This is a genomic window from Paenibacillus whitsoniae, from assembly GCF_003955665.1.
GTDB lineage: Bacteria > Bacillota > Bacilli > Paenibacillales > NBRC-103111 > Paenibacillus_E > Paenibacillus_E whitsoniae.
Window position 1 is genome coordinate 1 of the sequence record NZ_RXHU01000026.1, and the last position, 45,223, is coordinate 45,223.

General features: G+C 53.8%; 31 protein-coding genes, 2 pseudogenes and 1 riboswitch. Of the genes and pseudogenes, 6 read left to right on the forward strand and 27 right to left on the reverse strand.

The genetic code is table 11. From position 1 onward, the window contains the following. Positions 1–397: pseudogene (locus EJQ19_RS10240) on the forward strand (hypothetical protein); the annotation flags it as partial. Between the two features lie 329 nt (positions 398–726). Here the strand turns inward: EJQ19_RS10240 and EJQ19_RS31780 are convergent. The 3 genes and pseudogenes from EJQ19_RS31780 to EJQ19_RS10255 all read right to left on the reverse strand — a co-directional run bounded on the left by EJQ19_RS31780 (position 727) and on the right by EJQ19_RS10255 (position 7,352). Next, entirely contained in the window at positions 727–828 is a 102-nt protein-coding gene (locus EJQ19_RS31780) for an S-layer homology domain-containing protein (RefSeq protein ID WP_241242836.1), read from the reverse strand. Between the two features lie 8 nt (positions 829–836). Next, positions 837–6,101, reverse strand: a pseudogene (locus tag EJQ19_RS33035) (S-layer homology domain-containing protein); the annotation flags it as partial. Between the two features lie 27 nt (positions 6,102–6,128). Beyond that, complete coding sequence (locus tag EJQ19_RS10255) at positions 6,129–7,352, reverse strand: HupE/UreJ family protein (protein WP_126141124.1); 1,224 nt, start codon at positions 7,350–7,352, stop codon at positions 6,129–6,131. 270 nt (positions 7,353–7,622) lie between these two features. Between EJQ19_RS10255 and EJQ19_RS10260 the strand changes: the two genes are divergently transcribed. Further along, entirely contained in the window at positions 7,623–9,758 is a 2,136-nt protein-coding gene (locus EJQ19_RS10260) for a helix-turn-helix domain-containing protein (RefSeq protein WP_126141125.1), read from the forward strand. A gap of 459 nt (positions 9,759–10,217) precedes the next feature. Here the strand turns inward: EJQ19_RS10260 and EJQ19_RS10265 are convergent, their stop codons facing one another. Both EJQ19_RS10265 and EJQ19_RS10270 read right to left on the reverse strand, forming a co-directional pair. Beyond that, complete coding sequence (locus EJQ19_RS10265; protein WP_126141126.1) at positions 10,218–11,597, reverse strand: ABC transporter substrate-binding protein; 1,380 nt, start codon at positions 11,595–11,597, stop codon at positions 10,218–10,220. A 100-nt stretch (positions 11,598–11,697) separates the two neighbouring features. Next, on the reverse strand, positions 11,698–12,780 hold the full coding sequence (locus tag EJQ19_RS10270) for a DUF3048 domain-containing protein (protein ID WP_241242837.1): 1,083 nt from the start codon (positions 12,778–12,780) through the stop codon (positions 11,698–11,700). 164 nt (positions 12,781–12,944) lie between these two features. Here EJQ19_RS10270 and EJQ19_RS10275 point away from each other — a divergent pair, with 164 nt between their 5' ends. Both EJQ19_RS10275 and EJQ19_RS10280 read left to right on the forward strand, forming a co-directional pair. Then, positions 12,945–13,412 carry a ferritin-like domain-containing protein gene (locus EJQ19_RS10275; protein WP_126141128.1) on the forward strand — a complete coding sequence of 156 codons (468 nt, stop codon included), beginning with the start codon at positions 12,945–12,947 and terminating at the stop codon, positions 13,410–13,412. Between the two features lie 95 nt (positions 13,413–13,507). After that, a complete protein-coding gene (locus EJQ19_RS10280; RefSeq protein ID WP_126141129.1) occupies positions 13,508–13,870 on the forward strand; it encodes a DUF2512 family protein in 363 nt (120 codons plus the stop codon). Positions 13,871–13,921: 51 nt separating this feature from the next. On the opposite strand, the gene EJQ19_RS10285 is transcribed toward EJQ19_RS10280, so the two are convergent. The 7 genes from EJQ19_RS10285 to EJQ19_RS10315 all read right to left on the reverse strand — a co-directional run bounded on the left by EJQ19_RS10285 (position 13,922) and on the right by EJQ19_RS10315 (position 17,535). Beyond that, a complete protein-coding gene (locus tag EJQ19_RS10285) occupies positions 13,922–14,311 on the reverse strand; it encodes a rhodanese-like domain-containing protein (RefSeq protein ID WP_126141130.1) in 390 nt (129 codons plus the stop codon). A 21-nt stretch (positions 14,312–14,332) separates the two neighbouring features. Beyond that, positions 14,333–14,599, reverse strand: a complete 267-nt coding sequence (locus tag EJQ19_RS10290; RefSeq protein ID WP_126141131.1) for a metal-sensitive transcriptional regulator — start codon at positions 14,597–14,599, stop codon at positions 14,333–14,335. A 71-nt stretch (positions 14,600–14,670) separates the two neighbouring features. Then, a complete protein-coding gene (locus EJQ19_RS10295) occupies positions 14,671–15,156 on the reverse strand; it encodes a DsrE/DsrF/DrsH-like family protein (RefSeq protein WP_126141132.1) in 486 nt (161 codons plus the stop codon). A gap of 5 nt (positions 15,157–15,161) precedes the next feature. Then, the gene (locus tag EJQ19_RS10300; protein ID WP_126141133.1) at positions 15,162–15,389 is read right to left on the reverse strand and encodes a sulfurtransferase TusA family protein; all 228 of its coding nucleotides are present in this window, start codon (positions 15,387–15,389) and stop codon (positions 15,162–15,164) included. A 64-nt stretch (positions 15,390–15,453) separates the two neighbouring features. Further along, positions 15,454–16,029 (reverse strand): sulfurtransferase TusA family protein, encoded by a 576-nt coding sequence (locus tag EJQ19_RS10305; protein WP_126141134.1) that lies wholly within the window; start codon positions 16,027–16,029, stop codon positions 15,454–15,456. Further along, positions 16,026–16,361, reverse strand: coding sequence for a rhodanese-like domain-containing protein (locus EJQ19_RS10310; protein WP_126141135.1), 336 nt, complete (start codon positions 16,359–16,361; stop codon positions 16,026–16,028). Before EJQ19_RS10310 ends, EJQ19_RS10305 begins: the two co-directional genes overlap by 4 nt. 34 nt (positions 16,362–16,395) lie before the next feature. Next, a complete protein-coding gene (locus tag EJQ19_RS10315; RefSeq protein WP_126141149.1) occupies positions 16,396–17,535 on the reverse strand; it encodes an MBL fold metallo-hydrolase in 1,140 nt (379 codons plus the stop codon). A gap of 322 nt (positions 17,536–17,857) precedes the next feature. On the opposite strand from EJQ19_RS10315, the gene EJQ19_RS10320 reads away from it, so the two are divergent. Beyond that, on the forward strand, positions 17,858–18,322 hold the full coding sequence (locus EJQ19_RS10320) for a thiol-disulfide oxidoreductase DCC family protein (protein ID WP_338143326.1): 465 nt from the start codon (positions 17,858–17,860) through the stop codon (positions 18,320–18,322). Between the two features lie 2 nt (positions 18,323–18,324). On the opposite strand, the gene EJQ19_RS10325 is transcribed toward EJQ19_RS10320, so the two are convergent. From EJQ19_RS10325 to EJQ19_RS32495, 3 genes are all read right to left on the reverse strand, one after another. Then, positions 18,325–19,119 (reverse strand): DODA-type extradiol aromatic ring-opening family dioxygenase, encoded by a 795-nt coding sequence (locus tag EJQ19_RS10325; protein WP_126141136.1) that lies wholly within the window; start codon positions 19,117–19,119, stop codon positions 18,325–18,327. 248 nt (positions 19,120–19,367) lie between these two features. After that, on the reverse strand, positions 19,368–28,016 hold the full coding sequence (locus tag EJQ19_RS10330) for a cadherin-like beta sandwich domain-containing protein (RefSeq protein ID WP_126141137.1): 8,649 nt from the start codon (positions 28,014–28,016) through the stop codon (positions 19,368–19,370). A gap of 348 nt (positions 28,017–28,364) precedes the next feature. Then, positions 28,365–29,342 carry an N-acetylmuramoyl-L-alanine amidase family protein gene (locus EJQ19_RS32495; protein ID WP_241242835.1) on the reverse strand — a complete coding sequence of 326 codons (978 nt, stop codon included), beginning with the start codon at positions 29,340–29,342 and terminating at the stop codon, positions 28,365–28,367. Between the two features lie 60 nt (positions 29,343–29,402). Between EJQ19_RS32495 and EJQ19_RS32820 the strand changes: the two genes are divergently transcribed. Next, on the forward strand, positions 29,403–29,531 hold the full coding sequence (locus tag EJQ19_RS32820; protein ID WP_277600938.1) for a hypothetical protein: 129 nt from the start codon (positions 29,403–29,405) through the stop codon (positions 29,529–29,531). A 531-nt stretch (positions 29,532–30,062) separates the two neighbouring features. Here EJQ19_RS32820 and purD read toward each other — a convergent pair. The 12 genes from purD to purE all read right to left on the reverse strand — a co-directional run bounded on the left by purD (position 30,063) and on the right by purE (position 44,227). Further along, on the reverse strand, positions 30,063–31,322 hold the full coding sequence (purD, locus tag EJQ19_RS10340; protein ID WP_126141138.1) for a phosphoribosylamine--glycine ligase: 1,260 nt from the start codon (positions 31,320–31,322) through the stop codon (positions 30,063–30,065). A gap of 70 nt (positions 31,323–31,392) precedes the next feature. After that, complete coding sequence (gene purH, locus EJQ19_RS10345) at positions 31,393–32,940, reverse strand: bifunctional phosphoribosylaminoimidazolecarboxamide formyltransferase/IMP cyclohydrolase (RefSeq protein WP_126141139.1); 1,548 nt, start codon at positions 32,938–32,940, stop codon at positions 31,393–31,395. Positions 32,941–33,632: 692 nt separating this feature from the next. Further along, positions 33,633–34,244 (reverse strand): phosphoribosylglycinamide formyltransferase, encoded by a 612-nt coding sequence (gene purN, locus EJQ19_RS10350; RefSeq protein WP_126141140.1) that lies wholly within the window; start codon positions 34,242–34,244, stop codon positions 33,633–33,635. Further along, a complete protein-coding gene (gene purM, locus EJQ19_RS10355; protein WP_126141141.1) occupies positions 34,244–35,284 on the reverse strand; it encodes a phosphoribosylformylglycinamidine cyclo-ligase in 1,041 nt (346 codons plus the stop codon). Before purM ends, purN begins: the two co-directional genes overlap by 1 nt. An 80-nt stretch (positions 35,285–35,364) precedes the next feature. Beyond that, on the reverse strand, positions 35,365–36,768 hold the full coding sequence (gene purF, locus EJQ19_RS10360; RefSeq protein ID WP_420901670.1) for an amidophosphoribosyltransferase: 1,404 nt from the start codon (positions 36,766–36,768) through the stop codon (positions 35,365–35,367). 134 nt (positions 36,769–36,902) lie between these two features. Then, the gene (purL, locus tag EJQ19_RS10365; protein WP_126141143.1) at positions 36,903–39,149 is read right to left on the reverse strand and encodes a phosphoribosylformylglycinamidine synthase subunit PurL; all 2,247 of its coding nucleotides are present in this window, start codon (positions 39,147–39,149) and stop codon (positions 36,903–36,905) included. Then, the gene (purQ, locus tag EJQ19_RS10370; protein WP_126141144.1) at positions 39,127–39,822 is read right to left on the reverse strand and encodes a phosphoribosylformylglycinamidine synthase subunit PurQ; all 696 of its coding nucleotides are present in this window, start codon (positions 39,820–39,822) and stop codon (positions 39,127–39,129) included. The genes purL and purQ overlap by 23 nt, the downstream gene beginning before the upstream one ends. A gap of 216 nt (positions 39,823–40,038) precedes the next feature. Continuing rightward, positions 40,039–40,278: a phosphoribosylformylglycinamidine synthase subunit PurS gene (gene purS, locus EJQ19_RS10375; RefSeq protein ID WP_126141145.1), complete on the reverse strand. Its 240-nt coding sequence runs from the start codon at positions 40,276–40,278 to the stop codon at positions 40,039–40,041. A 33-nt stretch (positions 40,279–40,311) separates the two neighbouring features. Next, the gene (locus EJQ19_RS10380; protein ID WP_126141152.1) at positions 40,312–41,169 is read right to left on the reverse strand and encodes a phosphoribosylaminoimidazolesuccinocarboxamide synthase; all 858 of its coding nucleotides are present in this window, start codon (positions 41,167–41,169) and stop codon (positions 40,312–40,314) included. 66 nt (positions 41,170–41,235) lie between these two features. Then, positions 41,236–42,534: an adenylosuccinate lyase gene (gene purB, locus EJQ19_RS10385; RefSeq protein WP_126141146.1), complete on the reverse strand. Its 1,299-nt coding sequence runs from the start codon at positions 42,532–42,534 to the stop codon at positions 41,236–41,238. A gap of 32 nt (positions 42,535–42,566) precedes the next feature. Continuing rightward, a complete protein-coding gene (gene purK, locus EJQ19_RS10390) occupies positions 42,567–43,745 on the reverse strand; it encodes a 5-(carboxyamino)imidazole ribonucleotide synthase (RefSeq protein WP_126141147.1) in 1,179 nt (392 codons plus the stop codon). After that, entirely contained in the window at positions 43,742–44,227 is a 486-nt protein-coding gene (gene purE / locus EJQ19_RS10395) for a 5-(carboxyamino)imidazole ribonucleotide mutase (protein WP_126141148.1), read from the reverse strand. Before purE ends, purK begins: the two co-directional genes overlap by 4 nt. Positions 44,228–44,340: 113 nt before the next feature. After that, positions 44,341–44,442: riboswitch (purine riboswitch) on the reverse strand. Positions 44,443–45,223: the final 781 nt, after the last annotated feature.

The window sequence follows — 45,223 nt, forward strand, 5'->3', positions numbered from 1 at the left end:
AGATGTGTATAAGAGACAGCTCTTCGGCGGTGGTGGCGGCACCGGAGGCGGCGGCGGCAACTTCCTGAGCAACCTGCTCGGCGGCGGTGGCGGCGGCGCAGGCGGCGGCCTGGGCAACCTCAACATGAAGCAAATCTCCGGCTTCGTGGAGCGCATGGGCGGCATCGACGGCATCATCGGCACGATGGGCAAGGTGCAGAAGTTCATCGGCACGTTCCAGCAAATGGCGCCGATGGTCAAAACACTCTTCGGCAGCATCGGCAAGGGCGCGGTCAAAGCCTCCGATGACGATGTAGAAGTGTACCGGCCGAAACGCAAACGCCGCAGACGCAAAGGCGGCAAAGCACGCCGTCGCACCAGCGGCAAGAGCGTGAGCGTGAAGCGCAGACGCAGGTAAGCTGCGCAGCGGGAACTGCTCTAACGGTTTACACTACCTCCCAAACCACGCTCTACCATCTCTAACAGTTGCCACAGCGCTTATCTGGCGCCAAAAGCCTCTATTCCGAAGCTAACGGTTGTCGTGGAGCTTATTTGCACGAAATCCAGTGAAATCTTGCCGATTTCACCGAAATTGCCTCCATGGCAACCGTTAGGCTGGTAGGCACCCTATTTTTAAACAAATAAGCGCTATGGCAACCCTTACCAGCTTCCACCCACCACCGCGGCCCCCAAAAAACACATAAAAACCAAGAGGCACCCGCTCCCGGGCACCTCTTGGTTTTCCATTTATTTCCCAGAATGCAGCGCACGCCAGATCAACGTCGTAGCTTCCGCTCTCGTCGTCTCTCCTTGCGGACGCAGCGTGCCGTCCTCGTAGCCGTTCAGCAAGCCGCCNNCACCAGCATAACCGCCATCTGCTCGCGGGTGATCACATCGTCCGGTCCAAACGCCGTATCGCTGTACCCGCTGACGATGCCTTGCGCCGCAGCCGCCGCGATCACCGGTTGAGCCCAGTGATTGGCCGTATCCGCAAACACCTTCCCGCTACCCGCAGTATTCAGCTTGAGTGCTTTCACGAGAATAGACACGAACTCGGCTCTCGTGATGTGTTTCTCAGGCCGGAATGTACCGTCCGGATACCCGGAGATCGCGCCTGCCCCGATCAATCCACGAATGCTCGCTTCCGCCCAGTGCCCTTTAACATCGGACAAGTCTGTTCCACCTGTGCCCGGTTTCGCCTCTTCTTTCGGCGTTGCCAGAACAGCGAATTTCGTGAAATGCGTCACGGAGCCTGTCACTGTACCAGCCGCTGGATCTACGCTCACATTGTCGAGCTGCACCCATTTGCGCGTCTCTTCATTGAACCAGTATAAGCTGACTTTCGTTTGCTTTAAGTCCACACCGTTCGCGTTAAACGGCAGCGTAATTTGAATCGCTTTGTTGAAAGAGCCTGCTTGATCCTTCTTAATTTCATACACGTCGCCCAGCAGCTTGGCTCCCGTCTCAACTGGCAGCGAAGAAGGATTCGTCAGCTTCTCTACCGTGATACGAATCGCACTTTCGACGGCGCCGCTTGGCACGATAATTTTGATGCCGTCCATAGAAGCCGTACCGCCGTCAACCGGAATCGTCGTTCCCGGACTTCCAATCGGAGCACCGCCGCTGCTATTATCGCTCGAGTCATCGTCATCATCCACAACGTCAACCGGCTCAGGCCCCGGATCTTTCATCTCCGTTCCTGTCGTGAACTTCCAAATGTCCGAACGCCTCTTGCCTTGGTAGTTATCTTCAGCAACGGCGTACCATTGATACGTCGTGTTGGCAGCGAGGTCCGACCACAGCGTCGAAGCCCGCGCCCCGCTCGCCACATGCTCTTTTACGCCAATGGGATTGGCCGTATACACGTTCACACCGAAATAATCCGTAGACACGCGCTTCAACACCGGCTCCAAATTCAGATCGAGGGTAAACTCATCTTTGCCCGGGTATTCCGTCGGGTCGTAATAGTTATAGTCGTTCAAGTAAGGCGAGAACGTCTTCATGTTGATTTTGCCTTGCGTCATATCGAACTGCATCAGACGGATATAGCCCAGTCCGCCTTCCGGCGCACCCTGGTAATCAGCTAGCATTTGATATACGTTGCGATCTGGTTTGCCATCGCCGTCATCGTCAATACCATCAACTTTAAGCTCGGCATCGTGGTAGTGGCCGGATAGCGCAGCGATCACGTTTTTGTTCGGAATGACGACGCGTTCGAACACTTTGTCCGCCATCGGCGCACGGTTGTTGGACACGAGCATATACTCGTGGAAGTTCAGAATCGCTTTGCGGTTCGGATACTTTTTGAGCACATCGTTGATCCAGTCAATTTCCTTGTCCCCGAAGCCCCAGCCCATATAGACGATAATAAAATCGTTCCCGTTCGAGGAAACCAGGTCGTAATGGCCGCGGTTGTTATCGTAGGACTCGCCGTAGGTCGGTTGGTTTTTGAAACGGTCTTCCCCGAACCATTGGCTGTAGTAGCTGTAGTCATTATTCTGATGCCCGACGTCATGGTTCCCGGCCAGCACGCCGTATGGAATCTTCGCGTCTTCCAGCACCTTCATATCTTTGTCGGCTTCCACCCACTGGTATTCCTGGTCGGCATTATCGACGATGTCCCCGGTATGGATGACATATTTGATCTTGTTGTCTTCCTTGTGGTCGGCGATCCATTTCACGATGTTCTGGTAGATGTAAGGATAGCTTTTGGAATAATACTGCGTATCGGACATCCAGACAAAGGAAAAATCGTAATCCGGCGCAGCCGTGCTCGTCTGTACAGGAGCCACTTCGTCCTGCACCATCACTTGAATCTTACGTTCCGTATCCGCATAATCGCCTGCGGCCACTTCCGCTTGGAGCGTGAAGTCCTCCGCTCCTGCAAAAACTGTCTGCAGCGGATTCCACTTCCCAAGGCTCGGACTCCAGGCGTACAACGTTACTTTGCGCCCTTCCAGCGACTTCCCTTTCCAACTCAACGCTACACGGTCCGTGCTCGCCACAGCCGGGTCCAAATTCACTTCAAAACGCTGATACGGGAATTGCTCATAAGCATCGTCCGTCAAGTAGTTGCCGTCAACAGCACGGATGGATTCATAATCGGCCTGTCCAAAAGCCTGCTCACCATCCGGCTTCACCTGCTTCGGAGGCTCCGTATCCGAGGCGCCACGGAAGCCTTGAAGCTGCTGCTGCGTGCCTGCGTCATATTTAAAGCCTTGGTAGAACGACACGCGCATTTCATCGCTCATGCCATCTTTTGCTCTCACCGAAAGCCACGCATTGCGGTTCACATTGCTCGCATCTTGACCCGGCAGCAGTTGCTGCGGTTGGTCTGGATTTTCGGCCGGTACGGTAAAATGAATCGTCTTTTCCGCCGCATTACCGACTTTGTCCGTCGCTTTCACATTGAACGTATGCGAGCCGCTCGGCAGCTCTGCGGATGAGGTTGCGATCGGCAGCGTGACCGCCTCGCCGTCGAGCGTAGCTTCGACTTTGTCCACGCCGGCGAGCGCATCCGTGACATCGGCATTGATCGTGAACGCGCCACGGTACATCATGCCTTCTTGCACAGTCGGCTGAATCACAGGCGCAGTATTATCGACTTGCACGGAAGCAGTAATCGTACCTGCACTCGCATGACTAAGCTTGATCGAATGCGGACCGTCGCTTGCTTGTGCCGTATTCCAGGCATACGCTTTTGACGCCAACAGGCTGGTCGGGATGTCAAAGTTGAAATCGACGAACGGATTTTTGCCTGCGCTGTCGCCCATTTTAATGACCTTCGTCGGATCGCTGTATCTTGCATCGTAAAGAATCGTACCGTCATCAAAAACAAGACGGACGTTCTTCACTTCAAAATCATCCTTGTTCTCTTCAGGCCGGTCGTCAAAAGGCGATGCCTTGGAGCCCGCGCGGATCGAGATCACGTTGCTGCCTGCCTTTAACCGATCCGCCTGGAACGGAATCGACAGTGTCGTGTACGTGGAGATCGGATCCTGGAAAATCGACAGGATTTCCTCGCCCTGCGTGATGCCGTTTTTGAAATAATAGTTAACGCCATTAACATCAAATGCGAAGTAAGCGTTATACTCAACCGCAGGATACGTCGCTTCCGCCGGCAGCTCCGTGCCGTCCATCGTCAGCGTCAAGCTGTCGGGATGGAGACCTTCGCCTGTCCCCCGGATTACCTTCGAATTCGAAAGGATGTCCCCGTCTTTGACGCTGAGCCGCAGCGGCGCGTGATCGGAACCGCCTTGAATCTCAACCCGCTTCGAGCTTAATACCGTTTCGTTGGTGCCGTCTGAAGCCGTCAAGTAATAGTCCAGGTAGGTGTTGCCGATCAGCTCCGGCGAGAAAACGGTGTAATGATACATTGTATCCGCAAAGCTCTCTCTCAAATAATGCTTCGTATACTGCGCTTGTTTCTCGGTTTTGTAGTAGAGCGCGACGGTTTTCACCGCCACATTGTCCTTCGCATCGCCGATGATTTCCAAATCCTTGGACTGGTCGATCACTGTTTTTCCGGTTAAGTCCGTCAGTGTCGGCTTCACGGTATCTGGCGTCACGGTTACGGTTTTCGTTGGCACTTGCACCGACTCAACCGCGCCCGGCGTCGCCGCTGCCGTCGCTGCACTGTATTTCGTCATCGTTTGGCTGCCGTCTACCGGGTATTTGTACAAAATCCCCATATTAGCCTTGGCGTCGCCAGCTACATAGTAAGCGGAGGCAACTTCCGTCCCCGTATTTGTCGCGATGACAAGCCCTCGGTTCGAAGCATTCGCCATCCCGTCACTGTAGATGCGGACGATGTTCGTGCCTTCCACGAGGTTCGTTTTGTAGTTCGCATTGAAATCAGCCACCGTAGCGTTCATATTCTGGTTGTTGATAATCCAGAACACCAGAGTGCCTTTGGATGGAATAATGACATCTTCTTTGTCCGCAGGCCAGAGCACGTCGGCGCTTGGACCGGAATCCGTGTAACGGTACACCATCGAGTAGTCTTTAAAATTTACAGCTTGATCCGTATTGTTATAAATCTCAATGAATTCATAGCCGTCCGCCGATCCGATATTTGTGGAATCCGGCACAACCTCGGTCACGAGAAGCGGCGGAATGCGGGTGAAGTCCGTGTTGTCCATCGCGACACCAACTTGATACACATTGGAGCGTACGGTTTTCAGTCCATCGTTAGCCTGAATATAATACTTCAACTGGGTATCGGTTAGCTTGGCCTTAGGGATCACGGCTTGAAAGGCATTGCCGCCGTTTGCCGTCATACCCACCGTATCATACGTTGGCATCCCACCTGTCTGATAGTACACGGAAGCCGATACCGTCTCTGCCGGCTCGCTGTTCGTAATCTGCGCTTGCAGCACCAGATCTTGCTTCTGATCCGCTTGCGTAACCGGCATATGCGTAATGACCGGGTGCTCCGAGTAAGCCACCTGTCCAGGATCGACGGCACCCGGGGTTGCATTCGCCGGAATCGGGTCCTCGCCCGAACCGATCATCACCATATTCTTGGAGCCGTCGGTCGGAAGCTCGTAAAAAATCCCTTTATCCGGTAGCGTTTGGTTATCGTTCTGATAACTGGCAATGACGATATCCTCGCCCAGCTTATCCTGAATTACCAGATCTCTTGGCCCGCCGTTCGCCATGCCGCCTCCGCCTTCAACGCGGAACAGGTTGACATTCTCATGAAGCGCGGTGTGAAAATTCGTATTGAAATTGGCTTCCGTCAGTGCTTTATTAGCCGCATTCATCACCCAAATTACAATAGAAGAACGGGCCGGAATTGGCATACTGCCGCCAGGATTGCCGTTATTGTAAGGCGCCCAGACCGTATTCGACCCGGCATTGCGGTACACCAGATTGTAATCCTTAAAATCAACTGCGCTATCCGAATTGTTATACACCTCGATAAATTCATACGCATCGGAACCGCTGATATTTGCGGTATCCGGAACGAGCTCGGTGATGAGCAGCTTTGGCACTTGTGCAGCGTCAAAAGCTGCCGCCTGCACACCAGTATCGGCAACCGCCATCGGAGCCAGCATGCTGAACATCATACCGGCGACTGTAAGGCCGGAAATCCATTGTTTCAAACTACGTTTAACCATGATAACGTCCCTTCATTCTTTTTTTGACTAAGCTAGTACTCGCTCCAATAACCAGTAGAGACCGAAAATGCCAACGATGCCGGAGGCATACACGTTCCAATTGAAGCGAATCGGCAGGCGCCGCACCGCGATCAGCAGCGGAATCACGATGGCGACGACGACCAGTTGGCCGATCTCGACGCCCAGGTTGAATGAGAAGAGCGGCAGCGCCATGTGACCGGAAAGCGTGCCCCGCAGCACCTCGGCAAAGCCGAAGCCGTGCACCAAGCCGAACAGCATCGTCACGACGACGCGCACGTTTTCTTTCTTTTTCCATATATTCTCGATCGCGATATACACGATACTTAAGGCGATTAACGGTTCCACGATCCTTGGGGACAGGTAAGCGACTTCCAGTGAGGACAGAACCAGCGTCACACAGTGCCCGATCGTAAAAGCCGTGATCAACCGCACGATCTTCCATACCTTCTGTTCCGCGGCCAGCAGCAGCCCGAATAGGAACAACATGTGATCCAGTCCCGACCAGATATGTTCCATGCCCATCACCACATACGTTCGGAGCGTGCTCCACCCCGATGTCTCTGCCGTCAGCACAGTCGGCTGCTTGGAAGACGCTGAGGCTGTAATGGTTTTCGTCGTCGTTGCAGCGGCACCGCCAGATGGGCTGCCCGCAGCGGACGCGCCAGGACCTTGCACCTGGACGATGTAATTTTGACTGCCCAGCACCTGTTCAATCGTCTGTCCGCCGACATGGATCGTCGCATAGTTGCTGTGGTTCACATCGACGCCGTTATACCAGAAGAAGTTGTACTGCATCAAGTAGCGCTTCACCGGCCCAGCAAAACGGTACTGAATATCGATGCCGATCATCTCCATGCTGGCGCGTTTCTCATGTTTGGCCGCCGTAATGGTTCCGTTGCCGACCTTGCCATCCCCCGTTACAATGATGCCGTCATCGACGAGACGACTCAGCGTACCGAGCGAAGCCGCCAGCTGCTTGTCGCTGATCTTATCTCCGCCATCCGGCTTATCGGGGAAAATATGAACCAAATCCTGCTCCAGGAGAGATAAATGATAGGAGATCGTATCCGACCCGACCTGAATGTCCGAATACCCCGCGGAGGAGAAGTGCGCCCACCCCGGTGCAGCCACGGTCAAGATCGCCGTCACGGTCAAGATGATTACGATGAAACTTTTTTTGAGAAGCCGCACAGCCTTGTTCCCCTTATCCAATGATTTGGCACGGCTCATGTCTTCCGCTTCGCCTCACTCCTTCCCATGAGCTCCGTGTCTTACCCGGTCATCATAGCCGAGGCCCCCAGCTGCTGCCTATACACACCATTTTCGATCCTTCCCGATTGTTTGGATTTGTTTTTAAAGCTTTTATAAAGCGACGAATCGGGAAAAGCGCGCAGTATCCAAAAAAAAGCCCATACCCGAAATATCAGGAATGGACTAAAATAAAGAGGCGAACAACTCGCCAAGATCAACTGGCGCTGCAACCAGAGGGAGCCTGTAACGATGAGTTTTTTTACACGTCAACCATCACTGTTTCGAACCATACTCACCAGTTTTCTTATTCTAATTCTAATCTTCTCCTGCTTCAATTTGCTGATCTTCGGACTACTTAAGAGCCACCTGCGCAGCGAAATGATCGAGCAGAACCGGCTCACCCTGCAAAAAGTGGCGGACCGCTACCAGATGCAGCTAAATCGGGTGAAAGAGGCGCTCTACAAGGAATTCACGGATAAGGACGTCATTACGTTCAACAATCAGGTCAGCTTGTCCAAGGATACCGATACCCTGAACTCCCGCCCAGTCGTGCAGGATATTCAAGGCCTGACGAGCGATAGTGAGCTGTATCTCGACACGATGTTCCTCCTGTTTCGAACGACCGATCTGGCCGTGAATAAAATGGGATCGGGTCCGGCGGCGGCACTTTTCACGGATTATGCGAGCGCGGCATACCCACTGTCTTATTGGCAAGCGCAGTTTGATCGACGGGAAAATTTTGTGCTGCATGCGGCGGCATCGTTCGGGAGCCCCGGGAAAACATTGATCCCGTACTCCATTAAACCCGCGCTTTCCGATAACATGCTGATTGCTATGGTGGACGCGGATCGGCTGCGGGACGCAATACTGCGGGATCATCCCGGTATGCAATTGACGCTTTTAGGGGCTGACAGCAGCCTTCTCTATCGGACAAGCAGCGATACCGGAGAGCTTCCCAAGCAAGTCCAAGCGGGGAAGATCGCGCAGAACGATTACCTATTCGTTAACGGGGTTTACTATCTCAGTTATGGGATTGAGGACGGCATGCGGGTGATTCTGGCGGTGTCGAGTCCGGACTTGGCGGCGAAGCTGCTGCGGCTGGACAATCTGATGATGATTCTGCTCAGCGTTTCCATTCTCATCGCTTTATTGGCTGCCATCTCCTTCAGCAAGCGGATTAACAAGCCTGTGCGGGAACTGCTGAAAGAGAAAACTGAAATTCAGCAAACCCTGCAAGATCAGCAGTCGCTTCTCACCAATTACCATTACATCACGCGGCTCAAAAATATTTCTCACGATGCGCCCGATTGGCCGCCTATCTCCGCGGAAGAAACGTTTACCGTCGTGCTTTACGAGCTTCGCTTCCGCTCCGCCGCCTTTGTCCAGACGCCGGTCAGCCACGACCAGACTTCGCTGTTGATCGGCGATCAGATCAAACCGCTGATGGAGGCGCACTTCCCTGCTTCACATACGTTTCAGATGGAGCATCATCAGTTCTTGACCGTGTTTCCCGGCGGCGAGCGGGAACGGATCCTGGCGACGCTGGAGACACTCAAAGCCGCGCTCGACCGCGATTTGCGCTTTGGCCTGGTTACCATCGCCGTCAGCTCCGCCTTTGAGCATTCCGTGCAGTTCGGCCATGCCTACCGCCAGGTCAAAGACATGGCGCAGCAGGCGCGGCTGGCCGAAGAGACGCAGATCGTCACGGATTTCCGACCGCATTTGACAGCTTACACCTTGACGCTAGCGCAGGAAAAAGACCTGACCACCGCCTTGATGTCCGGGAAGGAGCAGGATATGCTGGACATTTTCCTGCCGTGGCTGGAGGAGCTAGCTCGCTATGAAGCGAGCATCGACATGTTCAACCAGCTGACGCAGGCGGTCACCGCCAAGGCGCAGAAAGTGCTGGAACATTACAAAATCCAGCCAGACATCGCCTGGCAGCTCAAGCCGCTGACGCTTCAGTTGGACGAGTGCTGCACCGTGGCGGAGTATCGCCAGAGCTTTGCCAGCTACTTCACCGTCGTCGCGAGCATCGTCCGCGAAAAAAAGGACACCAGCGACCCGGTCATCGACCATGTGCTCAGTGTCGTGCAGGAGCGCTACGCCGACGATCTGTCCCTGGATACACTGGCCGATCAACTGAACCTGAGCACGTCGTATCTGTCGACGTACATCAAAGAAAAAACCGGCGTCAACTTCATGGAGCACCTCCATGACAGGCGCGTGCGCAATGCGCAAGAGCTGCTGCAAAACACCGACCTGAACATTCAGGAGATCGGTGTGCAGGTCGGCTACCGGAACATCTCCTCGTTCAACCGGATGTTCAAAAACCGTACCGGCACCTCGCCCGGCGAGTACCGGCGGATGCATAGGACTTCGTAGCCGGGCTTCCGGCGGCGGCGGTGCGCGCCGCGCCCCCAATCCAATGAACTGGAATTTCTCCCGTTCATTTTCGTGTTTTTGCTCAAATTGCGGGGCTGAACTGGAATTCTTCCAGTACATTTGACCGTTTGGCAGTCTATCTCCGAAAATGGCTGAAATAAACTGGAAGTTTTCCAGTTGAGTTGACACGGGAGACGTTGCCAGACGAAATGAGCTGGAGATTTTCCAGTTCATAGGCGCTTAGCTTGCTTGATATTATTTGGCTTCCATCGTTGTACATGTAAAACGCACAGCCTGCTGCCTTTAAGCTGACTACATTGGCGACGGCCCTGCGGCCTGAGCGTGAGAAAAAACCTGAGGGGTTCGGGTTCCCTCAGGTTTTTTGGTGCATGCTGAGCGTGCGGTGCGGGCCGACGAGAACACAAAAAAAGGAAGCCGACCACCCCGCTTCCTTCCCTCTTATAATTGCGAATTGTACGCCGCAATCTTCGCATTAATCGCCGCGGCGGCGGCGTCGAGCGCTTCCTGCGGCGTTTTCACGCCGCTGAGGGCCTCGTTCACCGCGTTCTCCGTCAGCTTGCGCGCATCGGGGTAGACGCCGAGCACGCCGCCCTGCGAAGCCCGGCTCATCTCGGACGCCTGGTGCTGATCAATCGCTGTTCCAAACTGCGGGAACTGCGCCAAATTCTCCTTCACAAGCGGCTGGTCATAGGCCGCCTTCGTGATCGGAAAATAGCCGGTGTTCACATGAAAGAATGCCTGCTGCTCCGGTTCGGAGATGAATTTGATGAAGGTCCACGCCGCTTTTTGCTCGGCATCGCTCTTGTTATTCATAATCCAGTTGCTGCCGCCGCCAACCATGATGCTGCCTTTGTCCCCCGGCGCCTTCGGAAAAAAGCCCGTCCCGACCTCAAAGCGCCCGTTCACGCCATTCAAAATATCCCGCAGCGAAGCGGTCGTATCCAGAATCATGGCGACCTTGCCGTCGATGAACCATTTTTTCGACTCGTCGCTTTTGCCTGCCGCAGGAACCGCCGCTTTGCTGTCCACGAGCTCTTTCCACCAGGTAAGGACCTTCACGCCTTCCGAACCATTCAACTGCCAGGCGGTGGCCAGCCCTTCCCGGCCGTTGCCGAAATTGACCAGCTCCGCGCCCTGGTTGGCGACGAACTGCTCCATGTACCAGCTTTGGATGCCGAAATAAGCTCCCCACGCATTGTCTCTGGACAGCTTCCGGGCCGCCTGCCCGACCTCGTCGAAATAAAGCGGAGGCTTCTCCGGATTGAGACCCGCCGCTTTGAACATATCCTTGTTATAGTACAACAGCGAATTAGAAGCATTAAACGGCATGGAATACAGGGTATCGTCCACGACATAATGATTCATAATCGCTTCATCCAATTGTGAAGTATCGTAATTCTCCTGCTGAATAAACTGCTGCATCGGCGTTATCGCCTTCGAGTCAATCATAAACTTTGTGCCGATATCGTAGACCTGCGCCAGGGTTGGGCCGATTTTGGAACCGAACGATGCTTTCAGCTTCGTCAAACTGTCGTAATACGAGCCTTGGTAGACCGCTTCTACTTTGATGTCGTTATGTACGGCGTTGAAATTGGTCACCAACTTGTCCACGACTTTGCCGTTCTCTCCGCCCATGGAGTGCCACCAGACCACTTTTGTCACCTCAGGCATGGCTTGTCCCGTAACATCGGACACTTCCGTTCCCCGGGCCACGGACGCATTTCCCCAGATGGAGTAACTGATGCCAACAACACCAAACAGAACGATAATGAACAGAATATAGACCGGTATCGAAATTTTGCGTTGTAGCTTAAGCATCGCGTATTCCCCCTATGACTTCTTATCATAGGAGGCCAATGTTCGGACATCATTAGGTCAGTGTTAACGGATTGTAAAATATCCCCCTAACCCACACCGCCTACTCCATCTTCAGCGCCGTGCCCTCCGGCACGATCTGCACCCACGTGCTGCCCGGCAGCAGCGGCACTTCCTTGCCGTCCGCGCTGAAGGCCCGCAGCAGGCCGTTCTTGCGCTCCCACGTGATCGCCTGGGACTTGCCCTGCTGGAAGATCATGCCCTTGTTCGGTCCGAACACATCGACGTCGCGGCGGCCTTCTTTGTCGACGACCTGGTGCTTGCTCTCCAGCACGAGCAGGTTCGTCGTCGTGAGCTGCCCGCCCGTCTCCTTGTCCAGATGCGGCTTCCCTTCCATGCTGCGCTTGTACAGGCCGGAAGCGGCATCGTACTCGTACGAGACGAAGTAACCCATCAAATACGGGATCTGCACGTAGTGCACCGCAGCGCCCGTGAGCTTGCTCTGCGTATCCGCCGCGAACGTCACCAGCGGCCCGTTCCAATCCGTGCGGAACTTGTGCGCGGCGGCGCCTTGTTTGATTTTCGCCACCGAGGTGTACAAGTTGTGTGGCGCTTTGCGTTCCGTCGAACGCCAGTAATAGGCGCCGTCGCCGTACACTTCATCAAGGTGAGCCAGATTGCGGCCTGCCATCATATCCATGGCATCCTGGCTCCAGCCGGCGTGGACAATGACCGCGTCGAGGGCGTCGCCAATCTCCACAAAATACGGCCGAATGCTCCGCACAGGCCCAATGACCGCAGGTTCATGACTTTGAAAAACAGAAACGAATCTCGTAATCTCACCCTCGGCAAGAATTTCATAGACGATGTCGGCTTGGTCGAGGCCAGATTGCGGGCGCGCTTGGGGCGCATTTTCGACCATGACCATGTAAGGGCGCGACTTCACCTCACGGTCGGCAGGCAGGCCAGTGAGCGGAAAGTGGAAAGCCGCCGCGGCCGTAGGCGCAGGCGACTCCGCAGTCGCTGTGGCCGGCTTCGACGCCGGCGTCACGCCCCCGCCCCCTGCAGGGCTGGCGGAAGGCACAGCGGCCGTTTTGCTGCTGCTGCACGCGGTCGTGAGCAGCAAAGAGCAGCCGATCAGAAAAGCGAGGCTTCGCAATTTTTTAGGGGATACGATCATCAGCACTTTCAACAAAGGCACCTCATTCCTATCAATCTAGCGTACATACTCCATTTATATGCTAGAACGCCCGCGGCTAGAAGCACGGAGCGATAATCGGGAACTCTGATAGGCACATGCACATATACTATTCTACTCAGCATACCCACGAACGACTGGGGGGATCAACCATGTACTGGCGTTACCCTTATGCTTACCGACCTGCCTTCCAACCGGTGTGGAACACGGATTATCAGAAGTCTTTACAGCTCATTGCCTCGGCGGTGCAGGACGAACGAAATGACGAATTGTTTTATGAGGAATTGATCAAACTAGCGCCTACAGCGGAGCAGAAAGCCATGATTACATCCATTCGCGACGATGAGCGCAGCCACAATGCCATGTACCGGAGCATGTATCGGGATCTCACCGGACATGAGGTACACGGCATCAGCGACGAGAAGTATCAGCACATCCGCTCGTATAAGGAAGGCTTGCAGCGAGCGCTGCAAGGAGAGCTCGGGGCGGTCGAGAAATACCGGAATATTCAATTCGGGCTGCCTTATGGCATCTACAAGGATACAGTTGGCGGTATCATTCTCGACGAGCTTAAGCATGCGAGCAAATACAATTACCTGTTCACCCTGAACAACCACTAGGAATTTCGCGCAGTGAGCAGGTCTCAAGCATACCCCCGCCCGATTTCAGCCATATTAAGATCAGACGCGTTATCTTAAAGAAAGTAGGCGAGATTATGCTGGGAAAACTGCTCATGAAGCTCGTAATTAACGGGATTATTCTGATTCCCTTGGTTGTGTATTTATCGAATGCCGGGTGGGGAAGCGCGTTTTGGGCCGTCTTCACCTTTCTCCTTATGACGTACGTCATCGTGGACCAGCTCTTTATGCGGGTGACGAACAATGCGGCCGCTGTACTCGCAGATGTGCTGCTGACGTTCGTGTTCTTCTGGCTCGTACAGCGCTACTTCTACGATTGGTCCATGAGCTACACGAGTATGGCGATCGTTGCGGTCGTCTATGGGATTGTGGAGTTTTTCGTACATGCATATTACCAGCGGGACCCAGGCAAACTGAGCCGCCACAGCTTTGACGACTGACCCTAGCGCCAAAAAAGTCATTAACCCGCTAGTGGGCTAATGACTTTTTCTTCATGACTGCGTGACTTTGCCTCGCCAGGCCAGAATGCCTCCGCGCAAATGCGACAGCTGCTTATACCCGTTCTTGCTCAGTATCCGGGCCGCCTGCTTGCTGCGCATCCCGCTTCGGCAGTAGAGAACCACAGGCCGATCCTGAGGGATCTCGGCGTACCTGGTCTTGAGCCGGGAGAGCGGAATGTTCACCGCACCCGGAATGTAGCCTTGCTTCACCTCGTTCGGCTCGCGCACATCGATCAGCACGCTCCCAGTCTTCTCCGCTAAACGCTCCTGCAATTGCTGCGAGGAGAGGTTATCAAGACCTCTGACACCGGAGAAGCGAGAATAGATGAACCACACGATAAAACCGTGCGCAATGAGGTTGAAAATCATTTGTCCATTCATAAGCTGCCTCTTTCTGCCGGATTACCGGCTTTTGACCAGCAATTCCACCGCTTGCTTCACCAGCTTGCCCGTATCGCCGCCCGCTTCACGCTCTTCCATAATGCAGTTCTCCAAGTTGACGGCAACAATCGTGGCAATCGCCTTGTCGGCCGCACTGCGGACCGCCGAGATTTGACTCACAACATCTTTGCAATCCTGCTCTTCCTCCATCATGCGCAAAATGCCGCGAATCTGGCCTTCCATTCGTTTGAGCCGTTTTTTCATATCATCATCGTAGATCATCGTCATTTTTCAGCCATCCTTTCGCATACCTGGTTAGGTATATTATTGCCCATGACGGTGTGGAAGACAAGCCATGCCTAGACAAATAGGTTCACTTTCGCATCCGCCGCGTCGCCAAGGTAAGCCGCAACCCCGGCATATTCGATGCCGTCCAACAATTCTTGCTCCTGCAGCCCCAGCAGATCCATGGTCATCGTGCAGGCCACCAAGCGAACCCCCTGCTCTTGCGCAAGCTCAATCAGTTGAGGCAGGGATAGCGCATTGTGTTTTTTCATCACGTGCTTGATCATTTTAGGTCCCATGCCGCCAAAATTCATCTTGGACAGCCCGAGCTTCTCCGGGCCGCGCGGCATCATCCAGCCGAAGGCTTTCTCCAGCAGCCCTTTCTTGACGCCAGCAACCTGCCCATCCTTGCGCAGTGTATTGAGGCCCCAGAAGGTGAAAAAGACGGTCACCTCATGGTCATACGCAGCCGCACCGTTCGCTATGATAAAGGCGGCTATGGCTTTATCGAGCTCGCCGCTGAACAGAACAATCGTCGTCTTTTCCTTGTTCTCCGTCATAAGGCTCATCCTCCTTTTCTCACCAGAAAGATGAAGACGCCTTGGTTCTCTTTCGCTTCCAGCAGCTCATGCTTCGTTTGTCCAACCCATGCTGTAAAATCTTTCAACGCGCCTTTATCTGTCGTAAGCAGCTCCATAACCTGCCCCGGCTCCAACGTATCGATGCCTTTCTTCGCTTTTACAATCGGCATTGGGCACGCTAATCCTTTCGCATCTACAACCAAATGAACCATTATCGTTTTCCTCCTCATCGTAAACTTTCCGAAATAACGTATCGCTTAATTTCGGAGAGCACTCTTAATCTTCTTGTTGAATCGGGCCGTTCCATTGCGACATCCCCGGCAGTACATTGTACAGCTTCGTAAAACCGCGCTCCGCAAGCAGCAAACAGGCCAGATCGCTTCGCGTCCCCGTCCGGCAAATCACGTAGATCGTCTCTTCGGGATTAAGCGCAGCAAGTCTGCTATCAAGATTCCCTAGCGGAATCGAGAAGGAGCCGGGAATGTGTCCGAAGGCGAACTCCGCAGGCTCGCGAACATCAAGAATGGTGAGCTTCTCACCGGCCGCCAGCTTAGCCGCAACGTCCCCATTTCCAATGGTCATCTCATACTTCTGTTCGGGCTTAACTTCGGAAGCTACGGCTTTTCGAATGAAATGGCGGTAGACGCCGTTCTCCTCTCGCAGACCGACATAGTGATGACCGGAACGGTCGGACCATCCTTTCAAGTCGGCGACGGAGCCTTTATCGGTTGCACGCACTTCGACTATTTCGCCTGCCTTCATCTCTTCGATCGCCTTCTTGGTACGAACAACGGGCAGCGGACAAGCAAGCCCTTCGCACGGTACCGTACGGTTAGCGTGAATAATCGTCATCTTCCCACGCCTCCTTGATTTCCTTCTTGGCCGTAGGCTAACGCTCCACTCCAGGCGGACATGCCTCCCGTCATATTCACGACGCGGCAGCCGAGCGATGACAAGTATTCGCAAGCCCTGCTGCTCCGATTGCCGCTGCGGCAGACAACGATCGTTTCTTGTTCACGGTCCAGTTCATTCAGCGCCCGATTGATCTGCCCCAGTGGAATATGGTACGCACCGTGAATATGCCCGGATTCCCATTCGTCCTGCTCGCGTACATCCAGAATGTGAACCGGTTCTCCCTGTTCCTGGCGTCTAAGCACATCTTGCGGCAAAATATCTGTATACATCGTGTATTCCTCCTCGAAAGTGTATGGTCTGGTTCTATACATCGTGAACTGCGCAGCGGTTCGGTCCGATCTCCATGTCCCGCTGTTCCTCCGGCGTCGGCGCAATCCGCCCCATATTTGTGAGGCGGATATCCTGGTAGGCATTCGGCTGCGGCGGCAGATTCTCCGATACGGTGCGACGGAATTCGGATTCATCGGCAATTTGGAGTCCGGGATTGCTCGCAAACAGATCGCCGAGCCGAGCGGAGACGATCCCGTCTGGACCCAGTTCCGACATGCTGCCAAAATGCGCCGGCAGGACGAGAAGATCCTCGGAAAGCGCCTGATACCGTTCATATAGAGTTGTACGGAGATCGCCTACCCAGTCCTGCGCTTTGCCGGCCAGGTCCGGTCTGCCAATCGAGGCGACAAACAGAATGTCCCCGGAGAGGAGATACCGGTCATCAACGATCAATGACGTACTGCCGATGGTGTGGCCCGGCGAATAGATCGGCTGCAAGCGAATGGACGTTGTGCCGACTGTCAGCACGCCGCCTTCCTCCAGCTTGTGATACGAAAATTGCACCTCATCGGCATCCTTCTCAGGGAGCCAATAAGAGCCGCCCGCGTTCTCCGCCAGTTGACGCCCGCCCGAAATATGATCGGCATGAAGATGCGTATCGATGGTATGGACGATTGTCGCCTTCTTGTCTCTAGCCAGCGTCTCAAAAGCGTCCGTCATTCGGACGGCATCGATCACCGCGGCTTCGCCCGATGAGATGACCATGTAAGACAGGCAGCCTTTTCCGAGCCGAAGGAACTGAAACAATTCGCCGCCATCCTGCAGATCGGCAACCTTGACAGGCATGAGCTGTTCGCTCCATGCTTTCATCCCGCCCATCAAATACGAAACCCCGGTGACGCCTGCCTCCAGCAGCTGTTCGGCCACGAAGACGGAAGACCCCTCTTTGGCGCAGACCACCACAATCTCCTGATGAGCCGGCAGACGGTCAAGAACAGCCTCTACCCCATCCATCAGCTCAAAATAAGGCACATTCAGCCTGCTGACGCCTTCGCCTTCAATTCGCCAGTTGGCATGATCCTCTTCATTGCGCACATCCAAAATAAAAACCTGCTCCCGGTTCAGCACTTTTCTTGCCAAAACCTCTGACGACATGCCTTGTAGCTGTGTCATTTCATTCATCGTGATACCCCTCCAGGTAAGGAATAGATGTGTGTTTAAAGTAAAAAGTGTAAGCCAAACCTTGAGGATCATTTTCATATACCCCATGGGGTATATGAAAGCGCAAAAAAAATTCGCAGTCTGGCCTTTGACTAATCGCGTCAAATTAATTACATATACCCGTATGGGTATATAAAGACTATACAGCTTCGCGCTATTTTCGTCAACCCCGTTGACGAGCATGTCGAGCTCTCTGCTCGTTTAGCGCCGCTCGACGTTCAACTCGCCGCCTGAGTCGTACACAGCGAAAACGAACCCGCTTTGCCCTCCTGCGATGTTCACGTATAATAAGAGATACGTACTCGAAGTGAAGGGAGGCGGATTCATGCAGACACTCCGGGACGATGCCGCCATCATTTTATTCGACGGCCTTTGTAACTTTTGCAGCGGCGCCGTGCAATTCATCCTTCGCCGAGATCCGCGAGGCCTGTTTCGTTTTGCCTCCCTGCAATCGGATATTGGCCGTAGACTGCTGGAAGAGCACGGCCTGCCTGTCGATGGGCTGAACACCATCGTGCTGATCGAGGCCGGGCGCGCCTACACCCGATCCACAGCGGCGCTGCGGATTGCCAGACGCCTGCGCGGTGCTTGGCCTTTATGCTATGCGGCCATCCTGATCCCACCACCGCTTCGCAACCTGGGCTATGCGTACATTGCGCGCAACCGCTATCGCTGGTTCGGCCAAGCCGAGCATTGCATGCTCCCCACCGCCTCGGACAGAGCGAGGTTTTTGGAGTAGGGCTATTTCTTCTCAAGCTTCATCCCGCCGAACATCCAGCAGCTCAAGCTGAGCGCCCCCAACTGAAAGCTGTGATGCAGCAGCTTCGCGCGCCGCGACGCTTCTCCCGCGCCCATGGCAAGCAGCAGCGGCGCAAAATGCCCCGGCAGCGGCACCGCAGCCTCGACATATGGGGCTCTTTCGTCGTAGCGAAAGAGCGCGTCTACGTTCCACGTCTCCAGTTGCTCCGCCACCCATTCCTCGAAAGCCACCGCCCATTCCGGCGGCACGGGATTATTCTCATCGAGCTTCGCCAAGTTATACACCGTCCCCCCGCTTCCCACGATCAGCACCTCATGCTCCCGCAAAGGCCCCAATGCCGCACCGATCCGGTACTGCTCTTCCGCCGTAAGCCGCGGATTCACCGAGAGCATCACCAAGGGAATGTTCGCATCCGGATACAGAATGGAGAGCGGCCCCCACGCGCAAAAGTCCACTCCCCGCTCATCGTCCGTCTCGCAGCCGATGCCTTCGTTTTCTAGCAGCTGCTTGATGTGCAAGCTCAGCGTAAGCTCACCCTTGGCCGGATACTGATGTAGCGCCAGAAAAGGGTCCGCCTCCGCCGCTCCGCCATGCAGGGTTACCGGCTCAATGGCGGTGGAGATTTTTTGCACCGAACTCTCCCAACCCGCGCTGAATAGTACAATCGCCTGGGGTTTCGGCAGGCTGCCCGAGAGCCTGAGCAGGAACGCCGTGAACCCGTCCTCCTGCGCCGCCAATCCCGGATGTCCATGCGAGATAAAAAATGTCGGCAGCATGCACACAACCTCCTTTCTAGCCTTCCAAGTCATGCCTAATTGTATATTTTCATTATTATCGTCTTTCGACCATTTTATTGCAGCGTGTATCGCTATTTGACCGATTTCCCCCAAAAAAACTGGTACACCCGCAAAAACAACCATGTCCACATTCGTCACCCACTATCCAAGGGGCAAGTCTCTTTGTTCAGCCCTAACAAAAAGCCCATGAACCTATTCGGCTCAAGGGCTTTTGCATTCCATATATTTTAATGCGAGGGAACCACGTAAACACTGCCGTCCGCCAACACTTGTACAGTGCCTGAGGCCGACTCAATTTCACGAAGTGCCCAGTTGTCTTGCGAAACATCCGGCCAGCTGGAAATCTTCCTATCTGCCGTTGGCCGATCGAACAAGCGGTTCAATACTTTCACGGCTTCTGCGCGGTTTAACTTGTTGTCAGGCAGGAATGTTCCGTCGTCATAGCCTTGCAGAATGCCTGCTTGTGAAGCTAGTCGAATCGCTTCGAAAGCCCAATGTTCTTGCGTATCGCTGTAAGCGACGCTTGAGGAGCTTGCGGCTGCAGCAGCCTGAAGCATCCTAGCCGCAATGCTGGCCATCTCCCCGCGGGTTATCGCATCGTCCGGACGGAACCCGGTGTCATCACCAAGCATCAAACCGGAACGTTGCACAGCCAGAATTGCTTCTTCCGCCCAATGCCCTTTAGGAACATCAAGATACCCGCCAGCTTTGGTCTGGATGGCTTCCTTCTTCCCGCTGTTCGCGCCAATACGATTCAGAATCGTTGCCAATTCCGCACGTGTAATGGCATGGGTTGGACGGAACGTACCGTCCGGATAACCGGAGATATAAGGTTTAAGCGCTCCAGCCGCATTTTTCTGAATCACTGTAAACGTACTGAACTTATCAATGACGATGGCAATACCAATTGGTGTGCCATCCGCATCATAGCGGATCTCTCCGCGTTGAAGCTCCTTTTCACCGTCGCTATGTTCAATGTACACAGCAAGACTATCCAGAAGCTGCTTGGCCGCTGCTGTATTTTGCGGCAGGCTCAAGCTCGTAAGCGGGAACACGATTTCCGTCTTGTATCCCGCATAGTTTGTTTCAATTTTGACTGGTTGATTCAGGATGGAGACGGATTGTCCCCCACTTTCTTTCACAACAAGGTCAGCAGACAGTACACGTGATGTCACTTCACTGCGCTCGGCTTCAGCACGAACCGGTACAATCCGGAAGTAAGCATCCTTGCCGTCTTTGCTCATTTGTTGCAGAGATGCAGACGAGATGGCGATCTGTGCATCAGGCAGTTGGATCTGCATCGACATGCCCCCGCCAGCAAGTAAACTTACAGAATCGGCATTTAAGCTTACTATCCGTTCATCTGCAGGATCGTCAGGCAAATCCGAGACATAGATACGAGCAACATTGTCTTTATTCTGAGCAGCCTTTTCCAGAATCGTACGTGCATCAGAGGTCCCCACTCTCACCGTATCGAGAGATTTGCCATCTGTCGATTTGGTCCGTTCGATGGCAGTTTGCAGCGTCCAACCGCCGGTCCCCCCAACAATCGTCGTTTGGCGAATATTGTTGTTGCTGCTTGATTCCTCTAGACGTTTTACATCAATAGAGTAGGTCTGCGAAGACTTGAGGTCAGCGGATTCTACGTTCACGATAATCGTATTCTCACCGAACGCCAGGGCAGCTGCAAAATTACCGCCGCCTTTTTGAGTTCTTTTCTGTACGGTTACCGTTGCATTCGGATCATTAGGAATCGCCGTTATGTTCGTATACGAGCTCGTTGTTGTTGAAATCGTACCATACTTCAGCTTATAAGGTGAAAAAGCGCCATCCAAGATCGTAGCTGCCTGCAAGCTGTCCAGCAAAGGCGGCTGTACCGGTGTTGTCTGCTTACGCAATATGTCAAGCGTATACGTGAGCACCGTACCATCTTGCGCCGTGACTTCAATGGCAAATGTTTGCGCATCCTTCGTAAACGGCAGCGATAGCATTCCACCCGTTAAGCTCTGTTCATTGATGCGAATCGACGCACCGCTGTGCTCGGCAACGGGGAGAAGCTCCAACGTTTGAGCAGCAACAGGTACAATGACATCATAGTGCAGAACCGTTGGGCTAAAAGTGGATACCAGCTCCGCTCCATCCGTAGCAATTCCTAAGCTTTGCAGCTGCGCATTGCCGCTTGGCTCACGCACGACAACGATTTGGTAATGTCTTGTTTCCGAACCGTCCGGAGAAGTTACAGCCACAGGAACCTGATTCTCGCCGACTTGCAGCTGAATCGCTCCGGAAGCCAGGCCGCTCTGCACGGATTGACCTTTCACTTGAATGCTTGAACCTGCCTTCCGTGCGTCTGGTGTTACCATCACGGACGCTACCTCGTTATCTACATAAACGGTATATGTTTCTTCGACCCCTGTGAAAGCTTGGGCTGGAAGAGCAGCTCCCGTTGGCGAGGAAGTTGCGTCTTTCAGCTTCAAATTACTGAGTCCTGCTTCATTAGAGCCTGTTCCATCGAGACTGAGGGCGTAGATTTTATCTCCCGCGCTAGCAGAATGGACTTTAATCGATACCGATTTTCCGGTCGCAGGTACAGTAACATCCACAAAACCGCTGGCAGGAAGCGTCTGCCCATCGATCGTAACGACAGAAGAGGCGGCCATTGGGACGGCATAGACGCGAACCTTTTCCGACAGGGCTAAGGCTTGATAAACGGTTGTCCCAAATCGATAAGGCGTATTCATCGTTGCGTTGCTAACCGTCAGCGCCGCAAGATCGCTAGGCGTTGTCGGAATTGCACCTGGCAGCCCACGGATAACTTCAAAGCCATACTTCGTTTGGTTACCAGCCAGGTCTGAAGCTGTCATCACGAACGATATACGATCCGTCTGCGCTCCCCATTCCAAAGGTGCATAGTAATCAAACTTCCCTTTGTCATCGAGTGGAACCGTAATCCCATTCACAACAAGGTTGGCTCCCGCGTCTGTTTGACCGGTAATGTAAATCCGGCTGTCTTCGGTCACCGTACCATTCAGTGAAATCGGATGGCCTTGCGCATCCGGTCCTCCGGAAGCGATCAGCATCGGTCCAGTGCGGTCGATCACCAGCTTGCGGTACACTGAACTGCGGTCGCCGCGCTCGTTGACCCCTTCGATCAACAAGTTATATTCCCGCTCTTTTAATACAGCCGTTTGAAGAAGATCCTGCAAAACAAAAGTTGCAACTCCTCCAGCTGTTACTTGCTGGCTTTCAAACGTCTGCCCATTCACGGACAGCGTCACGTTGCCGTTTTGATTGGCGCCCACTTGCAAGGATGCTTGTTCGGCTGCCGTTACCAGCAGCATCCCTTCACTTCCATCATAGGCCGCATAGGCTTGTTCAGTGACAGGCAGCGCTCCAGCATCAACGGTTACTGCCAGCGTCGCCGGTTGCGGAACAGGCAGTTCTGTCGAGACAAGCTCAGACTGCGGGCTGAGCACGATCCGACCTTGCTCTTGCCCCATTGCAGAAACGGCAATGTGATACAACTTTCCAGGCGTTAAGCCGGAAATAACGGCATTTTGCTCATTCCCCGGTTGCGGCGCTATCTCCATCGTCGGAACAAGCACATGGCCCTCCGCACCTGCCCAGATTCGGTAAGCTGTAACCTCTCCGGCTATTGACGCAAAACGAAGTGAAATTTCTCCATTCCCCGTTGAAACCACCTCAAGCTGCTCCGGTTTACTTAGAGAAACTGGCGCAGTCACTTCTACTGTGCCTTCGGCAATCGCATACACCGGCGCTTTGTCAGCTTGGGTACCGGCTACGGACAGATAATAAGTGCCTGGCAGCAAGGACGCTGGAAGATCCACGATTTTGCTACCGGAAGCAGGCAGTCCGCTTTGGATCACTTCGCCAATCTGTTGATCGGCACTGTCCGTTAGCATCATCGTGACCTGCGTATCCGGAGCTGCATGCTCGGCTGCCCATGTGACAGCAATCCGATTTTCCGCGCCAGCAACGGAGGATACCGATGCCTTCATCGCGGCTTGCGGAATTAATTTTTGGATTTGCACATCGACTTTCGTCGCATTCTGGATCATCCATTTGCCTGCCGGTACATTCAGGAGGGATACATAAAGCGTATCTTTACCGTCTGTCGCCGGGTTTGGCGTCGTGATCACGGTCGACTCCAGCGCAGTTCCGCCCGAGCTGCCGCTCGATACGCGGTCTGACGCCGGTTGCAAATAGGCATTGCCATCCGGTGCATCAAAGTTCAGCTTATACGGCATACCATCCGGTGCAGTAATCACAGTGTTGGCATTCCCGCCGCTGACCGTCAGCAGATAGTCACCTTTTTCAGCAATATCAAAGTATTTGCCATAACGACCTTCCATTGTAAGAGGCTTGATGGATTTGAACTTTCTTGTGGACTTGTAGGCAACCACACTGGTATAACCGCTGCTTACAACTTTCCATTGTCCTTTCAGTTCAACACCGTCCAGCAAAATCGTCTTCTTCTGTTGCGACTCGTCATACAGGACATTCATACCCGGCATCATCGGGTCAGCCTGCAAAGCATAAAGATCCCCGTTCGGTGCATACAGCTTGGTACCCGCATTCGCACCATAAATTTCAACAATGGCTTGACCGTTATCTGTCTTGGTCATATCAAAAACCGTAGGATAGGCCTGCTCCTGCATCCATTGCTGAACATCGCCAATCTTCGACTTCGACGGTACACTGCTGAGCGCCGCAGTTGGGCTCTTGCCCGCGCTGATCATCCACGTTCCGGCTTCGACTGCATCCAGCAAAATGTGCTGATTTCCGTCTGCATCGCGGAACGTATTCCAATCCGGGTCGCTTTGAGCCGCTTGGAGATGATAAGGCCGTCCGTCCGGCTTGTACACAATGACGTCGCCCTGCGATTCATTGACGGTGAGTACGTAGCTTCCACGCTCTTTCATCGTGAACGATGTCACCGAACGATCCGGCGTTGCCGCCCAAAGCGTGGCAACCTCACTAAGCTTCAGCGATTCATTGGCAAATAACAATTCGTTCACTTGGATGTGACTATTGCTGGCTGTCGTCAGGCTCCAATTCCCTGCAGACAACGGCACGCGCATGTAGGTTTTCTGGCCGTCGGCATCATAAGTCAGTTCAGGGCGTATGATTTGTCCATAATCCTGCCCGGATGCCTTGGCTTTCAGAACCGCAGCACGTTGATCTCCAGTTAGAACGATAAGCGCTGTGTAAGGTCGATCTACTTCAAAGGAAGTCGTCAACTCGCCGCTTGCCTTGGTTTCCGTGGTGAGTAACGGCGTTCGATCCACCGTTGTCAACTGCCCGTCCAGAGCGCGCGCCTTAGTATCAAGATGCATCGGCGCATCCGGCTGGAACGTCAAGCTCACCGGTTTTAAATCAAAAACACGCTTAAGCGGATTTGCAGCAGCGATACGAACCTCGCCCCCCGAATCTTTCTTCAGGAGCAGTTCTTCCGCTAAGTCAAGCCATGGTTCGGCTGCATCCATAAAATCAGATACATTGTTCACGAAATCAAGGCCCTTCTCCCACCATGACTTCTTAGGCGGTTCTGCTTCCACTTCAAACAAAATCGTATTGTTCTTAAACGTATATTTCAGGTTCGCGCCAATACCGTTATGTCGGAACGTGCCGACAATTCCGTTTTCATTCACGCTGAGCGTCACGTTACTGACGGTTGCTCCGCCGATACGCGGAATCCCTTTGGGCACATAAACCGTGCCTTTAATCACGCCGGCAAATCCTTTTTGATTAAATGAGTACGCCCCAAAAGCGCCTTTCAACACTTCGAACAGATTGATATCACCCTTCGAGGAAAAACCAGGGGAAGAAAACCCTTTAATTCCCGCTGTTGCCGGGTTCACGACCGCTTGCATCTCCATGTTCTTCACAGGCAGCCAGTAGTAATATTCCGTTCCACTCGCAGTAAAGCCGAAGTTAGAGAGATTGACATCAATCGAATCTGTACCGATCAGATTGAACTTGTAGTCGACCTGCGGGTGCTTTAATTCAGGGACAATCACATCATTCACAGATCCTGTCACGCTGAACGTCTGAGGAATTTGCGTTTTTTCCGCAAGTTTGTCCACGTTGCCGAACAAGTAGTTAACTTGCAGGCCTGTCGACGCAAGCTTCATCTTCCGATACATGCCGAAGCTTACACTGTCCAATCTTCCTTGTTTGGTCTTCATATAGAGATCGAAGCTGATGTTCGTATTCGGCAAGCTGCCTGTACCAGTAACACCAACATAAGGAATGCGGCTATCGACGACAAACTTCGTATCGTTAGCGTTGATCGGACCGATCTTGAAGCTATTCGTCATCGTAAAATTGCCTGTCAAATCAAACCGGTTATTGCGAAACTTCAGGTCATCCACCGGTACGGTTTGCTTGACTTTTTGCGTCCCTACTTGCAAGCCGATCTCCAGGTCGCCAGTTAGACGTAAGCCATCCTTTGTAAAAATGAGCGAGCTGGCTTTGACCGGCATATCCATATTCAAATAGTCCGTCGCTGCTGAATCGCTCAAGGCAATCGCGAAATGGTCTGAACTGATCGTGAACGGCCCGTCTTGAACCGTGTAGGATACATTTGGCCCTTGTGCCCCGCCGCTATTGATGTATAAGCGGCCATTGCCGGTGATGTTTGCTGGAACCTTCGTTTTGTCCACAACAAGGCTGGTACCTTTGAACATCACGGAATCATTGATCACGACCGGTTCGGCCGTGTCATTCAGAACGTAGACACCAGGAGCCGACGGGTCCTCCGTGAACGGTCCTTGCACGCCAAGACTATTCACTTCGTTGCTGGCCGACGAACTAGGCACATCGACTCTAGCGAAGTTTCGCGGCTTGTAGAAATCTAGTGCGGTTATCATCAGACCTTCGTTAAATACATAATCGTTAAAATAGTCATGCTCCAGATGGACATCATATTTGCCAGGCGGAACATTCACTTTCTGACTATCCCAAGTTAGTTCCAATTGCCGGTCGCTTAAAATATTGTAATCCAGCGGATACTGTGTACCGTCTGCGCCTTGCAAGTAATAATGAATGTCGCTGAGCGGCTTACGCAGCAGACTGCTAATCCCCGTGCCCACGGCAACCAATCGCGTCTTGTCTTTCACATGGAGAACCGAAGCCCCGACACGGTCGTAGACGACATCCGGTACTTTCACATTCTTCTTATCATCGTCTAGCTTGACTTCAACTGTGTCCGTATAGCCTGTGCCGATCACATTGACGGCATAACCACGGACTTGATAGAGTTGATGCCAGACGAGCCCTTTTAAAACAGTTGTGAAGGAGCTTTCTCCTTCTTTAATTGCCGTTGTATAAGGTAGTTTAATCCATTCACCCAGGTCACCCGTTTCTGAAACAGTGCGGTACTCGATGCCTCGTGAAGAAACGGTTCTCGTCCCGTCATCATAGACGTTAGTAATAACACTCACGGTATCATCCTTGAACTGAGGATCAAAAAAATAAATAGGATCTACTGTAAACTTGACCCCCGGCGCTGACGGTGGTGTATAACCGTACACCCAGGTTTCAGCTCTGAGACCCGCAGCCTCAGTCGATACCACAGAGCCGAAAACTCTATCCATGACATCAATTTCACTGCGGCTTCCGCCGAACATGACGAAATTTTTGCCATCAAAAGCCATGTTGGCATAACTTAAAGGAAAAGGTAGCTGATTGGGATACCCCTGGACTTCAAACACTCTTCCTGTGTCATCCTTATTGCTCTTGTACATCGTCTCCATTGTAACTTTGACCGGAGCCCTTTCCCAACCATTTCCCTTCCAACCATACGCCATACTCCCGAACGTAGGCGGATAAGTGGTCGTTGGCAGCTTCAGGTTTTTAACCAATACAAGATTGTTTTCGTGAACGTAGTCCCGCTCACCGCCAAAAAACACAACGCGTCGACCGTCGTACGCCATCGCTTGGCCCCAACGGCCGTAACCCTCCGGACCATTGGTCGATGTCCATGTCTGTGCCCCACGATCCCACTTCCACAATAAAGGGGAGCTGTCATCGTGCGTGATCGACTTGGTTATATTCGGATTCAAACCGGTGCTCGTATAGCTCTTCGTGATCGAGCCGGCATTACCGCCGTACAGCACAGCTGTCCAGCCGTCAAAAGCCATCTGCCCGCTGTAAGCAGCAGGAGGAGACTGCGCAGGATTGACTTGCGTCCATGTCTTTGCAGTTCCATCCCAAAGCCATGTATCCCCTAGCGGTGTCTCCGAGTTTCCGCTTCCCGTATAACCGCCGAACAAGACCAGTTGTTCGCCGTCAAAAGCAAGCTGTGCACCGCCTCGGGCTGACGGAGAATCAGAGAGCCCTGTTAGTTTCTCCCATTGCGCCGTCATGCCATCCCATAGCCAAGTATCCCCCAGCACACCGGACTGAGCGTCGCCTTCACCTCCGAATAAAAGAACTTTTTGACTTACTGCATCATAAGCCATAGCGGCCCCTTTTCTTTTGGAAGGAGCCGGGTTGCGATTCAGCATTTCCTGCCAAGTTTGCTGCTTGCCATCCCAGATCCAAGTATCATTGAAAAGTTCACTATTCCCCTGGCCTCCGAACATGACCACATTATCAGCTTGCTCGTCATAGACCATGGAAGAGGCTTGTCTGGCAGCAGGTGATAAATTATTGGTCACCCTTTTCCAGGTGTAATCTGTAATTTGGGTGGCGGTTTCATATGTATTCCGCTGCACTGTGGTGCTTCCAAATACGGAATTCCCACCTGCAGCTTGAGCCACACTCCCCCCACCGTGTAAGAGAGGGATATACTGCAGTAACAGCGCAGCAATCAGTAGTCTGGCTAATCCGACTTTCCGACGTTTCTTCAACGATCATTCCCCTTTTCTTAGTTGTTCATCAATATCCTACAAAAGTAATGGAATTTTAGTTCTTAATACCTAATATTCATTTAGGATTATTGATGTAAATCCTCGTTCCTAGGTATTATCTCATATATATTTTAGAAAAGTATTAGTAAGGCCCATATATTTGTCGAAATAGCTCGTATATTGTTATATTTTGGAAACACCCAAATGCCCATAAACCCGAGGGGAACCTGCTGAAAATAAAAAAAATCCTGCAATGTACATACACCAGACCCATTGCTCCTCTTTTTTAAGGAGGGACAACATGACTGTTCGTATATACGCTGCAGGGTACCTTGTCTAATATTTTCGTTATTTTCCCGCCAAAAAGCGCTCAATCCCATCCGCCATCCCTTGCACCAACTGCTGCTGGTAATCTGCTTCGGACATGCGCTTATCTTCCTCGGGATTCGTCATAAAGCCGATTTCAGCCAGGACCACCGGCACCTTCGACCAGTTAAACCCGCTCAGATCCTCGCGGGCCGAAAGGCCGCGGCCTTTCTGACCTGTGGCCGCCTGTAGTCCGGCGAGCATGAACGAGGCGGCTTCCTTGCTCTCCGCGGCGATCGGCTTTGTCGCCGCTACGCTCGGCGACGGGTACAGCACCGAGAACCCTCGGGTACTCGCCGAGCCGTCCCCGTCCGCATGAATGCGGACGGTCAGCGCAGCGCCCGCCTCGTTCGACATCTCCGCGCGCTGCTTGTTGCTGAGGTCGACGTCATGCGTCTCCCGTGTCATCGCGACCTCGAAGCCGCGTCGCTGTAGCTCGTCGCGCAGGAGGAGCGACACCTCCAGATTCAGCACATACTCTGGCTTCTTTGTACTGACCCCGGTCGTGCCCGAGCTGACCTTGGCCTTCGTCTCGCGCGTGTCCGGCCCCACGGGCTCGGGCTCGTTGTTCCCCCGGCGCTGATGGCCGGGGTCGAGCATGACCAGCTTGCCGGATGCGCGCACCGGCGAGCTGGCCTGGTTTGCCGCCGCGGCCGCTTGCGCGGCGGCCGCCGAACCACCCCCAGCAGCGGCTTCGCTCGCTGCGGCTCCTGCTGGCTGCGCGGATGCCGCAGCCCCATCCCCGGTGCCCGGCGCTTCGCCCGCCGGGCCAACCGTCGCTGGCGGTGCTACGCCGCCAGCCAGCCCCGCGCCGCCGCTAGGCGCGGCGCTCACACTTACCGCCGGCGTGCCCGTGGCCGCCGGCGCGCCGGCCCCGTCGCGAGCCGAGCACGCGGCAAGCGCGACCACAACCAGCACCACCACAGCGGTGCTGCACACGCCTCTTTTCCACATTTGCATAACTTTACCCCCAACACCTCAAACTAACCTCACATCACACTTCCGTCCAGGAGGTTTCTCATGACAACACTTTGGCATTTCATTACCGACCGCTGGCTGTCGATCTGCTTGATCCTCGGCGCCCTCATCGCCATCTGGTTCGTGTACAAGAACAAAGACAAATACATCCGCGGCTGGAGCGATCAGTAACTAGGCTAGTGGTCTGCCGATTGGTAGACAAGAAGCTGCATACCCGGTCGTACTCCAACATGCGCGAAACCTAAACGCGCGCTGCATCGCCGGCCCATCGCGACGACGGTCCTTTGTCTGCGATAGAGCTAGGTTAGAGTTGAGCGCAAGCCTAGCAGGGGCTAAGCCCCCTTAGCACGGCAAAACATCACTTTTTCCCTGCCTTAGCAGGGCCTAGCCCCTCTTAGGAATGCGAAATTTGCCCATTTTGTCGCTTTCCGCGAACTTTAGAAGGGTTTATACCCTCTTAACTCCGCATAATTGTTCTTTTCCGCCTCCTTAGCAGGGGCCAGACCCTCTTAGCGATGGGGAGCTCACTCATCAAAAAAACACAGCCATCGCGCGTCCGCCAAGGCGCTCCGCTTTCTCGATGACTGTGTTTGCTGTTCTTGCATGCCGTGCTGCGCTTACCTCAGAGGTTTCTGAGCAGCCATCCGCCACTTGGCAGACCCGCTCGCATCCTTACAGGTGCCAGCACGTTCGCCTTGCTTTCTACTTCAATGCCTTCAGCGCAATATCCGTCCGGTAATGCTTACCCTCAAAATGAATCCGATCCACGATGCTGTACGCCTTCTCACGCGCTTCGACGATGTCTTTGCCAAGACCGGTAATGCCCAGCACGCGTCCGCCGTTCGTGACGATTTGGCCGTTCTCCACCGCCGTGCCAGCGTGGAAAACCAGCGCATCCTTCACGTCGTCAAGGCCTGTGATTGGCAGACCTTTCGGATACGAGGCCGGGTATCCTGGCGAAGCCACGATGACGCACACCGCCGCCTCGTCACTCCACTCGATCGGCTGCTCCGCCAGCGTGCCGTTGTTAATGGACAGCATGATGTCCATCAGGTCCGTTTTCAAACGCGGCAAAATCACCTGCGTCTCCGGATCCCCGAAGCGCGCGTTGAACTCGATCGTTTTGACCCCATCCGGTGTTAAAATAAGTCCGCCATACAGCACGCCCTTGAACGGACGGCCTTCGCTCACCATCGCATCCGCCGTCGGCTGGATGATGTTCTTAAGCGCCTCCTGCACGATGCTGTCCGGTACGTGAGGCAACGGGGAGTATGTGCCCATGCCGCCTGTGTTTGGGCCTTTATCGCCGTCAAAGACCGGCTTATGGTCCTGCGAAGGCACCATCAAACGCACGGTCGAGCCGTCTACGAATGCCAGCAAGGACATTTCTTGCCCTGTGAGGAACTCTTCGATAACCACGCTTGCGCCGGATTTACCGAACACTTGGCCTACCATGATGTCGCTCAGTGCAGCCTCAGCCTCTTCCATCGTTTGTGCGACCGTCACGCCTTTGCCTGCTGCCAGACCGTCTGCTTTGATGACAATCGGCGCCTTCTGCGAACGCAGATACGCGAGCGCCGACTCATAGTCGGTGAACGATTCGTATGCCGCCGTCGGGATGTTGTATTTTTTGAGCAGCTGCTTCATAAAAACCTTACTGCCCTCAATAATCGCCGCATTCGCGCGCGGTCCGAAGCAGGCAATGCCGTTCGCTTCCAAATGGTCGACAAGGCCCGCTGCCAAAGGATCGTCAGGCGCTACCATGACGTAGTCGATCGCATTTTCCTTGGCAAATATGGAGATCTCCTCGAATTGCAGCTCCGTAATCGGCACGCACTCGGCCAAAGTCGCAATCCCGCCGTTGCCCGGCGCACAGAACAATTTGCTGACTTTCGGGCTCTGACTCAGCTTCCATACAATGGCATGCTCGCGCCCGCCACGTCCAATCACTAATACACGCATCGCTCGAATACCCCTTTTCAAGTGGAATGCCCACGGTCAGCCTCTCGATCGTGAGCATCCTGAGTTTATTTTAGTGTTTAAAATGACGTACGCCCGTCATCAGCATCGAAATACCATTCTCATTCGCAACGCGGATGGAATCTTCGTCTTTAATGGAGCCGCCTGGTTGAATGACCGCCGTGATGCCGGCTTTTGCCGCCATTTCCAGCGTGTCGCCCATTGGGAAAAAGGCATCGGACGCAAGCACGGAGCCTTTTGCTTTGTCGCCCGCTTGCTCAATCGCGATTTTCGCTGCGCCTACGCGGTTCATTTGACCCGCGCCGACGCCGATTGTCATATCGTCAGCAACCAGCACGATCGCGTTGGATTTCACGTGTTTCACAACTTTCCAGGCGAACAACAACTGCTTCAGCTCTTCTTCCGTCGGCTGACGCTCGGAAACGACCTTCAGATCGCTCTCAGCAAGCTGGTAAGCGTCGCTGTCTTGTACGAGCATGCCGCCTTCGACTGTCGTTACAACCGGCTGTGCAACCTTGCCGGCGATTTGGTCCAAACCGCTCACTTTGAGCAGGCGGATATTTTTCTTTTTCGCTAGGATCTCTTGCGCTTCCGGAGAGAAGTCAGGTGCGATGACGATTTCTAGGAAAATCTCATGCAGCAATTGCGCGGTCGCCTCGTCAATCGTACGGTTTGCCGCTACGATACCGCCAAAGATGGACGTTGGGTCGGCTGCATACGCTTTTTGGTAAGCTTCCAGCACGTTCGTGCCGATGCCCACGCCGCAAGGGTTCATATGTTTCACCGCAACGACGGCTGGTTCGCTGAATTCTTTGACGATTTGCAGCGCCGTATTCGCGTCGTTGATGTTGTTATAGGAGAGCTCTTTGCCGTGCAGCTGCTCAGCTGTCGTGATGTTGCCTGCCGCTGCATTCGGTTTGCGGTAGAACGCCGCCGTTTGGTGCGGATTCTCGCCGTAGCGAAGGTCTTGCACTTTTTCGTACGTAACTGTGTAACGCTCAGGGTAAGTCTCACCTTGCAGACCGGAGAGGTAGTCACCGATCAAGGCATCATAGGAGCCGGTGTGACGGAACACTTTGGCCGCCAGGCGTTTACGTGTGTCCAGCGTGGTGTCCCCAGTCTCTTGCACTTCTTCCAGCACTTTCGCGTAATCGGAAGCATCTACGACAACCGTGACGAAAGCGTGGTTTTTCGCAGCGGAACGCAGCATCGTAGGACCACCAATGTCGATGTTCTCGATCGCGTCCTCATACGTCACGTCAGGCTTCGCAATCGTTTGCGCGAACGGATACAGGTTTACGACAACCAGGTCGATGTAGTCCAGGCCGAGCTCTTTCATGCTCGCTTGGTGCTCTTCATTGTCGCGAACGGCCAGCAGCCCGCTGTGTACGGCAGGGTGCAGCGTCTTCACGCGTCCGTCCATGATTTCCGGGAAGCCTGTCACTTCGGAGATGCCGATGACCGGTACCCCTTTATCCTTCAATAAACTTTGCGTACCGCCCGTCGAAATGATTTGAACGCCCAGCTTCGCCAGCTCGCTTGCGAACTCGACGATGCCCGTTTTGTCGGACACGCTGATCAGTGCTCTTTTGATTGCCACTTGACTTCCTCCTAGAAATTAAGTTTGATGATTCAACTGCTGTATATATGATCATGTAAAACATAGATGATTTCAGTAAACTAACCGAGCCAGGGGCATGAATGACCTATTCAGGCAGATGGTTCGGCACGAACCTACTCCGGAAAAATGCACAATGCGCCTATCCGCACCAGACTAACCAGCCTTCAACGTACCCAAAAACCAGCTACTCCCAAACCCGTATCCACTCACAACTTCCGCACCGCATCAGACTATTAAGCCTTCAGCCGTCCGTTTCGCCCGACCATCCTGCATTTTGTACATCAAATCTGGCCAAATCGCCGGATTCAACGTAATATCCTGCAAAAAGTACAGTAATTTTTCGCCCTGACCGCCAAAAACAGCCGTTTCGGGGGTAAAACCAGGAAATTACCTGTACAAAATGCAGGTAAACAAGCCCCAAAACGTCAAATCACCCAAATTTGATGTAGTTTTTGCAGGTTTGCGTAACGCCTGGGCCAGAAGAACGCAGTTTTTGCACTTTCCCATAGCGCCTGGGATAGCAGAACACAGTTTCTGCAGCTTCCCATAGCGCCTGGGCCAGCAGAACGCACTTTCTGCAGCTTCCCATAGCGCCTGGGTCAACGAATTTCAAGCTTTCGCAGGTCCGCTCCAACGTACAGCCAACGGGTGCGGTTATTGGGGTGTTCCCCCTACAACCGCACCGTCACCCTGCGCCCATCCAGACTCACGCGATCCTCGCTGAGCCAGCGAATCACCTGCGGCAGCAGCACGTGCTCCGCCGCGTGGATGCGATCCGTGAGCGACTCAACCGTCTCGTGCTCGTGGATTTCGACCGCGCGCTGCGCGATGATCGGGCCAGAGTCCAGCCCTCCATCCACGTAGTGCACGGTTACGCCGGTCTGTTTCACGCCGTACTCCACGGCTTGTTCGATGGCACGCACGCCGGGGAACGAAGGCAGCAAAGACGGATGAATGTTAATCATACGTCCGTAGTAAGGCTCAACGAGCACGCTTGTAATGATCCGCATGTACCCGGCCATCACGATGAGATCGATTCCGCGAACGCGCAGCTCTTCCAGAATGATCGTCTCATAGGCTTCGCGGCTCTCGTACTCCTTCGGGCTAAACGTGAACACAGGCACCCCCGCGGCCTTCGCCCGTTCGACGACGTACGCCTTCGGGCGATCACAGACAAGAAGCTCGATGCGCACATCAAGCTTCCCCTTCTGCACCTGATCCACGATCGCCTGAAAATTCGAGCCCGAGCCCGAAGCAAAAACGGCGATCCGATACGGCTGCATTACACTTCAGCTCCTTGGAACGTGACCACACGTTCACCTTCGGTTACAACGCCAAGGCGGTACACTTTCTCGCCTTGCGCCTCCGCAGCGGCAATCGCCTTCTCGGCATCATCCGCCGCAACGACAATCACCATGCCGATGCCCATGTTGAATGTACGGAACATATCGTTGTTGGAGATGTTTCCGACACGCTGCATCAAGGAGAAGATCGGCAAAATCGGCCAGGAGCCGTATTGAATTTGAACATTCACGTTATCCGGCAGGACGCGTGGAATATTTTCCAGGAAGCCGCCGCCTGTAATGTGCGCCATGCCTTTAATCGCCACGCTGTCCAGCATGCCCAGCACAGGTTTCACGTACAATCTAGTCGGCTCCAGCAGCACGTTGCCCAGCTTGTCGCCCAGTTCGTCCACATGGCCTTGCAGCGTATAGCCGTTATCCTCAAGCAAAAGCTTGCGCACAAGCGAGAACCCGTTGCTGTGCACACCGCTCGAAGCCAGACCGAGCACCACGTCGCCCGGACGGATCGTAGAGCCGTCGATGATTTTTTTCTTGTCAACGATCCCTACGGTAAACCCGGCAATGTCATACTCCCCTTCCGCATACATGCCAGGCATTTCCGCCGTTTCACCACCGATGAGCGAACAGCCGGACTCAGCGCAGCCGTCAGCGATGCCTTTGATAATCGCTTCGATCTTCTCCGGCACGACTTTGTCGCAAGCCAGGTAGTCCAGGAAGAACAACGGCTCCGCGCCTTGAACGATAATATCGTTCACACACATCGCCACCGCGTCGATACCGATCGTATCATGCTTATCCATCGCAAAAGCGATTTTCAGCTTGGTGCCTACCCCATCTGTTCCCGACACGAGCACAGGCTCCTCGTACTTGTCTTTGTTCAGGCCGAAAAGCCCGCCGAAGCCTCCGAGGTCCGTTAAAACTTCAGGACGAAATGTCCGTTTGACGTGTTTTTTCATCCGTTCTACCGCTTCGTTCCCCGCGGCGATATCGACACCGGCTTTTTTGTAAGCATCCGACACTGAGAAATCACTCCTTAAATGTATGTAGAAAGGGGCCGGCCAGCCATGACGCCGAACCCAACCGCCTTCCCAAAGTTATATTAATCGCAAGCACAGCCAACCTTCGTCGTATCCACGATTTCCGTCGGGTACTCATTATCAAAGCAGGCCGTACAGTAACCGCTTTTCGCACCGGAAGCGCCTTGACCGATCGAATCCAGCAGCCCTTCCCGCGTCAAAAAGTGCAAAGAATCGGCATTGATCGCCTTCCGAATCTCTTCAATGGAGTTCATCGCGGCAATCAGCTCTTTGCGGTCCGGCGTATCGATCCCGTAGTAGCACGGGTTCATGAACGGCGGCGACGAAATGCGCACATGCACTTCGGTAGCGCCCGCTTCGCGCAGTAGGTTCACGATGCGCAGCGACGTCGTACCGCGAACGATCGAGTCGTCGATCATGACGACGCGTTTGCCTTCGACGACTTTGCGCACGGCGCTCAGCTTCATTTTAACCCCTTGCTCCCGCAGCTCCTGGCTTGGGATGATGAACGTCCGGCCCGTGTAACGGTTCTTGATCAGCCCGAGCTCGTAAGGAATCCCCGTCTGCTCGGCAAAGCCGATCGCCGCCGAAATACTCGAGTCCGGCACGCCGGTGACGACGTCCGCATCCACGAACGCTTCCATCGCGAGGCGTTTGCCCATGCGTTTGCGCGCGGAGTGGATGTTGATCGTGTCGATGTCGCTGTCCGGACGGGCAAAATAGATGTACTCCATCGCGCAGATCGCGCGTCTGCCCTCTTCCGTAAAACGCTCCGAGCGGAAGCCGTCGCGGTCCAGCACGATGATCTCGCCCGGCTGCACGTCACGCATGTACGTTGCGCCGACCGCGTCGAACGCGCAGGACTCGGACGCGAACAGATACGCATCGCCAAGGCGACCGATCATGAACGGACGCAGTCCGTTCGGGTCCAGCGCCGCGATCAGCTTATCCTTCGTGACGATCAGGAACGCGAAGCCGCCGATGACTTGGTTCATGGCATCTTTGACCGCATCCACGATGTCATCGTGTTCAGATCGCGCAATCAGATGCGCCATGACTTCCGTATCGCTCGTCGTCTGAAAAATCGAGCCCTTACGCTCCAGCTCACGCTTAATGATGTTCGCGTTGTCCAGATTGCCGTTCGTCGCGATCGCCAGATCGCCCTCCCGGTATTTGAACACGAGCGGCTGCGCATTCGCCAGCTTGCTTTCCCCCGCTGTCGAGTAACGCACGTGCGCAATCGCCGTGGAGCCGACCAGCGGCTCCAAATTGTCGTTCGTAAACACTTCCTTGGCGAGACCCATGCCGCGGTAGTAGTTGAACTTGCCGTCCTCCACGGTGCAGATGCCGGCGCTCTCCTGACCACGATGCTGCAGGGCGTGCAGACCGTAATAGCAGAGCTGGGAAGCGTCGGGATGACCATATACCCCGAACACTCCGCACTCTTCATTCAATTTATCAAACATGCCGCCTTGACCGGCGACACCTTCGTTATAATACTCACCTGTCCAAAGCTCATGGGCTTTGCCTTCCAGCTCCGCTACAGGAGCTGCAGGCAGCTTGCCCACTTCTAGACCGGATGACGGCGTTGCGACGGTTCTCACGCCATTAGACATGGGATCGCTTCCTTCCAGACTTGTGCCAGCTCACTAACCGGAGACTGGAGACGCTGTTCGTTATTGACTTTAATCGTAAGCAGATCATGGGAAACAACGGTACCGATCTCTTGGTAAGGCACGCCTTGCGATGCGATCCAGTGCTTGAGCGCGTCCGCTTTATCCGGCGATGCGCTGAGCAGGATACGGGATTGGGATTCGCTGAACAATGCGAAGTCAGGACGAAGCTCGGAAGTAAAGTTCACTTCCGCACCTAGCTTGCTGCCGATGCAGCTCTCTGCAAGCGCAACAGCCAAACCACCTTCGGACAAGTCATGCGCTGAAGCTACGAGACCTTCTTGGATTGCTTTCAGAACGGTATTTTGCAGGCGCTTCTCAACGGCCAAATCAAGCACCGGAGGACGTCCTTCCGTTACGCCGTGTACGACGTATTGGAATTCGGAACCGCCCAGCTCCGCTTTCGTTTCGCCGAGCAGGATGATGATGTCGCCTTCTTTTTTGAATTCTTGCGTTGTGATGTGATCGGTATCGTGGACCAGACCAACCATCCCGATAACCGGCGTCGGGTAGATCGCGCCCTTCGCATTTTCGTTGTACAAAGATACGTTACCGCCGATAACCGGCGTATCCAGGAAGCGGCAAGCTTCCGCCATGCCGTCTGTCGCTTTTTCCAGCTGCCAGAAAATTTCCGGCTTATCCGGGGAACCGAAATTCAGGTTGTCCGTTACCGCCAGCGGTTCTGCACCGGAGCACACGATGTTGCGCGCTGCTTCGGATACGGCGATACGGCCGCCCACTTCCGGATCTAGGTAAACGTAACGTCCGTTACAGTCTGTTGTCATCGCAAGGCCTTTGCGCGTGCCGCGAATCGTCACGACCGCTGCGTCAGAGCCCGGGCGCACCGCAGTTTCCGTACGAACCATATAATCGTATTGGTTGTAAACCCACTCTTTGCTTGCGACTGTCGGGGAAGCCAATACGGATTTCAGTGCATCCGTCAACTTGACAACTTCCTCGTAACGAGTCGTATCAACCGCTGCGCCTGCTTCGTAGTAAGCCGGCACTTTGCTTGGCTTGTTGTACACGGGGCACTCGTCAACGAGCGCGCCAACTGGCATGTTGCCGACAACTTCGCCGTGGTGGATCAATTTGAGGTAACCATCGTCCGTTACTTTACCGACTTTCGCGCAGTGCAGACCCCAACGCTCGAAAATGCCTTTCGCTTGCGCCTCATGCTTCGGCTCAACAACGAACAGCATACGCTCTTGGGACTCGGACAGCATCATTTCATAAGCCGTCATGCCTTCTTCACGCTGCGGTACTTCATCCAGGTACAGCTCCATGCCGTTACCTGCTTTACTTGCCATTTCGGCGGAGGAACAAGTGAGTCCCGCTGCGCCCATATCTTGAATCCCGAGTACGATACCGGAATTAATGAGTTCCAAACAAGCTTCAAGCACCAGCTTCTCCATGAACGGATCGCCGACTTGTACCGCCGGACGTTTCGCTTCGGATTCCGCTGTCAATTCCTCGGATGCGAATGTCGCACCGTGAATACCGTCACGGCCAGTTGCCGGACCTACGTAGAACACAGGGTTGCCTACGCCTTTTGCTACGCCGCGTTGGATTTTATCGTGATCGATCAAACCTACGCACATCGCGTTAACAAGCGGGTTGCCTTCGTAGCTCTCGTCGAACATGACTTCGCCGCCAACCGTCGGGATCCCGATACAGTTCCCATAACCTGCGATACCAGATACAACGTGCTCGAACAGGTATTTTACGCGGTCATTTTGCAGCTTGCCAAAACGCAAGGAGTTGAGGAGTGCCACAGGGCGCGCGCCCATGGAGAAAATATCACGAATAATACCGCCCACGCCTGTTGCCGCGCCTTGGTAAGGTTCGATCGCAGATGGATGGTTATGGCTTTCGATTTTGAAAACAACCGCTTGGTTATCGCCGATGTCGACGATGCCCGCGCCTTCGCCTGGCCCCATCAGAACGCGAGGTCCTGTCACTGGGAATTTGCGAAGAACAGGTTTGGAGTTTTTATAAGAACAGTGCTCAGACCACATGACGCTAAATACGCCGATCTCCACATAGTTCGGATTACGTCCCAGGAAGCCGCAAATTTTGGCATACTCTTCGTCGGTAACGCCCATTTGCTTGTAAATTTTCTGCTCCAGAATTTGTTCGGCTGTCGGTTCCTTAGCGGATAGCTGCTGCGTCATGTTTTTCCCTCCAAGCGCTCAAGATCGATGTAAACATTTTTTTGCCGTCGGCGGAGCCCAAAATTTCATGAACCGCACGCTCAGGGTGAGGCATCATGCCTACAACGTTCCCTGCTTTGTTGCAAATACCCGCGATATCATCCAGTGATCCGTTCGGGTTGTTGCCCGCTTCGTAACGGAACACGATTTGATTGTTTTCTTGCAATTCTTTCAGTGTTGCTTCGTCACAGTAGTAGTTGCCTTCGCCGTGCGCGATCGGAATGGAGATCAGTTCGCCTTCCGCGTAGTCGCGCGTAAACGCCGTTGTGTTGTTCTCCACTTTCAAAAGCGCCTGGTGGCAGCGGAATTTCATGCCGTTGTTGCGCAGCAAAGCGCCTGGCAGCAGACGAGCTTCCGTCAGCACTTGGAACCCGTTGCAGATGCCCAGGATGTACTTGCCTTCTTCCGCCGCTTTCACAACGGATTTCATCACGTTCGTAAATTGGGCAATCGCCCCGCAGCGCAGGTAGTCCCCGTAGGAGAAACCGCCCGGCACAAGAATGCAATCGTATTTGGACAAATCGTCTTCCGTATGCCACACATAATCAACTGGCTGACCGATCGTGTCTTCGATGGCTTTATATAAATCGATGTCGCAATTCGATCCCGGAAAAACAAGAACCGCGAAATTCATGACTTTTTCCTCCCTCAACCTCTTCAGTATGCTGGCCGTGACTGAACACCCGCTCAGGGGCATCTTTCACCGCCTTTTCGCCCCCTGCTGCGTCACTTTTGCTTGACGTACCCCCGGTACACCTTCACAAAAGTTCCTTGCATGGAACGAAAATTCGGCCAAATCTGCTTCCTTCTGAGTATTCAGTCACGACCTAGCTTCGCACTTCGTGACCGATTACGCCAATTCGTAGCGGTAGTCTTCGATAACCGTGTTCGCCAGCAGCTTTTCGCACATTGCTTTGACGCGTGTTTCCGCTTCTGCTTTATCTACGTTCCCGAGCTCAAGCTCAAGGTATTTGCCGATACGCACTTTGCCGACTTCTTCAAAGCCCATGGAGTGAAGGGCGCCTTGCACCGCTGTTCCTTGTACATCCAAAACGTTTTGCTTGATCGTGACATAAACCGTTGCTTTCATGTGAGAATCTCTCCTTAGGCTTTTTAAAGTTATTTAATCCACCAAACGGTGCAAAATTTCTTTATAACGATTCGACGTCTCTTCAACGACGGAAGCCGGCAGCGGATCAGGCTCGCTGTTCTTGTCCCAGCCGGAATTCGCCAGGTATGTGCGGACAGGCTCTTTGTCCATGGAATCGATCTCGATGTCCAGGGCATAATTGTCTTGCGCCCAGTAGCGCGAGGAATCCGGTGTGAAAATTTCATCAATAATAATAAGTTCGCCATTATAAATGCCAAATTCAAACTTTGTATCCGCTAAAATAATGCCTTTTTGCTCACAGATGGAGTGCGCCAGCGTGTACAGCATGATGCTGCGCTCCTGCAGCGTGTACGTCAGCTCTTCGCCGATCAGCTCCACCATTTGTTCCACGGAGATGTCCTCGTCGTGACCGACGTCATTTTTCGCCGCAGGCGTGAAAATCGGATCTGCCAGACGCTGGTTCTTCCGCAAGCCTTCCGGCAGCTTTTTGCCGTTGATTTCGCCCGTTTTCTCGTACTGTCTCCAGCCGTTGCCGGTAATGTAGCCGCGCACCACGCACTCGATCGAGATCCGCTCCGCTTTTTTCGCTACGATAATCCGTTCTTTCAAAAGCTCGCGATCCGCCGCACTCGGAATGATCGACTTCAGCAGTTCCACATCCGTATGGACGATGTGATTCGGCATATAGCCGCTTGTCACGTCGAACCAGTACTTGCTCAGCGCGTTCAGCACGTAGCCTTTGTCCGGCACGCCCGGCTTCAAAATATAATCGAAAGCAGAAATCCGATCCGTGACCACGATCAGGAAATTCTCGCCAAGATCGTACAACTCCCGCACTTTCCCCTTGTGCACCAGAGGCGCGTTGATCATTTCTTCGGCTGTATTCAAAATGCTGCCTGCCACGAGGACACCCCTCCCATGATTAAAATGTATCGTTTAACCGTTCAAGCCTAAACGGTCGAAAATCGTTTCCACATGCTTCAAGTGCCAGCTTGGATCGAAGCAATCCGCGATCTCAGCCGGGCTCAGCGCTTCCGTAATCGCTGGTGTGTTTTCCACGATTTCGCGGAACGAACGCTGCTCTTCCCACGCTTGCATCGCTCTAGGCTGTACGGTGTCGTAAGCTTGCTCGCGAGCAAAACCTTTGTCGATCAGCTTCGTCATGACGCGGCCGGAGAACGGCACATCGTACGTGCTGCGCATGTTGCGCTTCATGTTCTCAGGGAACACGGTCAAGTTCTTGATGATGTTGCCCAGACGGTTCAGCATGTAGTTGAGCAGCTGCGTAGCGTCAGGCAAAATGATGCGCTCTACGGAGGAGTGCGAAATGTCGCGCTCATGCCACAGCGTCACGTTCTCGTACGCGGAAATCATGTGGCCGCGGATGACGCGCGCCAAGCCGGAGATGCTTTCGCAACCGATCGGGTTGCGCTTGTGCGGCATCGCGGAGGAACCTTTTTGACCTTTTGCAAAAGGCTCTTCAACCTCGCGGAACTCACTCTTTTGCAGGGCGCGAATTTCGGTCGCGAATTTGTCCAGGGATGTCGCAACGAGTGCAAGTGTCGCCATGTACTCAGCGTGACGGTCACGCTGCAGCGTTTGCGTCGAGATCGGAGCCGCTTTCGTGCCGAGCTTGCCGCAGACATACTGCTCAACGAACGGATCGATGTTCGCATATGTACCGACAGCGCCGGAGATTTTGCCGTATTGCACACCGTCAGCAGCTAGTCGGAAGCGCTCCAGGTTGCGTTTCATTTCTTCATACCAGAGGGCCATTTTCAGACCGAATGTTGTCGGCTCTGCGTGTACACCGTGCGTTCTGCCCATCATGGCTGTGTTTTTATGTTCAATCGCTTTATTGCGAAGAATTTCGATGAAGTTTTGGATGTCTTTGTCCAGGATTTCGTTGGCTTGTCTCAGCAGGTAGCCGAGCGCCGTATCGACAACGTCCGTGGACGTCAAACCATAGTGCACCCATTTGCGCTCAGGTCCGAGCGTTTCGGATACCGCGCGCGTGAACGCGATGACGTCATGGCGTGTCTCTTGCTCGATTTCATAGATCCGGTCGATATTGAAGTCTGCTTTCTCGCGAAGCACCTTCACGTCCTCTTTCGGGATTACTCCCAGCTCAGACCAAGCTTCACAGGAGAGAATCTCCACTTCCAGCCATGCCTTGAATTTGTTCTCTTCCGTCCAAATGCGTGCCATTTCCGGGCGTGTATAACGATCGATCATGGTTTCTCGTTCCTCCAATTATTTCTTTGTCTTTACTTTCCCCAAATGCCTGTCTGTTCTATCCAAGTGAGCGCCTTCTCTACGTCGTCGGTCAAAAGGTTGATATGACCCATTTTGCGCTTCTCTTTTGCTTCTTTTTTGCCGTACAGATGCACTTTCGCGCTTACGCCCAATTGCTCGTCTTCGAGGAAGCCCGGCTCAGCCAGTTTCTCGGTTAACGGCGCAATGTGCTCGCCTAGCAAGTTCACCATCACAACCGGCGACAGCAGCTTCGTCGAGCCCAGCGGCAAATTGCAAATGGCGCGCACATGCTGCTCGAACTGTGAGGTGCGGCACGCTTCCATCGTGTAATGACCGGAGTTGTGCGGACGCGGCGCAAGCTCGTTCACATAAAGCTGGCCGTCCTTGGTTAAAAATAACTCCACCGCGATCAATCCGATGACGCCGAGCGATGCGGCGATCTTCATCGCCAGCTCCTCGGCTTCCTTCTGGATCGCCACCTCGATGCGCGCCGGCACGATCGACTCGTGCAAAATGTTATGCACGTGGATGTTCTCCGCCGCCGGGAACGCCTTGACCTCACCGCGCGGGCTTCTCGCTGCAATGACCGACAGTTCCTTGTCAAAATGAATGAACTGCTCCAGCACCAATTCCGTCTTCGCCTTGCTCAGCGTGGCATACGCTTCCGGCACTTCGTCCAGCGAGCGAAGCACCCACTGGCCTTTGCCGTCGTAGCCGCCCATCGCCGTCTTGAGCACGCATGGGATGCCAAAGAGTTCGGCCGCCTCGCGAAGCTCGGCTTCGCTGCGGATTTCTGCGTACGGCGCTACCGGCACGCCCGCGGCTTCAATGGCCCGTTTCTCGCGCAGCCGATGCTGCGTTGTATATAAAAGCTGACTGCCCTGTGGAACGTAAGACTCCTCCATCAGGATGTTGGTGACGTGCGCATCTACGTTCTCGAACTCGTAGGTGATCACGTCCGATAAAGCCGCAAGCCTGCGCGCGGCGTCGACATCGTCGTAGCCCGCTTCGATCTGCTCATCCGCCACCTGACCGGTAGGCGCATCCGGCGTCGGATCCAGCGTCACGAAGCGGTAGCCCATGTTGCGGCCGGCCAGCGCCAGCATGCGGCCAAGCTGGCCGCCGCCGAGCACGCCGATCGTGCCGCCGGGGAGAATCACTTTGCCATCTTGCGCAGCGGATGTGCTCATAGGTTGTCACTGCTTTCCAGCACCGTTTGCTTGATGCGCTCGCGACGTGCTTTCACCTTCGCTTGCAGCTCCGGATCGAAAGCGCCAAGAATTTGCGCGGCCAAAAGGCCCGCGTTCGTCGCGCCCGCGTGGCCGATTGCCACCGTTGCCACGGGAATACCGCCTGGCATTTGCACGATCGACAACAAGGAATCCATGCCGTTCAGCGTGGACGTTTTGACCGGAACACCAATAACCGGTAGCTCGGTTTTGGCTGCTACCATCCCTGGTAAATGCGCCGCCCCGCCTGCTCCGGCAATAATGACTTGCAGCCCGCGTTCAATTGCAGATTCCGCGTACTCGAACATAAGATCCGGCGTACGATGCGCGGAGACAACCTTCTTCTCGTACGCTACGCCAAGCTCCTCGAGCATATCGCATGCGTGCTTCATCGTTTCCCAATCCGACTGGCTTCCCATTATGACGCCAACACGTACAGTCATCTCAAACCTACTTTCACGTTTTTAAAATAAAAAATGCCCAGAGTTAGAATCTTTGATTCTATCCGCTGGACAGCAAAAGAACCGAATGCAAAAAGACCATATCGCTTCCAATGGTTCATCATTCGTTTCCTCGTAGTCCAAAAATTCATGGTTTTTGGGTAGAAACTTTCAGGCCTTATCCCTGATTTTATACGAGTGGTTTCGACATTTTCAATTGTTGCGGCTTGATTTCCCGCCTACCTAGTGTACTACCAACTAACGTGCCGTGTCAATTTGAAAAAACGAACGTTTTTTTGACATTTGTTTTAGATAGTTCGCTTTTTGGAGCTGCTTTTCGGATTTCCTTCGCCTTGCGAAGATCGAATCGGAGGCGTCATCCAGACGTCGGGGAAGTGGAGCTGAAATGCTCGGTCAATTCCTTGAAACCGGTCGGCCGCACAGCTGATCTCAAGTGTAATATTTTTCGACAAGCTCAGGGGAAAGTGCTGTTCAAATTCGCATAAACGCTGCTGTTCGGGGGCGGGATGCTGATTCTGACGCCTTTTGATCGTTATCCCCGTAGCTCAGGGTAGGATGAACTGGAATTCCTCCAGCTCATCATGAGCTCTACTGCGAAAATTGAGGCATGAACTGGAATTTCTCCATGTCATCCACGCTGAAAACCTCAAAATCGAGAAAATGCCCCAAATGAACTGGAGCTTTTCCAGCTCAGAGTGCGAATCGGCCGTTTTGAACGGAAATGAGCTGGAGAAATTCCAGTTGAGATGACACTAGGAGGCTGACTCAGGCAGGCTAGTGAGGTGGAACTGAGGTGCTTGTGGCAAACGTAGGGCTCGCTCGAATGAAGACTAGCTTGTTTTCCGTAACTGGTGGGGCGAGACTGGGGCACTTATAGGCAGATGTAGGTGGGAGCTCGACTAAAGACTAGCTTGTTTTCCGTAACTGGTGAGGTGAGACTGGGGCGCTTATAGGCAAACGTAGGTGGGAGCTCGGCTA

Bases quoted from the DNA above. Each gene is read 5' to 3' on its own strand.
- EJQ19_RS10255 (WP_126141124.1), bottom strand. From the start codon at position 7,352: ATGAGCCGTGCCAAATCATTGGATAAGGGGAACAAGGCTGTGCGGCTT.
- EJQ19_RS10260 (WP_126141125.1), top strand. From the start codon at position 7,623: ATGAGTTTTTTTACACGTCAACCATCACTGTTTCGAACCATACTCACC.
- EJQ19_RS10265 (WP_126141126.1), bottom strand. From the start codon at position 11,597: ATGCTTAAGCTACAACGCAAAATTTCGATACCGGTCTATATTCTGTTC.
- EJQ19_RS10275 (WP_126141128.1), top strand. From the start codon at position 12,945: ATGTACTGGCGTTACCCTTATGCTTACCGACCTGCCTTCCAACCGGTG.
- EJQ19_RS10280 (WP_126141129.1), top strand. From the start codon at position 13,508: ATGCTGGGAAAACTGCTCATGAAGCTCGTAATTAACGGGATTATTCTG.
- EJQ19_RS10285 (WP_126141130.1), bottom strand. From the start codon at position 14,311: ATGAATGGACAAATGATTTTCAACCTCATTGCGCACGGTTTTATCGTG.
- EJQ19_RS10290 (WP_126141131.1), bottom strand. From the start codon at position 14,599: ATGACGATGATCTACGATGATGATATGAAAAAACGGCTCAAACGAATG.
- EJQ19_RS10295 (WP_126141132.1), bottom strand. From the start codon at position 15,156: ATGACGGAGAACAAGGAAAAGACGACGATTGTTCTGTTCAGCGGCGAG.
- EJQ19_RS10300 (WP_126141133.1), bottom strand. From the start codon at position 15,389: ATGGTTCATTTGGTTGTAGATGCGAAAGGATTAGCGTGCCCAATGCCG.
- EJQ19_RS10305 (WP_126141134.1), bottom strand. From the start codon at position 16,029: ATGACGATTATTCACGCTAACCGTACGGTACCGTGCGAAGGGCTTGCT.
- EJQ19_RS10310 (WP_126141135.1), bottom strand. From the start codon at position 16,361: ATGTATACAGATATTTTGCCGCAAGATGTGCTTAGACGCCAGGAACAG.
- EJQ19_RS10315 (WP_126141149.1), bottom strand. From the start codon at position 17,535: ATGACACAGCTACAAGGCATGTCGTCAGAGGTTTTGGCAAGAAAAGTG.
- EJQ19_RS10320 (WP_338143326.1), top strand. From the start codon at position 17,858: ATGTTCACGTATAATAAGAGATACGTACTCGAAGTGAAGGGAGGCGGA.
- EJQ19_RS10325 (WP_126141136.1), bottom strand. From the start codon at position 19,119: ATGCTGCCGACATTTTTTATCTCGCATGGACATCCGGGATTGGCGGCG.
- EJQ19_RS32495 (WP_241242835.1), bottom strand. From the start codon at position 29,342: ATGCAAATGTGGAAAAGAGGCGTGTGCAGCACCGCTGTGGTGGTGCTG.
- EJQ19_RS32820 (WP_277600938.1), top strand. From the start codon at position 29,403: ATGACAACACTTTGGCATTTCATTACCGACCGCTGGCTGTCGATCTGC.
- purD (WP_126141138.1), bottom strand. From the start codon at position 31,322: ATGCGTGTATTAGTGATTGGACGTGGCGGGCGCGAGCATGCCATTGTA.
- purN (WP_126141140.1), bottom strand. From the start codon at position 34,244: ATGCAGCCGTATCGGATCGCCGTTTTTGCTTCGGGCTCGGGCTCGAAT.
- purF (WP_420901670.1), bottom strand. From the start codon at position 36,768: ATGTTTGATAAATTGAATGAAGAGTGCGGAGTGTTCGGGGTATATGGT.
- purL (WP_126141143.1), bottom strand. From the start codon at position 39,149: ATGACGCAGCAGCTATCCGCTAAGGAACCGACAGCCGAACAAATTCTG.
- purQ (WP_126141144.1), bottom strand. From the start codon at position 39,822: ATGAATTTCGCGGTTCTTGTTTTTCCGGGATCGAATTGCGACATCGAT.
- purS (WP_126141145.1), bottom strand. From the start codon at position 40,278: ATGAAAGCAACGGTTTATGTCACGATCAAGCAAAACGTTTTGGATGTA.
- EJQ19_RS10380 (WP_126141152.1), bottom strand. From the start codon at position 41,169: ATGATCAACGCGCCTCTGGTGCACAAGGGGAAAGTGCGGGAGTTGTAC.
- purB (WP_126141146.1), bottom strand. From the start codon at position 42,534: ATGATCGATCGTTATACACGCCCGGAAATGGCACGCATTTGGACGGAA.
- purK (WP_126141147.1), bottom strand. From the start codon at position 43,745: ATGAGCACATCCGCTGCGCAAGATGGCAAAGTGATTCTCCCCGGCGGC.
- purE (WP_126141148.1), bottom strand. From the start codon at position 44,227: ATGACTGTACGTGTTGGCGTCATAATGGGAAGCCAGTCGGATTGGGAA.